General features: G+C 45.3%; 34 protein-coding genes and 1 CRISPR repeat array. Of the genes, 13 read left to right on the forward strand and 21 right to left on the reverse strand.

What is annotated here, in order from left to right; translation table 11 throughout:
- Positions 1–58: 58 nt before the first annotated feature.
- Complete coding sequence (locus ACRD7A_RS17725) at positions 59–520, reverse strand: helix-turn-helix domain-containing protein (RefSeq protein WP_430812680.1); 462 nt, start codon at positions 518–520, stop codon at positions 59–61.
- Between the two features lie 205 nt (positions 521–725).
- Between ACRD7A_RS17725 and ACRD7A_RS17730 the strand changes: the two genes are divergently transcribed.
- Together ACRD7A_RS17730 and ACRD7A_RS17735 are read left to right on the forward strand one after the other, a co-directional pair.
- Entirely contained in the window at positions 726–1535 is an 810-nt protein-coding gene (locus ACRD7A_RS17730; protein WP_430812681.1) for an HAD family hydrolase, read from the forward strand.
- Between the two features lie 237 nt (positions 1536–1772).
- A complete protein-coding gene (locus tag ACRD7A_RS17735) occupies positions 1773–3488 on the forward strand; it encodes a PNGase F N-terminal domain-containing protein (protein ID WP_430812682.1) in 1716 nt (571 codons plus the stop codon).
- A 10-nt stretch (positions 3489–3498) separates the two neighbouring features.
- Here ACRD7A_RS17735 and ACRD7A_RS17740 read toward each other — a convergent pair whose 3' ends face one another.
- The 5 genes from ACRD7A_RS17740 to ACRD7A_RS17760 all read right to left on the reverse strand — a co-directional run bounded on the left by ACRD7A_RS17740 (position 3499) and on the right by ACRD7A_RS17760 (position 9482).
- Positions 3499–3768: a DUF418 domain-containing protein gene (locus ACRD7A_RS17740; protein WP_430812683.1), complete on the reverse strand. Its 270-nt coding sequence runs from the start codon at positions 3766–3768 to the stop codon at positions 3499–3501.
- Between the two features lie 33 nt (positions 3769–3801).
- Complete coding sequence (locus tag ACRD7A_RS17745) at positions 3802–4911, reverse strand: acyltransferase (protein ID WP_430812684.1); 1110 nt, start codon at positions 4909–4911, stop codon at positions 3802–3804.
- Between the two features lie 65 nt (positions 4912–4976).
- Positions 4977–5567: a Crp/Fnr family transcriptional regulator gene (locus ACRD7A_RS17750; protein WP_430812685.1), complete on the reverse strand. Its 591-nt coding sequence runs from the start codon at positions 5565–5567 to the stop codon at positions 4977–4979.
- 437 nt (positions 5568–6004) lie between these two features.
- The gene (locus ACRD7A_RS17755; RefSeq protein ID WP_430812686.1) at positions 6005–7357 is read right to left on the reverse strand and encodes an MATE family efflux transporter; all 1353 of its coding nucleotides are present in this window, start codon (positions 7355–7357) and stop codon (positions 6005–6007) included.
- Between the two features lie 211 nt (positions 7358–7568).
- Positions 7569–9482 carry a beta-N-acetylhexosaminidase gene (locus ACRD7A_RS17760; protein WP_430812687.1) on the reverse strand — a complete coding sequence of 638 codons (1914 nt, stop codon included), beginning with the start codon at positions 9480–9482 and terminating at the stop codon, positions 7569–7571.
- Positions 9483–9680: 198 nt separating this feature from the next.
- Here ACRD7A_RS17760 and ACRD7A_RS17765 point away from each other — a divergent pair, with 198 nt between their 5' ends.
- On the forward strand, positions 9681–10775 hold the full coding sequence (locus tag ACRD7A_RS17765; protein ID WP_430812688.1) for a nucleotidyltransferase domain-containing protein: 1095 nt from the start codon (positions 9681–9683) through the stop codon (positions 10773–10775).
- Positions 10776–10785: 10 nt separating this feature from the next.
- On the opposite strand, the gene ACRD7A_RS17770 is transcribed toward ACRD7A_RS17765, so the two are convergent.
- From ACRD7A_RS17770 to ACRD7A_RS17825, 12 genes are all read right to left on the reverse strand, one after another.
- Positions 10786–11757 carry a mevalonate kinase family protein gene (locus ACRD7A_RS17770; protein WP_430812689.1) on the reverse strand — a complete coding sequence of 324 codons (972 nt, stop codon included), beginning with the start codon at positions 11755–11757 and terminating at the stop codon, positions 10786–10788.
- Positions 11758–11769: 12 nt separating this feature from the next.
- Positions 11770–12798: a diphosphomevalonate decarboxylase gene (gene mvaD, locus ACRD7A_RS17775; protein ID WP_430812690.1), complete on the reverse strand. Its 1029-nt coding sequence runs from the start codon at positions 12796–12798 to the stop codon at positions 11770–11772.
- Between the two features lie 13 nt (positions 12799–12811).
- Positions 12812–13732: a GYDIA family GHMP kinase gene (locus ACRD7A_RS17780; RefSeq protein ID WP_430812691.1), complete on the reverse strand. Its 921-nt coding sequence runs from the start codon at positions 13730–13732 to the stop codon at positions 12812–12814.
- Positions 13733–15037 (reverse strand): hydroxymethylglutaryl-CoA reductase, encoded by a 1305-nt coding sequence (locus tag ACRD7A_RS17785; protein WP_430812692.1) that lies wholly within the window; start codon positions 15035–15037, stop codon positions 13733–13735.
- Between the two features lie 2 nt (positions 15038–15039).
- The gene (locus ACRD7A_RS17790; protein WP_430812693.1) at positions 15040–16041 is read right to left on the reverse strand and encodes a beta/alpha barrel domain-containing protein; all 1002 of its coding nucleotides are present in this window, start codon (positions 16039–16041) and stop codon (positions 15040–15042) included.
- 41 nt (positions 16042–16082) lie between these two features.
- A complete protein-coding gene (locus tag ACRD7A_RS17795; RefSeq protein ID WP_430812694.1) occupies positions 16083–17231 on the reverse strand; it encodes an acyl-CoA dehydrogenase family protein in 1149 nt (382 codons plus the stop codon).
- Between the two features lie 71 nt (positions 17232–17302).
- Complete coding sequence (locus ACRD7A_RS17800) at positions 17303–19225, reverse strand: acetyl/propionyl/methylcrotonyl-CoA carboxylase subunit alpha (RefSeq protein WP_430812695.1); 1923 nt, start codon at positions 19223–19225, stop codon at positions 17303–17305.
- 2 nt (positions 19226–19227) lie between these two features.
- Complete coding sequence (locus ACRD7A_RS17805) at positions 19228–20037, reverse strand: enoyl-CoA hydratase/isomerase family protein (RefSeq protein ID WP_430812696.1); 810 nt, start codon at positions 20035–20037, stop codon at positions 19228–19230.
- Positions 20018–21619, reverse strand: a complete 1602-nt coding sequence (locus tag ACRD7A_RS17810) for a carboxyl transferase domain-containing protein (RefSeq protein WP_430812697.1) — start codon at positions 21617–21619, stop codon at positions 20018–20020. The genes ACRD7A_RS17805 and ACRD7A_RS17810 overlap by 20 nt, the downstream gene beginning before the upstream one ends.
- A gap of 144 nt (positions 21620–21763) precedes the next feature.
- Positions 21764–22405: an outer membrane lipoprotein periplasmic chaperone LolA1 gene (gene lolA1 / locus ACRD7A_RS17815; RefSeq protein ID WP_430812698.1), complete on the reverse strand. Its 642-nt coding sequence runs from the start codon at positions 22403–22405 to the stop codon at positions 21764–21766.
- A gap of 67 nt (positions 22406–22472) precedes the next feature.
- Positions 22473–24929 carry an FtsK/SpoIIIE family DNA translocase gene (locus ACRD7A_RS17820; RefSeq protein WP_430812699.1) on the reverse strand — a complete coding sequence of 819 codons (2457 nt, stop codon included), beginning with the start codon at positions 24927–24929 and terminating at the stop codon, positions 22473–22475.
- 131 nt (positions 24930–25060) lie between these two features.
- Positions 25061–25741 carry a hypothetical protein gene (locus ACRD7A_RS17825; protein ID WP_430812700.1) on the reverse strand — a complete coding sequence of 227 codons (681 nt, stop codon included), beginning with the start codon at positions 25739–25741 and terminating at the stop codon, positions 25061–25063.
- Positions 25742–26050: 309 nt separating this feature from the next.
- Here ACRD7A_RS17825 and arcC point away from each other — a divergent pair, with 309 nt between their 5' ends.
- From arcC to ACRD7A_RS17850, 5 genes are all read left to right on the forward strand, one after another.
- Positions 26051–27034, forward strand: coding sequence for a carbamate kinase (arcC, locus tag ACRD7A_RS17830; RefSeq protein ID WP_430812701.1), 984 nt, complete (start codon positions 26051–26053; stop codon positions 27032–27034).
- Between the two features lie 14 nt (positions 27035–27048).
- Entirely contained in the window at positions 27049–28050 is a 1002-nt protein-coding gene (locus tag ACRD7A_RS17835; RefSeq protein WP_430812702.1) for an ornithine carbamoyltransferase, read from the forward strand.
- A gap of 122 nt (positions 28051–28172) precedes the next feature.
- A complete protein-coding gene (locus ACRD7A_RS17840; protein WP_430812703.1) occupies positions 28173–31025 on the forward strand; it encodes a S9 family peptidase in 2853 nt (950 codons plus the stop codon).
- 232 nt (positions 31026–31257) lie between these two features.
- Positions 31258–34599, forward strand: coding sequence for a LamG-like jellyroll fold domain-containing protein (locus tag ACRD7A_RS17845; RefSeq protein WP_430812704.1), 3342 nt, complete (start codon positions 31258–31260; stop codon positions 34597–34599).
- Between the two features lie 416 nt (positions 34600–35015).
- A complete protein-coding gene (locus tag ACRD7A_RS17850; protein ID WP_430812705.1) occupies positions 35016–35882 on the forward strand; it encodes a mechanosensitive ion channel family protein in 867 nt (288 codons plus the stop codon).
- 116 nt (positions 35883–35998) lie between these two features.
- On the opposite strand, the gene ACRD7A_RS17855 is transcribed toward ACRD7A_RS17850, so the two are convergent.
- On the reverse strand, positions 35999–36346 hold the full coding sequence (locus tag ACRD7A_RS17855) for a hypothetical protein (protein ID WP_430812706.1): 348 nt from the start codon (positions 36344–36346) through the stop codon (positions 35999–36001).
- Positions 36347–36616: 270 nt separating this feature from the next.
- Here ACRD7A_RS17855 and ACRD7A_RS17860 point away from each other — a divergent pair, with 270 nt between their 5' ends.
- From ACRD7A_RS17860 to ACRD7A_RS17880, 5 genes are all read left to right on the forward strand, one after another.
- Positions 36617–38623: an alpha amylase C-terminal domain-containing protein gene (locus tag ACRD7A_RS17860; RefSeq protein WP_430812707.1), complete on the forward strand. Its 2007-nt coding sequence runs from the start codon at positions 36617–36619 to the stop codon at positions 38621–38623.
- A gap of 1 nt (position 38624) precedes the next feature.
- Entirely contained in the window at positions 38625–40325 is a 1701-nt protein-coding gene (locus ACRD7A_RS17865; protein ID WP_430812708.1) for an alpha-amylase family glycosyl hydrolase, read from the forward strand.
- Between the two features lie 11 nt (positions 40326–40336).
- A complete protein-coding gene (locus ACRD7A_RS17870; RefSeq protein ID WP_430812709.1) occupies positions 40337–41671 on the forward strand; it encodes an MFS transporter in 1335 nt (444 codons plus the stop codon).
- A 10-nt stretch (positions 41672–41681) separates the two neighbouring features.
- Positions 41682–42848 carry an MFS transporter gene (locus tag ACRD7A_RS17875; protein WP_430812710.1) on the forward strand — a complete coding sequence of 389 codons (1167 nt, stop codon included), beginning with the start codon at positions 41682–41684 and terminating at the stop codon, positions 42846–42848.
- A gap of 85 nt (positions 42849–42933) precedes the next feature.
- On the forward strand, positions 42934–43572 hold the full coding sequence (locus tag ACRD7A_RS17880) for a GNAT family N-acetyltransferase (RefSeq protein ID WP_430812711.1): 639 nt from the start codon (positions 42934–42936) through the stop codon (positions 43570–43572).
- 180 nt (positions 43573–43752) lie between these two features.
- Here the strand turns inward: ACRD7A_RS17880 and ACRD7A_RS17885 are convergent, their stop codons facing one another.
- Entirely contained in the window at positions 43753–44601 is an 849-nt protein-coding gene (locus ACRD7A_RS17885; protein WP_430812712.1) for a restriction endonuclease, read from the reverse strand.
- 154 nt (positions 44602–44755) lie between these two features.
- A complete protein-coding gene (locus ACRD7A_RS17890) occupies positions 44756–45916 on the reverse strand; it encodes an iron-containing alcohol dehydrogenase (RefSeq protein ID WP_430812713.1) in 1161 nt (386 codons plus the stop codon).
- Between the two features lie 115 nt (positions 45917–46031).
- Positions 46032–48238: direct repeats of the CRISPR family, unit length 36 nt; unit sequence GGTATATCTTATTGCTTATTAGAATCAAACCACAAC.
- Positions 48239–48485: the final 247 nt, after the last annotated feature.

Here is a 48485-nt window from a genome sequence, read left to right on the forward strand (position 1 = left end):
GATCCAAGAGGTAAAAATATTAACGGCTCCACGGAAAAAGTGGCTTAAAAACTTGTTTTTAAATAGAGTATATAAGTAGTGCAAGAGTCAAAGAACTGCCGTATGCGTATCTCATTCTTTTTCGGTGTTTTTTCACAAAGTTCGGAGCAGACGTTGTAACAATACTGTTTTCTCTGTTTTGTGCCCGTCGTCGAAGTTCACCCGGTGATATGTTGTAGCGTCGTTTGAAGGCTTTGTTGAAGTAGCTGGGATTTTTAAAGCCTACCCGATAGGCGGTTTCCGCTACTGTGGCTTCGTTATTTTGGAGTAACTCCCGCGCTCGGGCCAGGCGCTTGTGCGATATCATTTCACTGGCATTGGTGCCTGTAAGTCGCACCAGCTTACGGTGTAACATCGAGCGGCTGAGACCCACATTCCGAGCCAGCTGCTCAACGGTAAATGTTTCATTGTCGAGGTTCTGGGCTATGGCTTGCTCTACCTTTTCAATAAACTGTTCGTCCATCGATTGGTGTGATTCCATGACAGTAAACTATGTTCTTACTTGTTGGGTGTAATGGGCAAAGTTACTATGATGAAAGGGGGCGTGACAAGATATTTGTTCGATTATTATTGCTGCGATGATTAAAAAGCAGTATATGCAGTACTCTTAATTTGGTAATATTAACACTTTAAAGGGCTTCATCGCAGTTAATCCGCTTATCTTTGCTGTTTAAAATTTAATGAGCATGATTAAGATGATAGTTTCCGATATGGATGGTACGCTGCTTAACTCCGACAAGCAGTTGCCCCATGACTTTGCTGAGGTGTACCGTATGATGCAGGCAGCCGGTATTCAGTTTGTGGTGGCCAGTGGCCGTCAGTATTACACTTTGGTAAATGAATTTAAGCATCTTAATCATAACATCTCATTTATTGCTGAAAATGGCGGTTTTATCAATTGGCAGCAGCAGTCAAAACTTACCAAGGCGCTAAAGGCCTCGGATGCAAGGGATATTATTCAGACTTTTCGTTCGCTGCCCGGTGTTAATATTGTGCTGTGCGGCAAAGGTGGAGCTTATGTGGAGAATACAGAGAGTAAGGCTTTTATCGATGAGATGAGTAAGTATTACGTGAAACATACTGTGGTGGATGACTTGCTGAGTGTGGATGATGACATCCTGAAGATTGCTGTCAATGATTTTCATAATCTGGAGGAGACCGTTTATCCCCTGGCCATGGAGAAGCATGGAGATGATTATCAGATCAGTGCCTCAAGTCCTATATGGCTGGATGTGATGCCCAAAGGTGTGAATAAGGGGAAGGCCATTCGTCTTTTGCAAGATGAGATGGGAATACGCCCCGAAGAAACCATGGCTTTTGGCGATTACCTCAATGACTTGGAGATGTTGCAAACCGTGCATCATAGCTATGCCATGGCCAATGCTCATCCTTTAATTAAGGAAACGGCTCGTTTTGCTACCGACAGCAATGATAACAATGGGGTGATGAAGGCCATTCGCCGGCAGTTGGCCGAAGTGGAGCCTGGAAAAGAATAATGAACGCCCGGGAATAAGCATTTTTATACTTTGACAGACGTTCTCAGTAAAAAAATATCAGGCAGGTACAACCTGGTCGTAAGTTTTGAAGTTTTCCTTTTATTCAAGAATCTATGGAACGGTTCTTTATCAGTATTTTTTCATAGAGAACCGTTTTTTAACTTTCTTGAACATTAGTTCTACTTATTTTGCAGTGGTCGTGTTATTTTTGCGTGAAACGATAAAAACGCAATATTGATGAAGACCATTTACTTCCTATTGGCTGCTTTGCTACTAAGCAGCACCGTGTATGCGCAGACATACACGAAGCAGGGTACGGTTACCTATAAGACTTTATATAACGGAAACGAGCGCGAGGATATGCCCTTGCTGCATCTGCAATATGCCAATGAGGTGGCTGCCCTGTGGCGCGATGCGCCGGAGGTGGAAGAACTTATTCCCGGGTATGCTCACGAAACCACTTACCTCGACTATTCCGCGCTGAACATGTATCAGGTAGCAGTCTTCGATGATGGTGATAAATACCATGCTGCCAAGTCCTTTACTGACCTTCCCGTTCCAGAGCTTGTGGCGGACAAAACACGTGAGATTTTGGGTTATACCTGTAAGCTGGCCAAAACCGTTATTAATTCAAATACGATAGAGCTGTGGTACACCACTGAGGCGGGTATTCAGGGCAGTCCCCAGCCTCGCGTGGGGCATGTGCCGGGGCTGGTGCTTAGTGTAGTGCGCAATGGTAATTACGAGCAGCTGGCCACAGACATTAAAAAACAACGCAAAAAGCTTAAAAAATCTCTTATGACCGATAATCTTGGGCAGGAAGTAAGCGCAAACGCGTTGGGGGATATCAAGCGCTCAAAAATGATTATCAGCACCCGCGTGTTCGATGATGAGCAAATATGCTGGGGAAAGGAGAAAATGGTTGTTGACGAGCCGCAGCTTGATTCAGTTTATCATTTCGCCGGCGGTACTTTAATTGTTAAAAATGTGAAACTGCCCAAAACTCCCGATCACTACTCTGTTTTTGCTGAGATAAAGCAGTACAGTAATGGAGATGCATACGATCGCACGGGGTCAGTTTTTGTAATTCCTACGGGTCGTACCACGGATTTTTGGGACGGGCTAAAAAACGGAATTAATACTCTGCCTATTTATTACGATGTCGATAGTTTGGCTTATCAGGGGGTAGTACTTACCGATGAGTATGAGCCCTTGGTAGAATTGGTGCGTTTCTTCACTACTTTCGGTATTAATCATTTTAACGATCGGGTGAAGATCAAGGATATTGCCTGGGAAGATCACTCGATTTACAAGCAGGATGTGTCAGACTTAAAAACCTATCTTGAGGGAGAAGTGCTGATTGGTGCCTTTATTGGTAATTACGATGGAGGTGGTCATAAGATCACGCTGGACATTAAGGCTTATCCCGGCAGTTTCGACTGGAAGGAAGAGAGCGGTGTGCAGCAATACCGACAGCCACTTTTTAATACTTGTAATGTAATGGAAATGGGTGGACAGCGCTATGGTACCATGTTTAAGAACGACAGTCTGACGGTTGACTTTACCGTTCCTGAAGGTGTTACTGAGCTTAAGCTGCGCTATATTACCACGGGTCATGGCGGCTGGGGCGGTGGCGATGAGTTTAACCCCAAGCAAAATGAAATATTCATTGATGGAGAACGTGTGTATACTTTCACGCCCTGGCGCACCGATTGTGCTGCCTATCGCAAGTATAACCCTGTATCGGGTAATTTCTGGAATGGTATTTCCTCCTCGGACCTTAGTCGCAGTGGCTGGTGTCCCGGCACGGCAACAAATCCGGAATATGTAGAACTGAAAGACCTGAAACCTGGAAAACATCGTCTTAAAGTAGCCATTCCGTTGGGAGCACCTGCCGGTAATAGCTTTAGCGCCTGGAGTATTTCGGGTATTTTAATAGGCGAATACGAATAAGGAATTAAACCTAATAAAAGCAAAGGCCAATGCAGCAGTGTGTTGGTCTTTGTTGTATCAGGTAGTTGTTGTCGACGATTTCAATTACTTTAAAATAGCTTGCTTTATGCCATAGGTACTCCAATGGATCTTGTTTGTATTTGCTTAGCCACCAATAGCTAAGTATAATTTGTATGAGTACCAGGGTAAGGCCTATGAAAACGCTGGCGCTAACGCCACAGTGTTGAGATAGGTGCAGGCTGTACAGATAAAACAAAAATGAAGCAATACCATTCTCCACAAGAAAAGCAGTCGGAAGTCATGTCCTTTTTCCTTAGCCAATAAGGTATTTCGATTTTGGAATAAAGGAAATCAGTTTAACAACGATATACGAACTAACAAAAACCACCAGCGCCAGCGATGGTTGTCCCACCCAGGTATTTATGCCAATACCTTCGCCTCTGCCGATATAATGTAATAGCCATATATTAATGATATAGTGAACCAGAAAAATTCCGTAGCTGTATTTTGAGAGTTCTTTTATAATAGAGCCTGATATGCCCTTTAGGTTTATCTTTTGCAATATCATAAATAAACCAGCCGTCATCATCACTACATTAATAGAGAGATTGTTGATGAAAAATTCTACTTTTTGCCCTTCAGCGGCAATCCATGTCATTTGATCGGCGTTGTGTAATGAAAATACCAGGCCTTTAAAGGTGAAAAAGCCTCCTGTCATAAAGAGTATCATCCCCAGGCCTATGGATTTGAAGTAAGAAAGAGAGTTATAGCGCTTTAAATAATAGCCCAGAATCAGGTAGCCTAAGTAACCTCCAAAATTGTAAAGCATTCCAAACTCATTCCAGTCACAAACACCATGAATCTGCGGAAACGATATTTGTGCATAAAACAACACAGTGGTGATGAGCCAAACGAGTAAAAAGGCCTCAATACCACGCTTCGATACTTTTTCAATCCAGGGTGAGATGACAGGCATAAACAGGTACAGCCCAATAATGGTGTACATAAACCAGAAGTGAACATTCACCCAGGTAAAGTTCATCGGTATCATCAAAATACTTTTAAGAATCGGATGCAAATCACTTGTAGTAAGTACATTTTCTATTCCGCCAAAGTTAATCGTTGAAGGTGCCGGCAAAAAGACATAAGCCACCGACCAGATGAGGAAGGGAATAAGTACCCGTGAAAAGCGTTTCTTGAAAAATGTGCGCGTATCGTACTTAATGGGTAATAGCAGAGCTCCCGAAATCATTATAAAGAACGGAACGCACGGGCGTAAGAAAGTAACATAAAACTGTGTTGCCACATCGGTGTTGAGATCAAAAGCAAAACGCACATGAATCATTGTAACCATGTAACAAGCCACAACCCGTATTAAATCCATATAGCCAATTCGCTTTTGCATTAAGAAGTCTTGTTCCATTTTTGTCTATTTGTAAATAATAAGACAAACGTATGCAATTGTCGGCAGTGAAAAATTAATATAGATTAAAAAATGGGGTGAATATCATCATTACTGCTTTCTGCTCGCATTTTGCTAAAATGCTGAGGGGTCATCCCCAGAAAAGAGGCTAAATAACTTAGTTTAACACGGGCAAACAGGTCGGGCTGCTCATTTAAAAGTATTTCGTAGCGTTCTTTGGCCGATTTTTGCAGGCGTTCGATGCGGCGGGTTTGCAGGCTGAGCACACACTCCTGATGTACCACCCTCGACCAGTTGGCAATTTCAATATTGGTCGTGTATAAGTGGTTCAGATCATTAATTTTTATAGCATAGGCAGTGGTTGGCTCCAAGGTTTCAACATATTCAAATCCGGGTTGGTTCCGGTAGAGTGCCAGCAAGGCAAATGTAATATCGCCTTCGCGGCTAAACCACGATGTCACTTCTTCTTCGTCAAGCATGCAGAACGAACGGCAGAGTCCTTTCTCAATAAAATAAACATAGTTATTCATTTTGCCCCCTTCAATCAATAAATGCTTTGCAGGGAAGTCCATCGCTTCAAAATACGATGTGAATTCAATGAGTGAAGGCTCTGATACCGGGTAAAAATATTGAATGCTTCTTATGGTGTTTTCCATATGGTTTAATTGTGATGTGAAAATACATCAAATAGGACACATGGTAAAAAAAGTGGGAGTTGGATTGAAAAGGAGGGGCTGTAAAAAAAGAGAGGACAGATACGTTTATCTGTCCTTACCCTTAAATCAGCTAACTAAATCCAAGTTTTATGAAAAAATCCACTGCAAAGATGGGGATATTTTTCAAGTTGTCAAGGTTTAGACTGTTAATAAATTGTAAAACCTCGATAAAATTGAGGGGGTGTGATTTGTAATTTACCTGATTGTGGGTTTTAGGTGTGTCTTTCGTTGGGGTTGATGCTGTGAAAAGTGCAAAAATATGCTTGATGGTTGTAATTTTGAGGGGGTATGCCTGTTCTATTTTCTGCCACAAAGGCAGAAAATGCCCAAAATTTAGGGGTTGGTTTGATTTTGACACTTTTTAATAAAATCAGCTTTTAACTTGATAGTAGAATGGTCTTTTTAAGTAGTTTTTGATAACGAAAGTGAAAGAGGAGACCACAGATGCTTAATCCGAGAGGGAAGCCCAGCCATATACCTATTTCGCCAAACCCACCAATAAAGGCAGCCCAGTAGCTAAAGGGGATGGCAATACCAAAATAAGAAATAACCGTAAAGATACCCGGTACAGTGGCATCGGCCATTCCTCGCAAAATGCTGGAGTAGATAATTTGTACGGCATCAAATACCTGAAAGATAACCAATACAATGATCATTTTAGAGGCCAGAGCGATCACTTCTGCATCGCTGGTAAAGAGCTGTGGTAACCAGTTACGCAAAACGATAAATGCGCTGGATATGATGAGCACCATCATAATGACAATCTGAAAGGATGCCCTTGATGCGCGTTTAATAAGGCTAGGCACCTGACGAGCTGAAAATTGACTGATGCGGATGGTGGTGCCCACGCCAATGCCTTGATAGAGCATGAAGCCAAAGGACGAGAGGCTGATGACAATCTGATGGGCGGCCAGTGCTGTATCGCTGATCCATCCGATCATAATACCCGCCACAATAAAGGCCGATGCTTCCGAAAAAATATGTAAGCCCATGGGTATGCCCAGCTTTACCAGGGCATGCACTTGTCCAAATAGTTCCTTTATGTCTTCATGCTTATTTACTTTCTTTAATAGGGCCAGACGGTGGATAAAAACCGACATGGTAACGGCCATGAAGATGCGTGCCGCCAGGGTGGACCACGCTGCCCCGTACAGACCCAGCTCGGGCGCTCCCAGCTTACCGTGTATCAGTACATAATTGCCAAAGATATTGATGAGGTTGGCTACTAGGGTAACCACCATGGCCAGGCGTGTATTAGAGAGACCTTCGGCCAGCTGTTTGCCACTGAGGAATATCATCAGGGGAAGCACCGAGGCGCCAATAATGCTAAATATTTTTTGTGATGGTATTACAATGTTGGCCGGTTGATTCATGCTCGGCATCAGGCGGTACAAGAAAAAACAAACCAGGGCCAGAAACAGGCCAAATAGGGTGTTGGTCAGGTAGGCACTTCTTTTCAGGTTGTGCAGCTTTTCTGTTTCACCTTTACCATAAGCCTTACCAACCAGTGGGGTAGTGGCCATGGCAAAGCCCATTCCAAAAATCAGGGGCAGGGAAAACAAGGTGTTGGCAAAGGCAGCAGCGGCTAGCTCGGTGGTGCCCAAATGTCCAATCATCATGTTATCAACAAGTCCTACGGTTATTTGCCCTACCTGGGCAATAATTACGGGTAGTGCCAGTCGTTGTGTGTCGGCATAATGCGGCCGAAACATGCGCCAATATCGCTTCATAATCATAAGTTAAATAAATTATAAAATATGGGCGATACCTTGCCCCGGTGTGCATCTGCATCATTCAAGGCTTGCAAAACATTGGTTTTGGGCTTCAAGGTGAGAAGCTTTGAAATGACGGTCATTGATGTACCCGGTCGCCAAAAGTGGGGCAAAAATAAGGCTTATTTGTGTTAAGCTGCGTTAAATTTTTCGCTTTAACTGTTATTAATTATTGATAGGAGGCAAGCACGCGCTCCATTTTCGCTGCCGAGTCCTTGAGCCCTCCTGGGCGGTTGCGTAAAAGCCATATTCTGCGATGTTCAGTAATTAAGGTTTTTAGTTCACTGCGCAGTTTTTTCTTCTCATCAGCTGGGATGCTCTTAAAAAGGCCATCGGGGGTGGCCAGCTTCGCCAGTGCCAGGTGGCATGCGTGCATGGCCAGTTGGGCAGCCTGACGGGTTTCCATTCGCACAATTTTGGCATCCGCACAGCTCATTGGCGCTTGCTCAAGGATGTTTAGCTGTTGCTGGATAAAGGATAGCGTAGCCAGCGTATTTTTCTTACTCACTTTTTTCAGCCAGCGGTCACTGTGTATCGAGCGGTGGTTGCGCCGCAAAAGCTGATGAAAAATATTGCTGTTGGCCGTGGTAGCCTGCATCTTAAGGTAGGCATTTCCCAGGGCAACGAGGGCTTCTCCGCTTTGGTGGCTCTTATCTTTCAGTATCTGCTGCGATACCTGCGCTGCAATATCGATGTTAGAATTGGCCTCCACATTCCAGCCTAGGGCGGCTCCGTATAAAATACCCGGATAACAAACCGATAGCGGTTGCCAGTGTCCGTTATCGCCCCAGTTGGTGTTTAAATAGCCCCAGGCACCCTTTTTTTTACCATTCACCGCCGCGTTTTTCAGGTTGGCAAAGCCATTGGCATTGCGTCCAATGATGGCGTTCCAGGTTGAGGTGCCGGGACACACATAGTAGGGGAGACCGGCGGCTTTAAATTGTGCGCAGTGTCGGTCAAAAGGATAGTCGGCTTCGTAGCCCCATATCAGCGCCGTCATGTCTTTGGGGAGTTCAGGGATTAACTCCGGATGATTCAGGATGATATCGCCCCAGAACTGTGTTTTACGTCCGTGTTTACCCACTTCTTCCTTTAGTTGCAGCAAAAAATCCAGGTAAACACGTCCTTTGCCGATTTTATTACATAGGGCTTTGGATTTGCCCACTCCTAGTTCCACCGTCTCATCGCAGCCAATATTAAAGTAAGGGCTGCTGAAGTTGGGCAAAAGCTCGGCATATAATTCCTTCATCAGTTCCAGCGAACCGGGCTCAACAGGGCTTAGGCTTGTGCGCGACATCCAGCCCCATATTGTCTTTCCCGGTTTGGGCAGCTCGGCCAGATGTTCATACTCCTTATGTTTGAGCCAACGTTTCATGTGTCCGAATGAATTTTGATTGGGCACCAAGTCAATGTAATGATCCCGACAATAGGCATCCAGCTGCTGAATTTGTAAAGCCGTCATGGGGCTTGCATCTTGCCACACGGTGTGGTGGTTCTCATAGGCAAAGGTGTGTTCGGTATAAAGCTGTAGCTCATTGATTTTCCACTGTGCCAGTTGATCCACAAGTTCGAAGAGGCTTTGCATGGTAGGTACCTTATCGCGGCTAATATCTAACATCAGTCCTCTGCGCTCGAAATCGGGTTCATCGTGTATGCTTACACAAGGCCAGTAGCCTTCATCAATAGCAAAATGCGCAATCTGTTGCAGGCTTAGTAAGCCGTAATACAGTCCCTGAAGACTCCCGCCGCGAAGTTGAATGCCCTCTTCACTAATCTGTAAGTGATAAGCCTGTGGTGCATGGCGTGTATCGATGGATGCATGCAACAATGGCGTTTCATAAGCCAGCGCATAGGGCATCAGCCGAGGTGCAAAACCCGATTGCTCAAGGCTATGTAATATGGTGATGAGCGGTTTGCTAAAAGGAGTGTCGCTCTCTGCAATATAAACGGTAGAGGAGCCGGTGTTCAATCTTCCTTGTGCAAGCGTGAGTGATGCGGGAGCAGGCAAGAGGTAGCTTTGCAGTGAAGCAGCGTAATTATTAGGTGCGATTAGAATGCTAAGGAGAAAGAAAATGTATTTCATGGCAGCAGGGGATTATGAATTGCAGCCCGAAAATACAAAATGCACTTCGTTTTGCAAGATCTTATTAATTGCTCAGTTGTGTAAAAAGGCTTTAGCGATGAATTGGCTATCATCATTCAAAGCATTAGTTTTGTCGTATTACTTATGCAAATGACCAGATAAGTTTTTTATTTGCAAATAGAAGAAGGGGTCATCTTTATGATTAAAAACTATGAATTAAAGGATCTTAAACAGGCGATTTATCTTAGTAGTATTCGCAATACTCCGCTGCAAATAATGAATCCGGTGAGCGATGAGGTTGTGGCTTTGTGTAACGACAATGGCCTTTCTGCCTGGTGCTACTCGCGTTATAAGGATGATCTGCTAAGGGGACTTGATCCTGCCGTCGTTAGTCAATGGAAATCTATCTATTTTCTTAATACAATTAGTTATCAGCGTTATTTAGTTGTTTTCAATAAGGTGAATCAATTGCTGAGACAGGCTGGTATTCCTTTGCTTGTTTTAAAGGGTATGGCGCTTGCCAGTAGTCTATACGGTGATGATGGCTTGCGGCCGATGGGTGATATTGATGTGCTTGTGCCGGACGGCATGGGACTAAAGGCACTTGATATTTTGTTGAAATCCGGAGCCAAACAATTGTTTGTACCACGTTCATCCTATCACGAGCAGGCTGATGCCCACGTTCGAGCAGTAAGTATTGATGGGATTATGGTGGAGGTGCATCAGCGCTTATTTGCCTTGGGGAGTAACTTTCATACTTCGCGGGTAGATTTTTTTAAGCATCGCGTAGTTGTTCTGAAACAAAACACGCAGATGCAAATGTTGAATGATGTCTGGATGGGATATCATCTCATTGCTCATGCCATTAAAGGCATTGAAATGGGTGGCTTGCGCTTGGGATGGTTGCTCGACATCGCTGTATTGATTAATGCGCAGAAGGATTATAAGACTTATATTGACAGTATACTTTCTGTACGACCCAAAATGAAAAATGCCATGCTTAGTGTGGTTAATATGGCTGCATTGCTGCTGCCTGAGCATGATCTATATAATGGAATTGATATTGATTTAAACTGTGAGAAAATATTTCCATTACTGAATAATGATGGACACGAAAAAGTCCATCGATGGATTAATCTCCATCACCATATCCGAACGCCCGGATTGACTAATAAGGCTCATCTTTTGTTTTATGAGTTCTTCCCCTGTCGTGAGTACATGCTTTTTAGATACCAAGCCAGCAGTAAAGCGGGACTTCTGTATGCTTATTTGAAACGAATCACTGGGCGTTAAATAGGTTGGTTTACCGTTCCTGATAAACAGGAATAATGTCTTTGCCTTTGGCCGCAAAATAGTCTTTGGTTGCCGAATAGTTACGCGTAAAGCCCAGGAAGAATCCGCCACCGCCAGATCCACAGAGTTTCAGGGTGTATAATTCAGAGGAAAGACCGTCCTGCCAATGGTGCTGAATGGTTTCGGGTATCATCTCAGTAAAATGTTCCTGTTGAAATTCCGAGAGGGGCTTTAAATGTTGATACATCGTATCCATATCGCCCCTCAATATTGTTCCGATGCAGGTATTGGTTAGTGGAATTAGGTCATTATCAATCTTCTGTCGGAATTCAGGATTTTTAATCTTATCCATGAAACGTTTTACCAGGGGCTCGGTCTTTCCGGTTGTTTCGGCGTCAAGTAAAAAGATGGCATCTTCCTGCAATACTTCACGGCGGGGTATGCCCACCGAGGATATATGCCGTGAATTTTCCAGCACGATGGGGTGTTTCAGATAACAAATCAGCGGATCAATGCCGGAGCTCGTTCCATGATAAAAGGACTCAATTTGAGCAAATATTTTTTTCAGGGTAATTAATTCCTTATCACTGATTGAGGTGCGTGCTTCAATGGCCTCTTCGGCGTACTCGTTATACAAGGCGGCTACCAGAGCACCACTACTTCCCAGTCCGTAGCCTTCAGGTATCGACGATTCGAAGAATAAGCCCTCGTGCAGGTCATGAGCCAGGCGATCGGTATCCAACTTGCAGAGCAGCTGTTGCTTCTTTTTCAGCGATTGAATGTATTCATACAGATCAATGAGTTGCCGGTTGGATTGTCGGGCAAACTTAAGGTCCGTATAGCTGTCGTTATTGATAAACATCAGCTGTCCGTTGAAATGCGAGTAGGGAATGGTAAGTCCCATGGATCCTAGTATAATACTATACTCACCAAATAACATTACCTTGGAATAATAAATTTCTTTTGCGTCTTTTTTGAGCATAATTTGGGCGTGTTATTGGATGGATAATTCGTCGTAAATAACCGTTTTGTTTTCGCACAGCGGTTTTAGGCAGTCTTCAATAAAGGGAAGTACCTCTTGCTTTACTTCGTTGGGATAGATAAGGTGTATATTGGGCCCTGCATCGAGCGTAAAGGTAAGGGGGATATTATGCTGCAATCGGAATGATCGAATGGTTTCAATGGCAGCAAGTGATTCGGGCGCCATCAATGTGTAAGGTGGTGAGGAGCTCATCATTAGGCCGTGCAGACTCAGTGCTTCTGCTTCGCAGATACCAGCAAAGGCGGTAAAATCACCCATTTTAAGTGCCCTGAGTAATTCAGCGGTATGCTTGTTGGCTTGCTGTATGCGTCCCTGGCGGTATGGATGGTCTTTCATTAAGGCATGACCGGCACTGCTGCTCACCGACTTGGCACCGCTTCGTATCAGTAATATGCTGTCTTGTAATTGTAAAAAAAGCGGATGCACCAATTCATTAATGCTACAGCCATAGAGATTTGATGAGCTGGCATATTCGGCTGTTTCGCCCCATAATACCCATCCGGGTAGCGTTGACCGACAGGCACTGCCCGATCCCAGGCGTGCCATGGCCGATATTTTCTGTGCATCCATTTTGCTATCATCATCTTGACTCAGTTGTTGATGGATGCTGTAAAGGCCTTTCACCAGGGCTGCCATGGCGCTGGCAGATGAGGCGATGCCACTGGAGTGCGGAAAAGTGTTACTGCTTTCGATGAATAACTCACCGCTTTGAAGAAAGGGCATCCGGGGCAAAAGTGCCTGTATAAGTTTTTCGAGCTTGGGGATAAAAGCCTTCTTGCGTTTGCCCTCAAAAAGAAAATCAATCTTAAGTTCCTTTCGAACTGCTGTGTAGCTCACTTTTGTTTCAGTGCGTGCACGGCTAAGGGTAAAGCTGATGCTTGGGTTAACAGGTTCCTGGATGGCCTGCTTTCCCCAGTATTTAACAATGGCGATATTGGAAGGTGCGTCAGCTTTAGCCAACACTACTTTTTGTCGCTCCATAAGGGCCATATTACTATATTTTAAGGTCATTGAATTTAAAGATAGTATCTCGTTGCCGGGCATTGAAATAGTTACGAACGTAGGTATCGCCTTCATCTGATACCGCCATCACAAAATCACCACCCCAGGCACCCAATGTTTTAATATAACCCCTGAAATCTTTAAAATGTTCATCTTTTATGGGTTCTAATTGAACAACCTTACTGATAATGGCTTCGTGTTCGGCCATTAGATAACCAAAATCGTGCAGGCTATGGGTTTTTAGCAGGGCTTCAGTGATCGCATTTACCTGGTTGATGGCAGCAGTACTGATGCTTTGGTGATTTAGCCTGGCAATGGCCTGCTGACTGCTTTGCTTGCGTCCGGAATACACAAAATAGATGTGCCGGGCGAATGTAGGGTCGAAACCAACCGATTTGTGGGATGGTACTCCGTCTTTCAGCTGATAGATGATGGGTGATGAAGCCGTGGCACAAGCAATGTCGTAGCCCGATCCGCCAAAAGTATCGTGCAGCAGTAGGTAGGGATTAATGCCCAGCCACTGTGCCAAAAGAGAGATGAGTGTGGAGCTGCTGCCCCAGCCCCATTCACGCTTAAAGTCAAGGGATGTAGTAACGGCTTTGTTTTGTAGTAGTTTGCGAATATCGGGTCGGTAGTCAATGCACTTCTTAAGTATGGAAGCCAGCTGTTGAGCCAGCTTTTCATCATTGCATTGCAACACCTTTAGTGTTTCGTCAAAAGAAGCTTGTAGCCATTGTCCCTGCGGACTAATCGCCTCCCAGCTTAAAAAATTATCTGCTGCAGGTTTTACTGTAAGCTCTTGCCCGCACTTGAGCGGAAATGCCAGTGCCTTTGCACCGCGCAGCACAAGGTATTCGCCTGTGATCAGCAGTTTGCCATGTGCCGTGTAATGTTCACTTTTACTTTGTTGCATTTATCCTCTTTGTGCTCTCAGAAATTGTTCTACCATTGCGTAACTAACCACCTTGTCTTTAAAATGTTTGGCAGCCGCCCTTTTTTCATCATGTGTAGCCGCTAATGTATTTAGTAAGTTACTCAGGTGTAGTTTCATGTGGCCTTTTTGTATGCCCGATGTTACCAGCGAAGCAAGCGCCCCAAAATTATTGGCCATGCCGGCAGCTGCTGCTATTTTCATCAGCTGTTCAGCCGAAGGGTTTTGCAGGATTTTTAGGGCGCTCTTTGCCAGCGGGTGCATATTGGTGAGGCCGCCTACAGTGCCCAGTGCCAGGGGTAGGGTAAGCGTATATTCAAAGTGGGTATCGCTAAGCTTAATGGCGGTAAGTGAGGCATATTGTCCCTTCCGTGCGGCATAGGCTTGTGCACCGGCTTCTACGGCTCTGAAATCATTGCCTGTGGCCAGTACTACGGCATCAATGCCATTGAAGATGCCCTTGTTATGCGTAACCGCTCGATATGGATCATTCGTGGCGATATCAACGGCTGTCTTAAAGCGCTGTGCAAATTCGTGCGCTGAGTACTGAGCGGCATAAGGCTGCAAGGCCTCGATGGCGCAACTTACCCTACAGCTCACCAGGCATTCCGGTGTGTAGTTGCTTAGTATTGACATGATGTGCGTTGCGGTACCTTCCCGGCTAAGTGTGTCATGTTTATTGATATAGGCGATAAGGTGAGGGGCGATGGTTTCCAGGCAGGTATTGATGAAATTAGCCCCCATGGAGTCAGCAGTATTGAATTTTATCAAGGCCTGATGCGTATCCTTCATGTTGGCGATGCTTGCAAAGCTGATATCTACGATGCCACCGCCGCGCTGGCGCATATTTTTCGTTACATCCCTGCAAACAGTGTGTATCAGCTTCATGATCTCATTTCGCAACTCGTTGAGCAAGGCTATGTTGCCGGGCCAGGTAAAATGGATCTGACCATTTTTCAGACTGTCAATCACCTCTGCTTTAAAGCCTCCGTGTTGTGCCCAGAAACCGGCTGCTTTAGAGGCGGCCGCCACCACACTGCTTTCCTCAATTACCATGGGTACCATGTAAAGCTCGTCGTTGATGAGAAAATTGGGTGCCACACCAAAGGGTAAATAATAGTTAGAGATGATGTTTTCTGAAATATCGTTAAATAAATGTTGCTGATGCGGATGCAGATACTCCTCAAATACCTTTGCCAATTGAGGAGCCAGTTTCTGCTGTTCAATCAGCCGTTTCACTTTATCTTCGCGACTAAGTTTGGAAAATCCGCGTATTAATTCTTTCATAATCAGGGTTGTTTTATTCGCAGGAAATTATTGGCCAGGTGCCAGCCTTCTTCTATTTTTTGAACGAAAACTCTTAATTTTTCGTAATCCCCCATGGCATGCCGCAGAAAGGCGGATCCCATGCCATAGAAAGCCGGTAATTTGGATAGTTGCGTCAGGTAATAGCCATCCAGCACACTGGATATGCCTCCTGATATGATTAAGTGCTTCACCTTCACCCGCTCTTGTGGCAGTTCTTCGCTGAGAGTGTTCACCATGCGGGTCATATCCTCGGCAGTGTGTCCTACATGAATAAAGGGATTGAACACCTCGGCGGCCACCGCATTGGATCGATTCAGCTCCACCAGCGAGAAGTTGGTGCCCCCCATGGCGGCAAACTCAATGGCCTCCAGGGGCAACTGCATCAAGTGTCGCAGACTTTCCTTACCAAATCCCTGACCCACTTCTTTCACAATCAGTTTTAGCCGGGTCTGCTCTATGAAGTCCTGCAATAATTCATTGGCCGGTCTTTCCTGGCGGTCGCCCTCGGGCTGAAAGGCTTCCTGTAAGGGGTTGATGTGTATGATCAGTCCATCAGCCGATAGTCGATCCACTAGTTCCCCCAGTTCGTCAGCACGTTTTTCTTTTAGCATGGTTTCCAGCTGACAGATACCGATATTGGCAAAGAGGGGTGCCGCGTCGCCCATGATAGGACGTACGTTGAAATCCTGAAAGTGGGTGTGGTCATCCAGTAGAATTCGGCAGGAGCCCAGCCCCATGCCCAGCCCAAATTCGGCACAGGCCTGCGCCAGGTTCTTATTGATGGTGCCGGCTCGTTGAGTGCCGCCCGTCATGCTGGAGACCCACAGAGGTAAACGCATCGTGCGTCCGGCAAAGGAATAGCTGAGGGGTGCCGGGCTGTGGGTGCCAAACAGTGGCTCGTATTCAAAGCGCTTATCCGCATGCCGGCCTTCCAGTCTTGAGCTGAAGGCTAAATCGATATGATCACGTTTCCTGTCTTCCATGAGTGCTTACTTTGTTTAAGAATGGTAAAAATAAGCTGAACTTATTCCAATCCCAAATGCTTTGCGATTACAATGCGCAGTATTTCTGAGGTTCCCTCGCCAATTTGCAGGATGCGCTGGTCGCGGTAAAAGCGCTCAATAGCCGATGATTTCAAAAGTCCCTGACCCGAGAACAGTTGCACGGCCTCATCGCTAATTTCCTTGGCAATATCACTGCAATAGAGCTTGGCCATGGCAGCTTCCTTGCTAAAGGGTCGTCCGGCATCTTTCAAGGCACAGGCATTGTATAGGGTGTTACGTGCCAGTTCCAGCTTAAGCGCCATATCAGACAGTTTAAAGGCATTTACCTGATAGCTCGCAATGGCCTGGCCAAATTGTTGACGTCGTTGCGCGTAGTCCATGGCCATTTCAAAGGCTCCCTGTGCCAGCCCTAAGCCCATGGCTGCAATGGACAATCGTCCGCCGTCGAGGGTTTTAAGCATCTGACCCAGTCCCTTATCGCGTTTTCCCAGCAGCTGTTCTTTGCCTATTTTTATATTATCAAAGCGGAGTTCTGCTGTATCAGAGGCGCGCCACATCATTTTTCCCAGCAGGCGTTGGGTAGTAAGGCCTTCACTGTCTCTATCTACCAAAAGGGTAGAGAAGCGCTTCTTGCCATTCTCCTCACTGGTAACGGCCAGCACGGTTATGCCTTTCATCAGCTCATTGCTGCCATTGGTGATGTAGCGTTTACTGCCGTTAATTAGCCAGTGGCCATCCTGCTCTTTAGCCTGTGTTTCCACGCCCTGTGCATCCGAGCCGGCATTTACTTCCGTTAGTCCGAAGGCCCAAAGTCCCTCACCCGATGTTAGCAGAGGTAGGTATTTTAGGCGTTGTTCTTCGGTGCCATAATTAAAGATCGGGGCAATGCCCAGACTGTTGTGGGCGCACATGGTGGCGGCCTGCGAGCTGTCGATACGTGCCAGCTCCTCAACAGCAATAATGTAGGATAGGGTGTCGCGTCCCTGTCCTCCGTATTCTGTGGGTAGGTCAACGCCAAAAAGGCCGGCTTGTCCCATTTTTTTTGTCAGCTCAACAGAGAATGTTTCGTTGGCATCTAGCTCAGCAGCTATTTCTTTTATTTCCTGCTCGGCAAAGGCCCTTACCTCCTGGCGGTAGGCTTCGTGTTGTTCGGTACTTAATATTGACATGTATGATTTCTTATGACGCTTAATCTGGATTGAGCGCCCGATAAAATAATTCGCTTTGTTTTTCTGATTAATTAATCCGTTTTGTAAACAAGCAAAGCCTGGTTAAGTTTAACCTGATCACCGGCATGAATATGTATTTTTTCAATAATTCCATCCTTCCAGGCTTTTATGTGGTTTTCCGTTTTCATGGCTTCCAGCACCATCAGTAGATCTCCTTTTTTCACGCTTTGTCCATCTTTCACATTCACCTTCATTACATTGGACGGTATGGGTGCCAGGAAACGATTATGCCCTTCTGACTTTTGCGTATCAGACGGCTTATGGGGTGGTAGGCAGTCGTGAGCCACAATGCTGTGAACCGTTGCATAGTGGATGATCTCTACCCTGTTATCCTGCGCGAAGCAATACAGGTGATAGGGTTTATCATCCAGCTGAAAGCGCAGTAGAAATTCATCTGTGCTGAGTTGGGCAAGGCGGTAGCTACGGTCATTAAGCGTTACTGTAAGGCCTTCGTTATCACCTTCAAAGCTTGCTTTGAAATTTTGCTTGCCAATGGAAAAGGAAAGTTCCGGCAGGTGGCGCCAGAAACGATTTTTGATGCGCCTGTAGCGATGTGCCACGTAGGCTAAGGCCGGTATCAGCTGATCTTTGTTGGTGTTAAGTAAAGCATCTATATTTTCACTGCAAAAGCTTGTGTCTGCTCGTCCCTGTTGGAAAACAGCATGTTGCAGCACAGCATGAAGAAAGGCTCCATTGGTATGGATGCCGCTAAGTACAAGCTCCTGATTGGCAACCACGGCCTTCTGTATGGCTTCTTCACGGGTATTGCCCCTTACAATTACCTTGGCAATCATGGGATCAAATTGGGGCTGAATGGCAATGGGCTGCGTGAATCCTATCTCCACACGAACATCCTTGGTCTTTGGAAGTATTAGATGCCTTATTTGTCCGGGTGCCGGCTGGAAATTATTGTCAGGATCTTCGGCACAGCGTCGCAGCTCGATGGCATGTCCCCGCATGCGCAAAGCCTCCTGCTTTAGTTCTAAAGTCTCGCCGCGGGCAATTCTAAACTGCCATTCCACCAGATCGATGCCGGTAATGGCTTCCGTAACACAGTGTTCCACCTGAATACGTGTGTTCATCTCCAGAAAATAGTGTTGTCCCTTGTCATCCACCAGAAACTCAACGGTACCCGCATTGCTGTATTCAATGGCCTTACACAAGCGCAGGGCATCGCTGAATAGTCTTTCTTTCACCTTGGCGGCAAGACCTGGAGCTGGCGCTTCTTCAATAATTTTCTGGAAACGACGCTGAACCGAACACTCACGTTCAAACAGATGGAGGTGATTGCCGTGCCGGTCACTCAGCACCTGTACCTCAATATGACGTGCACCGGGCAGATATTGTTCCACGTAAAGGCGCTCATCGCCAAAGTAACGTTGTGCTTGCTTGCTAAGTATAGGCAACTGTTTAAGCAGTTCGCTTTTGTTATTGCATATCTGCATGCCTTTGCCGCCACCACCCATGGCAGCCTTCACCAACACGGGGTAGGGCAGTGTGTCTGCTTCGGCAATGATGGACTGTAAGCTCCCTTCCCACGAGGCGGTCAGCGATACGCCGGCCTGCCGTGAGATCTGACGCGCCATTTGTTTGTCACCCATCATCTTAAGGTTGTTCGCCGAAGGTCCCACGAAGGTAATACCGGCACTGTTACATGCCTCGGCTAATCGGTGGTTTTCCGATAGGAAACCGTAACCCGGATGGATGCAGTCGGCACCATAGTCTTTAGCCAGTTCAATTATCAAATCGATGTTGAGGTAATTATCCTCAAAGGGCCCTTCATCGAAGTAGTGTACTTCATCGCTCAGTTGAGCCGGAAGGGTGTCTTTCTCAAGCTTAGAGATGGTTACTACCGTGTTAAGTCCCAGCTTGTGTGCCGCCCGAATAATACGAACAGCGATTTCTCCTCTGTTGGGTATCAGTACTTTGTTCATCTTTATTGCTTTTGGGGATGCCATTGAGGGTTCCGTTTCTCAAAGAAGGCCCTTACGCCTTCCTGTCCTTCATCGCTTGTTCTTGCCTGTGCTATTTTATCGATGCACAGGAGTTTGTCCTCATTCTCTTTGCCATGCTTGCTTAGCGTATTCAACAACTCTTTGGTGTTCTTCATTGCCGATGGACTGTTGGCGCTAAGTTGCTCGCAAAGGCGATTGATGCGTTGGGGTATTTCCTTGGCTTCAAGCACCTCGTGGATGAGGCCAATCCGCTTTGCTTTTTTGGCAGAGAATACTTCGCCGGTGAGCAAGAGGGCACGCGCCTGCGACAGGCCTATTTTGTTAATTACAAACGGTGCTATGGTAGCAGGAACTAATCCTAAGCGTACTTCTGAGAAGGCCATTTTGACTGTTTTCTCGGCAATCACATAGTCGGCGCAGGCCAGCAATCCCAGGGCGCCACCCATGGCATATTTTTCTACCCATACGATCACGGGTTTGGGATAGGCATTTAGTTTTTCAAAGAGCTGATAAAAGAGGTGAGCATCCTTACGGTTATCTTCATCGCTCTGTGTCACACCTGCTTTCATCCAATGCAAATCAGCACCTGCACAGAACATTCCATCGGCACCGCGCAGCACCATGAGGCGAAGTTTGTCATTGACTGCCACGCGATCAAGCACGCACAGCAGTTCGTTGATCATCTCTTTGGACAATGCATTTTTCTTTGCCGGATCATTCAGAAGAATGCGTGCTACGCCCTTCGATTGATTGACAACGACCAACTGTTGATTACATTCTGAAGATGCCATACTTTGTTTTTTCATTTTTGTTGTTGGATAGAATGCGCAGTACCTGACCGGCGACTTGCCTTGTAGCTGTTGGTGTAATGATCCCATCGTCCCACAATCGGCTGGTGCTGTAGTAGGGCGAGCCTTCTTCCTCGTATTTTTCCAATATGGAGCTTTCTATTTTGTTTAATCGATCCTCGTCTATTTCCTCATTGCGTACCTTAGCCTGATCACGTTTGATACTGGTAAGTACCTGTGCCGCTTGTTTTGCACCCATCACTGAGATGCGGGCATTGGGCCACATAAACAGAAAGCGGGGATCGTAGGCCCTGCCGGCCATGGCATAATTACCGGCTCCATAAGAGCCACCCATCAGGATGGTGAAATAGGGTACGGTGGAGTTGGCCAGTGCATTCACCATCTTGGCTCCATCCTTGGCAATGCCCTTGTGCTCATAGTCTTTGCCCACCATAAAGCCGGTAATGTTTTGCAGAAAAAGCATCGGTATTCGTCGCTCGTTGCACAGCTGTATGAAATGTGTGCCCTTAAGCGCGGATTCAGAAAACAGGATGCCATTGTTGGCCAAAATGCCCACTTGCTGTCCTTCAATTTTAGCAAATACCGTTACCAGGGTATTTCCGTATTCGGCTTTAAACTCATGAAAGGCACTGTTGTCCACCAGGCGGGCAATAATCTCGCGGACATCGAGAAAGGGTTTGCCGGGCGCAGGGATCAGGCCTGTTAGCTCATGGATATCATAATGGGGCGCCTCGTGTTTATGGTCTTCGTCAGTTGCCTCTTGAGGTAGCGTCTCCACAATGTTGCGACAGATGTGCAGGGCATGCTCATCATTATCGGCAAGGTGATCGGCCACACCGGATATCTGCGTGTGAACCGCACCTCCCCCTAATTCTTCAGCACTCACCTCTTCACCTGTTGCGGCTTTAACCAGCGGTGGGCCGGCCAAAAAGATCGTGCCTTGTTCTTTCACAATGATGGTTTCGTCACTCATAGCCGGCACGTAAGCGCCACCGGCCGTACAAGAGCCCATCACCAGAGCTATTTGGGCAATGCCCGCTGCCGACATGCGCGCCTGATTAAAAAAGATACGTCCAAAATCATCTTTATCGGGAAATACCTCGGCCTGATTGGGTAAAAAAACACCACCACTGTCCACCAGATAAATGCAGGGCAGATGGTTTTGCATCGCTATTTCCTGGGCGCGCAGGTGTTTCTTAATGGTCTCGGCAATGTAGGTGCCACCCTTTACCGTGGCATCATTGGCAATGATCATTACCTGCCGATTGTGCACTCGCCCAATACCCGTTACAATACCTGCAGCAGGAAAATTATTGTCGTATTGGCCAAAGGCTGCCAGGGGAGATAGTTCCAGAAAGTAACTGTCTTGATCCAACAGGTAGTCAATGCGCTGTCGAACCGTTAACTTTCCTTTTGCTTTGTGCTTTTTAAGGGCTTTTTCGCCTCCGCCCAGCATCGTGTTGCGTAGGTGAGCGTGGTAGTTCTCCGCTAATATCTTGTTTAAGGCTTGGTTAGCTATAAACTCTTCGGAATCTTTGTCTATGGTTGATTTGTACTTAAACATCTTTATTTCTCTATTCGAAATTTATAACCTTTAGCACGGTTAAATGTTCAGCCAAACAGGAAATAAAATGAACGCAAAAGTTCAGTTTTAAGCACAAAAAAAGTCCGACAAAGCCGGACTTCTTAGCAGTATTTTATCAGCGGTTTAGCGCATGTCAATTACATCAACATCAGGGTGAGCTGCTGAATTAAATGCGAATGTACTGTCGTTAAAGGTCTTATCGGTTGACATATTCTTCACAATAACGGTATAGTTGTTACCGTCTTTGCCCACCTGGCGGATGGAGTATAGCTGCAAGCTGTCCTTAAGAATCAATAACTTGATGCGTGAAAAAGGTTTATCACGATTCTCGGGGTATAGGTCAATCTCGTGGCAGGCCTTGCCATCAGCTGTTCCTTCGGCCACGTAGTTAAAGGTGTAGCCTTTTTCGTAGATGGTAAAAATGGTTGCCGGGTTCAGCGTTTCTTCATCTTCCAAATCAGGAATTGTAATATTTACTTCACCGGCATCTAACATGTGGGTGTACAACACTTCCCCATCAAAGTAGGTGTCTACATCCATTAGATTCACCTTGTATTTATTGCCCTTAATGATGATGTTGCCTTCATAAACTTCGTGTATTTCTTCCTGTAGGTTTTCCAGCGAAAAAGAAAAGTCTGCCACGATAGACTGATAGCCTTTAGTTTTAAGGGAAACTTTATCAAGAATTTCTTTGGCTTTCTCTGGTGATTGAGCCGTTCCCCACAGGCTAAGTGTAGCCAGAATAATTGTTACAATGTACTTCATATTTTGCTTTCTACTAATTTTAATGTTGATCTATGTCAGCTTTCAATTATTGTTCCAAAAATAGAATCTAATTAAACTGGCTCAGGAGTTTTTCCAGCTCCAGCTCATCGGGCATGAGCACCTGACGGGCTTTACTACCCTCGAAGGGCCCCACAATACCGGCGGCTTCCAGCTGATCAATGATGCGTCCGGCACGGTTGTAACCAATGGAAAAACGGCGCTGAATGAGTGAGGTGGAACCACTTTGGTTAGCTACCACCACGCGGGCAGCTTCTTCAAACATAGGGTCGCGTTTGCTCAGATCTACTTCGCCGGCGGCAGCTTCGGAGCTGTTTTCACCCACATACTCGGGCAGAAGGAAGGCAGAAGTATAACCTCTTTGGGCACCGATAAAATCGTTGATGCGCTCCACTTCGGGCGTGTCCACAAAGGCACACTGTACGCGCACCAGGTCGCTGCCCTGCGATATGAGCATATCACCCCGTCCGATCAGCTGATTGGCTCCCGGTGAATCCAGAATAGTGCGTGAGTCAATCATAGAGGCTACCTTAAAGGCTACGCGGGTTGGGAAGTTGGCTTTGATGACCCCGGTAATGATATTGGTAGATGGGCGCTGGGTAGCCACAATCATGTGGATGCCTACGGCACGTGCCAGCTGTGCAATTCGGGCGATCGGCAGTTCCACCTCCTTGCCGGCGGTCATAATCAGGTCGGCGAACTCATCAATAATAACCACGATGTACGGCAAAAAACGGTGCCCCTTTTCCGGGTTCAGGCGTCGCTTCACAAATTTATGGTTGTATTCCTTAATATTACGGGCGTGTGCTCCTTTCAGCAGCTCGTAGCGGTTATCCATCTCAATGGCCAGCGAGTTAAGGGTGTTTACCACCTTCTGTACATCCGTAATGATGGGATCTTCTTCGTCGGGCATCTTAGCCAGGAAGTGACGTTCTATTTTTGAATAGATGTTCAATTCCACCTTCTTGGGATCCACCATCACAAATTTTAGCTGCGAAGGGTGTTTCTTATACAGAAGGGAGGAGATAATGGCATTAAGTCCCACCGACTTACCCTGTCCGGTAGCACCGGCCACCAGCATGTGAGGTGCCTTGGCCAGATCCAGAACAAAGGTTTCGTTGGAGATGGTTTTTCCTAAAGCTATGGGCAGCTCATATTTTGAATTCTGAAATTTCTTGGCGTTGATGATGGAGCGCATGGCCACCACTTCCGGATCGGAATTGGGTACTTCAATACCAATGGTGCCCCGTCCCGGAATGGGCGCAATAATACGAATACCCAGTGCAGCTAGCGATAGGGCAATATCATCTTCCAGATTTTTAATTTTTGAGATGCGTACGCCGGGTGCCGGTACAATTTCGTAGAGGGTTACCGTTGGCCCCACGGTAGCTTTAATATTTTTAATCTGTATTTTGTAGTCCTCAAGGGTTTTGACAATGCGGTTTTTGTTGGTTTCCAGCTCATCCATCGAAACCTCGGAATTATCGGCGCTGTGATCGTCCAGTAAATCGATGGTGGGTAATTTGTAAGATGACAGATCCATGGTAGGGTCGTAGTCTCCCAATGGCTCGTTCTCCAAGGTATCCAGCAATTCCTCTTCCTCGTGTTTCTCGATGGTCAGGTTAAGGTCGGCCTCTTCCTCTGTGTGCGAAGGATCAACGGTTGGTGAAAACTCCAGTGTTGCCCCCATTTCGGCCTCACGCGGTGTTGCCGTTTCGTTTTCCTCCTCCTGCTCCTGGTTGACAGGCTGGGGTTCGGGGGTGCTTTCTTCTTCCGTATCGATATTCTCTGTTTTTGTCTCAACCTGGGCCTGTGGTTCTTCATCAGCAGGAGCGGTTGCTTCCTGTTCAGAGGCTGTTGTGGGTGCCTCTTTTTGTGCGTTTTTATTAACAGGACGACTTATCAAGTGAAAAAAGGATTCAAAACTGTAAGATAAGTAGGCAAGCAGGGTAGCAATAAGTAAAATAATTGTTCCCACACCTCCAATAGCGGCCGATAGCCATTTACTCATGTGATATCCGTGTTGTCCACCTAATAGTAAATATTGCTCATTCACTGCACTGTTAAAGATAAAGCCTAGTGCCACCGACAACCATACTGATACTGCAAAAGAGTGTGCAATGGTTTTCTTCAAGGGCAGAATACGTGCTCCTAATAGACGAAAACCAACAACAAACAGAATAAGCACCAGCGAGAAAGCGGCCAGGCCGATGCCGCGGTTGATAAACATGTCGGCAAACAAGGCACCCCGATGTCCCGTCCAGTTGTGAACCACCACATCGGAACTGGTAAACAGCTCCCATGGATTGATATCAAAAAGACTCTTATCGGCAAAGCCGGTAAAAAGGAATGAAAAAAAGGCCAGCAGGAAGTAGAAGGCGATCCCAATGGTGAAGATGCCGGATATGAAGCGAAACTTGAAATTCTGAAACGTATTTCGTATTACGCTGATCCGTTGTTTAATACTACTTTGCTGCGCTTTGCTTTTGGTCTTTTTTTTCGCCATGCTTTCAATTATTGTCCGAGGTATTGCTTACTGACAAAAATAATAATAATAAAACAACGACCAATGCAATGCTACACACCTCGCTGTAATCAGTCGATAGTGCGCGCTATAAGCTATTGTATGATATGGTTTTATTGAATAAGTGCGCTCACTAATTCTGCAATTTCGCCCTTCTCACTTGCCTTGTAATTATCCGGCACATCAAATATTTTCTTTTCCAGTCTTTGATGTTCCACATTTTGAGCAGAAAAGGTTAGGTTCCAACCCTTAAAAGGTACCTGGAATTCAAGCATTGCACCCGGAATTTTGTCGAAGGGTGTGTTTTCGGGGGGGCGATGGAAGTCAATGTCTTCTGTGTAATAAACTGTTAGTTTTGTTGTTTCAGGCGATGCGAGGTGAATAATGGCTTTCTTACACATGTAACCCGATATTACCTTCGGCTCACTATCGGTAAATTCAACGTCTGTTTCATCAAGTTTACCAAATAAGAATAACGGTTCGTCAGCTTTATGAAGACGAAAAAGGCGTTTGTCGAAAACTCTGAATAAGGTTGCGGAACTATCCCCGTTGGCTTTGCAAATATATTCCAGATCATACAGACTCAAATCACCTTTGATAGTTACTTTATAATTGTGGTTTTTAAAGGCGCTAATCATTTTTGTGGGTAAAAACGATGCGTAAGCTTTGCCTTTAACAATCTCGGGATAGATGATTTTATAAGTGATCGTACCTTCATTGTTCCCGGTCGTTTCCTTGACCTTACAAGCTGCCAAAAGACATAAAAGAGTGCAAAGTATGATTGTTTTATGCATGCTGATAGAGTTTGTATTGATGCCTGTAGGCAGCGGACAAAAATAGTAATTAATAGCCGAGTGAAATGCCTCTTGATCGCACAAAATAGTCCATTAATCAAAATGGCAATGGTGTCACTTATCTGTGAATAGTTATAGTGCCATATTTCGCCATCTAATATTGCGGAGGTATCCTGCGTAAAGACTTAGCTTATATTTTACAACAGCGTCAGTCTCTGTGTGATATATATCATGTAAAAAATCGTTAAAAGTTTGTTATATCGCAATATGAAGACCTAATTAAATCAAATCACTTAAATCTACAAAACCATGGGCAAATTAGCTGTTATTGCACTTGGAGGAAATGCTCTCTTACGCGACAGTCAGTCGGGAACCATTGATGATCAGGAGCAAAACACTACAGAAACATTGGAGAATATTGTTTTTCTTCTGCAGGAAGGATATAATATTGTAATATCTCACGGTAACGGGCCTCAGGTGGGTAACATTGTGATGCGCAATGATGCCGGTGAGCAGATGTATAATATTCCGCAGATGCCCCTGGATGTATGTGTGGCCGATTCGCAGGGAGGTATCGGATACATGATTGAGCGCTCGCTGAAAAATGTAATGCGCCGGCACGGTATTAAACGTAATGTAATCACCCTGATGACCACTGTTGAAGTTGATCCGCAGGATGCCGCATTTAAAAACCCTACAAAGCGCATTGGTAAGATTGTGAGCAGGGAGGAAGCCGATAAGCTGACCCGGGAGAAGGGCTGGACTTTTAAAGAAGAGAAAAAAACGACTAGTGGCTACCGCCGTGTAGTTCCTTCGCCTCAGCCTAAGACGGTTGGTAACTGGGAGGTCATAGAAAGAAATGCGCGTGAGGGAACCATTATTATTGCTGTGGGCGGTGGTGGTGTGCCCGTTTATACCGATGAAGATGGGGATATTCGTCCCATTGAGGCGGTAATCGATAAAGATTTAGCCAACTCACTTTTGGCACGCCAGATAAAAGCCGATCGCTTTTACATATTAACCGATGTGCCCTTTGTTTATCACAACTATGGAAAGACCGATCAGAAAGTATTGGAGTTTTTAAATATTGAGGATACCAATAAATATCTAGCGGCCGGTACCTTTGGAGAAGGAAGTATGGCACCCAAGATCAAGGCAGCTCTTCAGTTCGTTGAAGGGGGAGGTGAGATGAGTATTATCACCGAGGCCACCAAACTGGTTGATAAGGCTTACGGAACCAAAATTACTGCGGAATATGATGAGGCTGACTTAAAAAAATACGATAACCTATAATAAAATACAGAATTATGGCATTCAACCTAAAGAATAGAAATTTTCTGAAACTGTTAGACTTTACGCAGGAAGAAATTAAGTTTTTACTAAAACTATCGCAGGACTTAAAAGCGGCCAAATATGCCGGTATTGAGCAGCCCCGTATGACGGGTAAAAATATAGCCCTGATTTTTGAAAAGTCATCCACTCGCACGCGTTGTGCCTTCGAAGTAGCGGCGCATGATCAGGGAGCCCATGTTACTTACCTTGGCCCCTCGGGTTCGCAGATCGGTCATAAAGAGTCGATGAAAGATACGGCTCGGGTATTGGGCCGTATGTACGACGGTATTGAATATCGCGGTTATGGGCAGGCCATTGTAGAGGAACTGGCCGAATATGCCGGTGTACCTGTTTGGAACGGTCTTACTGATGAGTTTCATCCCACCCAGATACTGGCTGACTTCCTGACCATGATGGAACATTCCAGTGTTCCGCTTAATCAGGTATCCTACGCCTATTTGGGTGATGCGCGCAACAACATGGCCAACTCCTTGTTGGTGGGAGGTGCCATTATGGGCATGGATGTGCGCATTGTTGGTCCTCGCTCCTTACAGCCCGATCCTGAGCTGGTGCAGCAGTGTGAGGCCATTGCAGAAAAATCAGGCGCCATCATCACGGTTACTGATGATGTGAAAGAGGGTGTGTCGGGTTGCGATTTTCTATATACCGATGTGTGGGTGTCCATGGGCGAGGCCGATGAGGTGTGGAAAGAGCGCATAGACCTGTTGAAACCCTATCAGATTAATATGGAAACTATGGAGGCTACTGGAAATCCGGCGTGTAAGTTTCTTCACTGTCTGCCTGCGTTCCATAACCGCGAGACCAAAGTGGGAGAGGAAATCTTCCAAAAATTTGGACTGGACGGTTTGGAGGTGACTGAAGATGTGTTTGAGTCGCGAGCATCCATTGTATTCGACCAGGCCGAGAATCGTATGCATACCATTAAAGCCGTTATGGTGGCTACTCTGGGTGCTTAGTTATAAGGTTCTTATTGTTATTAGAAGGCATCTCTTATTGGGATGCCTTTTTCAATTTTGCCGCTATTAGGCAGGCATTCGTCTGTTTTTCTTATCTTCAATGCTTAAAAATAAGTTATACCATGAATATTTCTTTCGTAAACATGATTACTATGGCCTTGTTGGGCTGGCTCATTGCCCTGCCAGCCGGGGCCGATGAAAAAAAGAAACTGGATGCTTCGGTGTACGATGGCTGGAAATCTATTGACCGCGGTTATTCGCTGTCTAATGATGGTAGCCACGCCGCCTATGTTATAAAACCGCAGAAGGGCGACTCTTACCTCTATGTTTATAAGGTCAGCGAGCAGCGCCTCGACTCAGTGCCGCGTGGAGTGTCACCGGTTTTTTCCTGTGCTAATTCGTTTATCGCCTTTACTGTGAAGCCCCAGGCTGATACGATTCGCGCTTTAAAACTGAAGAAAACCAAGAAAGATAAAATGCCGAAGGACAGTTTGTTTATCCGTCTGCTGGATGGTGGTCAAACCACCAGAATAACGGCCGTTAAGGAGTGGCGTACGCCTGAGAAAGGCGGCAACTGGCTGGCCTATATGCTGGAGGAGGAAGTGAAAAAAAAGGAGACTGCAGAGGATACCCTAACGAACAAGGAAGGCTCAAATACCCAAAAGAAAGAGAAAGCGGAAGCTAAGGAGAAGAAGTCCAAAAAGGCCTTTAAGTCTAAAGGTAAGCCGCTGGTATTTTACCGGCCAACAACCGGCGACAGCCTCTATGTGGAGAAAGTGAGTCATTATGCTTTGGCTGAAAATGGTACTGCTGCTTATGTGGTGCAGAGTATGGGCGATACTGCTGAAGTATCTAAAGTGCTCAGGTTTAACCCGGCATCTTTTAATGTCGATACCTTGTTCACGCAAATTGGAAAGATTGAAAAAGTAGCCAGTGCCAATAATGGGGAGCAGTGTGCATTTTATTACTCGCCCGATACAGCTGATACAAAACTATATCGCCTGTATCACTATGGAACTAAGATGAAGGCACCCCGCATGATTATTGATACGATCCATCCAAACTTGCCAAGCCAATGGGCAGCACGTACCAAGGGTAAGCTTAAATTCTCTGAGAATGGCGAACGCCTCTTCTTTGAAGCCGGTGAGCGCCCTGCTTCAGAGCCCAAAGATACCCTGACCGCTGATGAGAAAACACATCTTGATATTTGGAACTGGAAGGATGTTGATTTACAGCCCATGCAGAAGAAGAATATGAAGCGCGATAAGGATCCTACTTATGACTGTGTTTATCATATTCGTAAGCAACAAGTGGTGCAGTTGGGAAATACAAATCAGCGTACGGTGGAAGTGCCCGATGAAGGGAATGCTCAATATGGCATTTTATATGACTCCACACCTTATCGCTGGGCACGCACCTATTCAGGACGCTGGTCGGCTGATGTTTATCGGGTGGATATGCTTACCGGAGAAAAAACGCTGTTGCTAAACGATCAGGCCGGTAAAGCAATGGTGTCGCCTAAGGGGGATTGGATGGTGTACTATAAGCCGGAAGATGGTCAATATTATTCGCTTTATATTAAAACAGGTGCCAGCAAGCTAATATCCGGAGGGGCTGATGTTAATTTTGCCGATGAGCTGAATGATACGCCCAACCAAGCGCGTGCTTACGGTGTAGCCGGTTTTAGCGCTGATGGTAAGCATGTACTTGTTTACGATCGTTATGATATTTGGAAGTTGAGTCTCTCCGGTAAATCAGCGGCACTGTGCTTAACTAACAGACAAGGACGTAAGCACACCACTGAGTATCGCTATGTGAAGCTGGATAAAGAAGCCAAAACCATCGATCTGAGTAAAGAGATGCTGCTTATTACCTTCAACGATGTGAATAAACAGGCTGGTTTTACTCGTTTAGAAGATGGTGATCTACAGCAGATGATGATGGGTGACTACCGTGTTTATGCACCGCGTAAAGCCCGGGAGGCCAATGTGATGGTATGGCGCAAATCGACCTTTAAACAGTATCCCGAATTACTTATTAGTGAAGGCGATTTGAATGATGCAAAGGTGATTAGTAACACCAATCCTCAGCAGAGCGATTATATCTGGGGTAATATTCAACTTGTGGATTGGGTGGCATCCGATGGCCTGACCCATCAGGGCTTACTCATTACGCCGGAAAATCTCGATCCGAAGAAGAAATACCCTATGATTTCGTATTTCTATGAGCGTTACTCTGATAATCTACATGGCTATCGGCCACCGGCACCTAGCCGTTCTACGGTAAACTGGAACTTCTATGCCTCCAACGGTTATGTTATTTTTGTGCCCGATATTTTCTACCGCGATGGCGATCCCGGACTGTGTGCATACGAAGCCGTTGTGAGCGGTTGCCTGGCCATGGCTGATCGTTATCCTTTTATCGATCGCGATAATATGGGCATACAGGGACAGAGCTGGGGCGGCTATCAGGTGGCTCACCTGGTGACTCGTACCAATCTTTTTAAGGCTGGTATGGCCGGTGCACCCGTTAGTAACATGACCAGTGCCTATGGGGGGATTCGCTGGGGCAGTGGAATGAGCCGTCAGTTTCAGTATGAGCGCACGCAGAGCCGTATAGGCGGTACGCTTTGGGAAAAAACCAGTAAATACATCGAGAATTCACCGGTGTTCTTTGCCCCGCAGGTGGAAACACCACTTCTGATGATGCACAACGATCAGGACGGGGCAGTACCCTGGTATCAGGGCATTGAGTATTACATGGCACTGCGTCGCCTTGAAAAGCCCGTGTGGATGCTGGTGTATAACGATGAGCAGCACAATTTAACACGACGTGCCAACTCTAAGGATCTCAGTATTCGAATGATGCAGTTTTTCGATCATTACCTGAAGGGAGAACTCATGCCGGTATGGATGCACGACGGTATTCCCGCCGTTAAGAAAGGTAAAGAGCTGGGTTACGACCTAGTAGAATAATACATATTATATAAAAATAGCAATACCAATAAACAACCCTCATCAATAACGATGGGGGTTGTTGCTTTTTTAACTGCCTTTGTCTATTGTTCCACCTATGACTCAATGACTTTTATCAGGTTGATACTAACTTTACTTTGCATTAGGTATATTTGGCGCCCTGCTGAAACCCGCTTGCTTTTGGGGCATGGTTAAAGCGGTTTTATTATTCATACACATAAACATCACACCCATGAAAATGATTTGGATTAGCACCATGCTGATATTGCTGCTTGGTGTTATACCAGCCAAGGCTCAACACGAAAAGAGCTTGCCAAAACTATACCAGCAGTTGCTGGATGAAGGCTGGCATCGAAAAGAAATTGATCAGCTGATGCAGAGTTATTTACAAGAGGTTTCGGGCTTACCCTCTAAAAAAGATTTGCCGGGTACGCCTTTACCCAAACCGAATCCGCAGTTGCTCGAAAATGTGGCCCAGGTGCACCTTTGGGCCAATCGTTACCGACAGGCCTACGAAACTTTTACAAGCAGCTTTCCAGATGCCGATCAGACAAGTGGCATGGTAAACGCTGATAAGATTGAACCTAACCAAGCCATTAAGCGGCAACGTGGCCTTTGGAAACATGTGGATATGTATGCTACGGCGGGTCGTATCTACGACCTTGAATTGCACCCTGATAACGAAAAGGTGATGTATGCCAACCCAGATGGCGATGGTATTTTTAAAACCGAAGATGGTGGTTTTACGTGGCAGGTCATTACCGATAACATCCCGGATCGTCTGCATCGCGATGCTTACGAGAACATCATTGTGGATCCGGCAGATTTTGATCATGTCTTTTCCATATCGCGCTTTGGTAACTTGTATGAAACAAAGGACGGTGGTGCGCATTGGCAGCAATTGAAAAACAGCCTTCATGCCGAAGGCCGCGCCCCGCAGTTTAAATGGGTCGAAGCCTTCCGTAATGAAAGCAATGATTTAATTATCATTGGATCGGTGACTAAAAAATCCGGCTTAAACCACGGTTGGGAACCGGGCATTTACCGTTCCGACGATCAGGGTCAGGCCTGGAGCAAGGTGGCTATCCAGGGGGATAAATTCCAGGAAATGGCCTTTCATAAAACGCAAAAGGAGCTGATCTACCTGGCGAATCAATCCATGTTATTCAAATCGGATAACGGCGGTGTGTCATTTAAGCTGATGCATGACTTTGAGTTTGGTAATCGGCCCATGTTTATTTCAACCTTAATTGGAAACCAGGCCGATGCGCTTTATGTGGCACTGTCGCAGGGCAATGATACGCGGGTGTATTTTTCGGGCGACCAGGGCCAGTCGTGGGAATTGCGTCAGGACTCGCAGCAGAAGATTGGCACTGACTTTGGCATCTTTGGTAAGTCAGGTAGCAGTGGCTGGACCAGTTTCTTCGAAGTTGATCCCTTTGACGCCAATCACTTGATTGCTTCCAATGTGGGCAGTTGCGAATCGTTCGATGGTGGCCGTACCTGGGAGTATCAGGCCTGGAGCACACGTGCTTTGGCTCAGATGCCCGATGGTAGCCGGCAGCTGGCGCCACATGGCAGTCATAATGCCGATAACCATGTTCTGAAGTTTCACCCCAAAAAGAAGGGTTTTAAAGTAAAGGGCTGCGATGCAGGCATCATGATGAAGGAGCAGGCCGACACCAATTGGGTGAATATCAATGGTAATATGCCGGCCTTTTTGTGGTATTCGCTGGTGGTTAATGAGTTTGGCGATCGTTACATCGCGGGGAATACGCAGGATGTTAACATCCAGACTTACCGCTACAATACTTGGGAGAATGATCGGGGTTATGAGGGCGATGCCATCTTTATGAATCCATCTACCAATACCACCTACTATCCGGTGGCCAAAACCGAGCCGGGCGAAGGTTTAAACTTCCTGGAGCCGGGGTTCTGGAAAATGCATTCCTGGAGTTATCCCAAGGTGGCGGTTAATTATCAGAATATGGATCAGGTTTACATTGCCTACGGCCGTCGTCCAACCGAACCGGAGCGACAGTTACCCAAATATTTATATGTAAGCGATAACCGCGGGGTGTCTTTCAGGCGTGTGCCCAATATGAACGATAAAGAGGTGTTCTCCATTAATGTGTCGCGCACCGAAAAGCCGCTTTTAACAGCTTTTACAGCAACTGATGTCATGATCAGTGATGACGAAGGGGAAACCTGGCAAACTAATGCCTACCCCGAAGGCTTTAAGGGTACCCAGCACAAACGCCGTGTGAGTGGATGTGTCGATCCGGATAAGCCCCAGCAGATTTGGTTGGGCGGTGCCAATGGCGCGGTCTATCAGTCGGCCGATGGCGGTCAGTCCTGGGCATCGATCAAAGGCAGCTTACCCGATGGGCATGTGATCGAATTGTTGTATCACGAAGGCACAGCCGGCGATTTGTATGCCTTGGTGCAGGGTTATGGCGTGTTTTATAAAGCCGCTGAGGCAAGCGACTGGCAGCTGTGGATGAAGGGTTTCAATCTGGCTGATTTTACTGAGATCCGCATCGACTACCCAACGCAAAAGTTGCTGGCCGCCAGTTACGGGCGTGGCCTGTGGGAAGCCGACCTGGAAAAGACGGTTGATCGTTTTTTTGCACAGCGTCAACCACTCATCAAAGCCCTGGGTAAAATCAACGGAAAGCATGCCTTTGCCCTGGATGCCCCTTGGCAATTACCGGCCTTCTATAACTTTAACTGGCTGTTAAACGGCGAGAAGCAAGGCAGTAACGCTCGCGTGCTTTTGCTTGACAGAGTAAAAGCCGGCGACGAGCTGCAACTCGAATTGTCGCCGGTGTATGCCACCGATGTGCGGATAACTGCGCAGCATCAGGTAAGCAAGCCGGTAAAAAATAAAGTGAACTTCGAAAAGGAGCATAGCCTGTTTTTAAAGGATCAGTTTATCGATTTGGGTTATGTCGATTATTTTGGGGCAAGTCAGGATTTCACCTTCAGCACCTGGATTAAGCCAATCACCGAAGGTCTGGTGGCTGCTAACCGTCGCATTTTCTATCGCGATGCCAAGGGTTGGTACCTGGAAGTGACCAAAGACGGGGCCTTGCACTTTAATGCGGCTTTCTATCAAAACCGATCGCTTGATAAGACGTTTAATCAGGCAGCAGATCAAGCCTTGGTGCTGAGCACTGAAAAGGGCCTGATTGAATTTAACCAATGGGCTCAGATCACCGTGACTGTCCGACGCGATAAAGCGCTTGACATTTATGTGAACAACAAGCTGGTGGCCTCGCAGTCACTGGCAGACATGCCGGCCGATTTATCACTGAGTAATGTGATGAACCTAACCATGCTGGCCGATAGTTATGGTAAGAAACGCATGATTGCTGAAGTGAAAAATATGGCCATCTACAGCAAAGCTTTGCAGTTGGACGATATCAGGCGGGCTGCGGCTAAAGGTGCCCGTCATGCCGATCACCTGACTTTCTACATCGATTTTAACAGCGGATCGAATAACTCAGAGCTTTACACCGGTCGAAAAATCAGGTTGAAAGGCTCCGCTTATCTGCAGGGGAAGGCCCGCTAACAGATAGCATGCAGTGTTAAACCAACTGCCATAATCATACATAAAGCATCCGGATTCAGAATTTCGTTTTGGATCCGGATGCTTTTTTAGATTTAGGCTTTATTAGTGCCTGACAATTGAAATCATTGTATTTTTTTGGTAGAGAATATAAGCAAGCTACCAATCGTCTCGATACTCAGATCTTGATGCTTTGTACTTTTCTGGCTTGTCCAGGTTGGGTAATCATTCAGTTCTATGTATTTATTTAGCACTATGTTGCTATACTGTACTTGTGGGTATTTATAGAAGTGATTAAAATGAATATGAGCCATAAAATAATCATCTAAATAGAGTAAATTGCCGCTTTGAATTCAGTAAGGATAGCGATTCATTATGTCGTGCAGATTCTGCCCTGTTTAGTCAAGTAATTTTATATTATGGATGCCTATATTTTTATCATTAATATTATTGCAGCCCTTGTGGTTGCTTTTATCCTGAACCTTGTTCTGCAGCGTCTTATAAAGATGTATATGACACGTTTCGTTAAGCGTGTTTCGGCTGATGCTACCTCATTTTCCTTTCTAAAAAATTCAGTGGGTTTTATCATATGGAGCATGGCTTTTATCTATATTTTGCATTATATACCGGGGCTTAGCGAAGTGAAAACAGCTGTGTTTGCCAGTGCCGGTATTTTCGCAGCCATCATTGGTTTTGCTGCCCAAAAGGCCTTTGCCAATATCGTTGGCGGTATCTTCATTCTTATATTCCGTCCTTTTCGTGTGGGCGATATCATATTTATCGGTGTGGATTACCGGGGTGTAGTGGAGGAAATCACCTTGCGGCACATTGTTATTCGCAATTATGAAAACCGGCGCATCATCATACCCAATGGTATCATTAGCGACGAGACCATTGTAAATAGTTCCATTGCCGATTTGCGAATTAAAAAGCACATAGAGTTTAGTATTGGTTTTGATGCCGATGTGGCACGGGCGAAGGAAATTTTGCGCGAAGAGGCTGAGAAACATCCGCTGACCCTTGATGTGCGTAAGCCTGAGGATATTGAGAAAGGCAGCCCAAAGGTAACGGTACGAACCATTGCACTGATGGAATATGCCATTAAGATACGGGCCTATGTATGGGCCAAAGACAGTGATGATGCCTTTTTGATCAGTTGTGATTTAAACGATATCATCCTGCGTCGCTTTAAGCAGGAAGGAATCTCTATTCCCTACCCACATCACAATGTCATTATTCAGCAGTCGGGAAATGCAAAAAATGATGATAAGCAGGTAGTGAACTGATCAGTAGGACTATAGTAGTTGCGACACTGGAGGCCGTGATGTAAAACATATCGGATGACACTGTGAAATAGCCAGGTCATCCGATTCGTTGTATTCGTCAGTGATCCATACAGTTGCTAATCCTCTTCATCTTCCGGTTCTTCCTCATCAAGATACTCGGATAGGTAGTCAACATCGCTGTGCTTATCGGCATATGATTTATGCACTTTGCTTTTTAGCTTAAAGTCATCACCAAAGTCATCATCATCTTCCATTATTTCAATGGCCATTTCAGACGACATACGCAACATATATACTTTCTCGTCGGTTTCGAAGCGCAAGGCTGAAATGCGGTGCCCTTTGCTGTCACTAAACCAGATGATGTTGTCATGAAACCCTTCGGGATAAACCAGCTTGAGCTGCTCCTTCAGGTCCTTGGCTAGTTTTTGGTAATCCATGATTACCTTTGGTTTACTTGTAATCATATTAGTTTTTTTACCCTGGTGATACTTTAGTTTTACTGCTGCTAATATAAAAACTGTTTTGACAGTATAACCGCGTTTTCGTCAATATTTTTCATAGATCTGCCATTGTTAATATAAACACCTGAATATTAATATATAGTGGGTGTATCCAGTGCTTTTGCACTATTTTACTGCCAATGTCATTGGTCAAATAATTTTGAGTAGCCGGTAATTTTAGTTGTATCTTTAGCATAGCCGTTCTGCAACTTATTTCCAACCATCGTTGTGCCTATGCCAAATCATATTACCGATATCGATGCTTTTCTAAAGCCTTTTATTACTATCATTCACGAACGAAGTAATGCTGCACGTGCCAAGGAAGGCCTTCTGACCGATGGGTCGCTGTATGAGTTTGCTAATGGTCATCAATATTACGGGTGGCATTGTGTGGGTGATCATCTTGTTTTCAGGGAGTGGGCGCCCAATGCTACGCAAATGTATTTGATAGGTGATTTTTCGCATTGGCAGGATAAGGAAGAATTTCGTTTTGAAAAAAAGGAATATGGTGTTTTTGAGCTTTGTATCAATAAGAAGCGGCTCCCCCATAAAACGCTTTATAAACTGAAGGTACACTGGCCGGGGGGCTGTGCTGAGCGAATTCCTGTGTGGGCTACGCGCCTGGTTCAGGATGATGATACAAAACTATTTGCAGCCCAGCTATGGATGCCACCGCAACACTATGTATGGAAGCACGAGGTACAAGATGCTGTGCCTGAGGTGCCTTTGGTTTATGAGGCGCATGTGGGCATGGCTACCGAGGCGGAAGGAGTGGGCAGTTACAAAGAGTTTACGCGCGATGTGCTGCCCCGTATCAAGGCGGCTGGCTATAATACCATACAACTAATGGCCATACAGGAGCACCCTTATTACGGCTCATTTGGCTACCATGTATCCAGCCTGTTTGCGCCTTCATCGCGCTTTGGTACACCCAATGAGCTGATGGAACTGGTGGATACGGCTCATGGTATGGGCATGGCCGTTATTATGGACCTGGTGCACTCCCATGCAGTTAAGAATGAGCTGGAGGGCTTGGGTAACTTTGATGGTACACCCTATCAGTTTTTCCACGATAACGAGCGGCGGGAGCACAAAGCATGGGATTCGCTCTGTTACAACTATGCACGGCCCGAGGTGCTGCACCTCTTATTGTCTAATATCAAATACTGGCTGGAGGTGTTTCATTTCGATGGTTTCCGTTTCGATGGGGTTACCAGTATGCTGTATCTCGATCATGGCCTGGAACGTTCCTTTAGTGGCTATGAGGTGTATTTTGATGGAAATCAGGATGAAGATGCCATTATCTATTTAGCCTTGGCCAACAAGTTGATTAAACAGTGTAAGCCCGCATCTATCAGTATCGCTGAGGAAATGAGCGGATATCCGGGACTGGCTTCACCCATTGAGCAAGGGGGCTTGGGTTTCGACTACCGCCTGTCCATGGGAACGCCCGATTACTGGATTAAGCTGATCAAGGAATATAAGGACGAGGACTGGCCGGTGGGAAGCATCTTCTATGAGTTGAGCAACAAGCGTAAGGAGGAGAAAACCATCAGCTACGCCGAGTCGCATGACCAGGCATTGGTGGGTGATAAGACCTTGATATTTCGACTGATGGATGCCCATATGTATTGGGGCATGCGTAAAAGGGATCAAAGCCTGGTGGTAGATAGGGGCATGGCCTTGCATAAGCTGATCCGATTAATGACCTTCTGCTGCGCCGGCAATGGATATCTTAACTTTATGGGCAATGAATTTGGGCATCCTGAGTGGATAGATTTTCCCCGTGAAGGTAATAACTGGTCCTATCAATATGCCCGTCGTCAGTGGAGCCTGGTGGATAACCCCGAGCTGCGCTTTACTCAGTTGAATGCCTTTGACAGGGACATGATTGCCTTACAGTATAAACATCGGTTTATCAACGAAGCGTATATTGAGTGCCTCGAAGCCAATGAAACGGATAAAGTGTTGGCCATACGACGCAAAGATTTGATTTTTGTGTTTAACCTGCATCCTGAGCGTTCATTTACTTTCTATGGAATTAGCGTGCCGCCCGGTAATTATAACATCGTGCTAAATTCTGATGCCGTGGATTTTGGAGGCTTTAACCGGATTGATGAAAGTATTGATTACTTTTCGCGCCCTGAGGCACAAATGTCGAGCAGGCACCGCCTCCATCTCTACCTGCCCAGTCGCACGGCTATTGTATTAAAACATACACCACCCAAACGCCTTTTCTGATATGTCAGCCTCCAAAATGATAATTTATCAACTCTTGCCCCGCTTGTTTGGCAATACCAATACTTCTGTAAAACCTGATGGTAGCAGAAGCATGAATGGTTGCGGTAAGTTCAGTGCCATTAGCGAACGTGCCCTTGACGCATTCTGTGATATGGGTATTACGCATCTTTGGCTTACGGGGGTTATTGAGCATGCTATTGTGGAGGGGTATCCCCAGGCTGGCATTGAGGATGGTAACCCCTTGCTGATAAAGGGTAAGGCAGGTTCACCCTACGCTATCAAAGATTATTATGATGTGAATCCTGATCTGGCAGATAAGGTGAATAATCGTATGGTGGAGTTTGAAGCCCTTGTAGCGCGCATACACCGTAAGGGTTTGAAGGTGTTGATCGATTTTGTGCCCAACCATCTGTCGCGTGTCTATCGTTCCGATCGCAAGCCCAAGGGTATAGATGACTTTGGAGCCAAAGATGATAGTGGCTTGGCGTTCAGTCCTTCCAATAATTACTATTACTTGCCTGGTCAGCCCTTGCAGCTACCGGAAACGCTTCTAAATTGCTTTCCCGATGCACATTACGAAGAGCTTGTGGCCCGCGCTACCGGCAATGATGTGTTTCGGCCAAATCCCGGAAAAGATGACTGGTACGAAACGGTGAAGCTGAACTATGGCATTGATTACCGGGGAGGAGCGAAAAAGTATTTCGATCCCATACCTGATACCTGGCATAAAATGTTGCATATATTGCACTATTGGGCTGCCAAGGGTGTGGATGGTTTTCGTTGCGATATGGCAGAAATGGTGCCTGTGGAGTTTTGGCAGTGGGCCATCACCCAACTAAAGAGCACTTTCCCCTGGTTGGTTTTTATTGCCGAGATTTATCAGCCAGCACTTTATAGAACATACCTAAAGACCGGTAATTTCGATTTTTTATACGACAAGGTGGGTCTTTATGATACTTTGCTCGTCGTTAGCCAAGGGAAGCAGCCGGCCACGCATATCAGTCAATGTTGGCAGAGTTTGCAAGGTATTGATAAATATATGCTGCGATTTATGGAGAACCATGATGAGCAGCGTCTGGCTTCGCGTTTTTTATTGGGCGATGGGAGCAAGGCGATTCCTGCTGTGGTGGTGGCAGCACTGATGCATCAGGGGCCATTACTGCTCTACAATGGGCAGGAGGTTGGTGAGCGCGGCGAGGGACCCTGTGGTTACAGTGGTGATGACGGACGTAGCACTATCTTTGATTATTGGAACTTGCCCGAGCACCAGAAATGGATGAACGAGGGCTCGTTTGATGGTGCCATGCTCAGCCCGGATCAACATGAATTGCGGCGTGCCTATTGCGATATTATTGATCTGTGCAAGCAGCCGGCCGTCACTTCCGGTTTGTTTTACGATCTTGTGTGGTATAACCGGAATAACCCTGCTTTCAACAGCGATAAAGTGTACGCTTTTTTACGTTATAGTGATGAGCAGTGTTTGTTAGTGCTTGTTAATTTTGCCAACGAGAAACAGCAGATTCGGCTGCAATTACCTGCACATGCCTTACAGTTACTTAATATGCCTCGTCCCATGAAAATCACTTTTCAAGCACTTGGTGGAAGCTATGAAGTAAGCATAGGCAGTGAAGAGTTGATTGGTGAGGGTTTGGCGGTAGTGCTGGATGCTTACTCCTATAAGGTGATGGCAATGACCTGGTAAGTACATTTGCGGTGGAGGAGATCATTGCCTTGTCGGCCTACGCTAAAAAATACTTACCTTTGCGCGCTATGAGTATTTTTAGTAAACTAAGTGGGGAAGAGGCACGTACCTTTAGGCTGCATCTGTTCTATAGCAGCATCGATGGCATAGCCAGTGGTGCCCTCATTCTTAATGAGTTTATCTTTATCAAATCCCTGAACGGCTCCAATGTACAGCTGGCTTTTCTGTTTCAGTTCAGCATGGTGGTGTTTTTATTTGCCATGGTGGCCAATGAAATAATGCGCCGCTTTAGTAATCGCCAACGTTTTTTGCGCATTACCGGTATTATTACCCGACTACCGCTTGTGGGGCTTGCCTTTTTTCCGAATGTGACCGGTGACAATGGCTTACCGCCTATCTATCACCTGATTTTCCTCGCTGTTTTTCTCCTGTTTCACACTTCCAAGATAGCGGTGGTCCCCTCGGTCAATCAGTATCTCAGAAGTAATTACCGCGAGGCGCTCTTTGGCAAGCTATTTGGCTATGCCACTACGCTTAATAAAATATTCGTACTTCTGACTACTTTTCTAGTGGGCGAATTGCTGCATATCAACCCCAATTCCTATAAAATATTTTATCCTATCGTTGGTGTACTGGGTGTTATATCGGTATTTCAGCTTACAAAAATTAACTTTATTCAGAAGCGCGAGGCGGTGATCAAGCCCGTGTGGCATGCTCTCAGTGATTCCTTTGTGAGAATAATACAGATTTTGCGAAATAATAAGCCCTTTCGCCATCTGGAAATGGGCTTTATCCTCTATGGTTTTGCCTGGATGAGCACCCACGCTGTGGTTACTATTTTTTACAAAGAGGCCTTGGATGTGAATTACCCCACAGTGGCTCTTTATAATATTATATTTAATCTTGTGGCCATTATGTTACTGCCCCTCTTCGGCCGTTTAATCGGCAAGCGCGATCCACGTCGTTTTGGGATATTAACCTTTGGCTCCTTAATGCTTTTTATAGCCTTTACAGCACTAACCGCCTATTTTCCCTATTACTTTATAATAGGTAACTATAAAATATACTATCTCTTTTTAGTAGCGCTCTTATTTAATGGTGTTTTTACCGGAAGTATGCCCATTTTATGGGGTATTGGCAGTAGTTACTTCTGTAAATCGCACGAGGCAGCTGATTATCAGTCAGTGCATTTGTTTCTAACGGGTTTGCGCGCTTTGTTTGCACCCATTATTGGTATCAAGCTCTATGAGTTATATGGTTTTACCTTTACTTATGCTGTGGGCATTGCTTTGTTGCTGATGGCCATTTCCTTAATGATATATTCCGAGAAGCACTTTAAGCGATAACGATAAGCAGATGTACAGCGCTAATATTACAAAACTATACTTCATTAAGGTGGCCAAATGGTTTATGCTAACCATGCCCATTCTGATGTTGTTTTTTCAGGATTTGGGATTTAGCGTTGAAGAGTCGTTTCAGTTGAAGGCCATATACAGCATTGCTATTGTGGTGTTTGAGATTCCTTCGGGGTATGCCGCCGATGTGTTGGGTCGCCGCCGTACGCTTATTATTGGTAGTCTGATGGGAACACTGGGTTTTGCCATTTATGCTGTTAGCACTGGCTTTTATGCTTTTCTGGCGGCGGAACTGATTTTGGGTGTGGGGCAGAGTTTTATCAGTGGTGCCGACTCAGCCTTGCTCTATGATAGCCTGAAAGCAGATGGACGTGAGCGTCATTACCTCAAATACGAAGGACGTAATTTCTCAGTGGGTAACTTTAGTGAGGCTTTGGCCGGTTTTGCCGGCGGTGCCTTGGCCGAGATCAGCCTGCGCACGCCCTTTATCTTTCAGACCGTGATTGCTTTTATTGCTGTGCCGGCTGCCTTTATGCTCGTGGAGCCACAGCTTTATACGCGTAGGCAAAAGGCTACCTGGCGCGATATTTTTGCCGTGGTGAAATATGCCATGGTGAGCAATCGCAGTCTGCGGTATAATATTATTTATTCATCTATCATTGGCTCAGCCACCCTTACCATGGCCTGGGTGTATCCGCTCTATCTCAAAGAGATTGGATTTCGGGAAATACATATTGGTATGAGCAGTACCCTGGTCAACCTTGTGGTGGGCATGACTACCCTTTTTGCCTATAAAATAGAGCAACGCCTGCGTCCCAAGCTTACCGTATGGGGTACTACACTGCTGATTACCGGTGGTTTTGTGCTGGCCGGACTGGTGCATTCAGTTTATGTATTACCGGTGCTGGTGTTGTTCTACTTTTCGCGGGGCATCGCCACCCCGGTGCTGAAGGATTATATCAATCGTATTACGGCCTCTGAGATGCGCGCCACTGTTTTGTCCATTCGCAGCCTGATTATTCGCGCTAATTTTGCTGTGCTAGCCCCTTTATTTGGTTATCTGACCGATCGCCTTTCCTTGCAACAGGCCTTTATCATTATCGGAATTATTTTTATTGTACTGACCGGTTCAAGCATCTTCTTATTTCTTCGTTCTCTTAAAAATTAGGGCTGTAATTGTATTTTTATTAAATTCAGCCTCCCAAACTTAACGATGCACCTTGATCAGTTCAAGCTGCCCCAAAATCTATTTTATGGATACAGTTTATTTTGATCTCCCCCTCATTGAATGGATTGGCTATCTGGCCTCAACGCTAGTACTTATTTCTTTAAGTCTCTCATCCATCGTGAAATTGCGAATTTTTAATCTTATAGGCGCCGCCATATTTTCCTTTTATGGCTTTTATATCAACGCCTTGCCGGTAGGTATAATGAATCTTGTCATCTGTATTTTTAATATTTATTATTTGCGTTCATTGCTGCTTAGGAAAGAAATGTTTGATGGTGTGTGGGTAAAGGATAGCGATGAGTATTTGCATCTTTTCCTTAATCATTATCAAAAAGATATACGACGTTTTTTTCCGGGTTTCAAGACTGATCAGGTAAAGGGCTGTCAGATACTGATGGCTGTGCGGGATATGAATGTGGCCGGTGTGATGTTATTGTCGGAGAATAAGGAGGGTGAATCCAATGTGTTGCTCGATTATGTTACGCCCCAATACCGCGATTATAAAACTGGTAAATATCTGTTGCGTAAGTTTAAAACCGATCTAATAGAAAAGGGTATCCATCGCCTGACCACTCATTCTGCTAACGCCATGCATATTAAGTACCTTAAGCGCATTGGCTTTGAAAGTAGCGGAACGTCCTATCAGTTGGATTTGTGCAAGTAGGAGGTGTTTGTTGCAACAAGTGGTGGCAAATCCCACTTATGAATAAGCAAAAATGCAGCACAAGAGCGCCGTTCGAAAGGAAGCACTCTGTAGGCTGCTTATATTCATTTTACAGGACACGCCTCGATTAAATATAAGTTGGTATATCTGGAATGAAAAATGACCGGAACTGTAACGACCCTACTCAATAAAGGCCTTCAATTCTCGCCGGCAGGCCCGCAGATTACGGGGCGATAGAGGCAGACTGGTTTTTTGTTTGATCTTCTCATACAGGTCGTGGCACATAACGATGCCTTTGCCTAATAGCTCGGTTTTCTCGCGCCGTGTGATAGAGGAAAGGCTGGTGATGGGATGCAGGTTCTCCAGCTCAATCCAGTCTTTTAGGTTTCCTTTTTTGGGGTAGTCCCAACTGAGCAGGGTGAGGCCGTAATCGCGCCCAAACTTAATAGCATCTTCGGTAAAACGTGTGTTTGTAACAATCCAGCCCTGCGTCTGTGTGTCTTTCAGGCTAGCATCGTAATGACGAACACGTGTAAGGTCGTCAAAGCGCGAGCGGATATACATGGGTACCTTCACGTTAGTTTTAGTGCCCTGATAATTGTGAAATTTGCACTCCACAAAAATGTGTTTGTGGTCGTTGGTGGCAATCACATCAATCTCATGGCGTACACTGTAGCCATTCACCAGTTTGCCCACCTCTACTTTGAAGCCCCGTGCCTTAAATAGTTCGCCTACAAAAAACTCAAAGGGATAACCCGAAGGTCCTAACTGAAGTACAGCTTGCTTCAGCCTGTAATTAACGGCGGTTTTACTTTCTTGCTTCTTCAGTATTTCATAGGCTTTGCGGTAGATATCGTGCGTAAGCATACCATCGTGCAGCTCCATACCCACGGCTTTAAGAATATGGTTAGCCATTTCTTCGCTGGCACCTGAGCGTATCAGTGAATCAAGCAGTTTATCACTATCGAAATAAACGCTCTCGCCGGAGGCTTTCTGAATAAGATAATTGGAGAGGGTTTTTGTGTGCATATCTTTTGTTTTGTATAAAGATAAGGGAATATTTAAAGTCGGCACTGCCAGCACAATTCTTTTGTAAGCCCTCTCGTGTATTCGTATAAGCAATATTTGTATGGCGCATTAATGGAGCCGAATAGCATGAATTGCTATCCGGCCAGTATAATTATTATAGTGCCTGCTCGTATATCTGACGGCTGATATCCAGGTTGAGGTCACGCGTTTCGGAAAGAGCCGTCATGCCTTTTTTCTCCAGCCCTTCAATGAATTGATCAATGGCCGATGCCTCAATGCCATAATCCGATAGTTTGGTTTTAATACCCAGACTGTTAAAGAATGCCTCAGTTTTGACGATGGCGGCCTCAATGATCTCCTCATCGCTTCCTGCTTTTATCTGCCAAACCCGCTCGGCATATTGCAATAGCTTGTCTTTTTTCTTATCCTTACGCACCCTTAGCATCGAGGGGAGTACGATGGCCAGTGTTTGTCCGTGATCAACACCATAGAAAGCGGTGATTTCATGCCCCAGCATATGGGTGGCCCAGTCTTGTGGTACACCGGCGCCAATAAGCCCGTTAAGCGCCATGGTGGCGTTCCAAACCAGGTTAGCACGTGTGTCATAGTCTTCGGGATGGTCAATGGTTTTCCTGCCTATCTCAATTAGGGTCTGTAATATGCCTTCAGCAGTACGATCCTGGAAACGTCCATCCACCGGCTGGGTCAAATATTGCTCGGTAGTGTGCACAAAGGCATCCACCACGCCATTGGCCACCTGTATAGGCGGTAGGGTGTAGGTAATTGTGGGATCGAGGAAGGAAAATTGTGGGAATACGCAGGGATGCATAAATGGGTATTTACCATTTTGATAGGTGACCACACCACCCATGTTCATCTCCGAACCGGTGGCAGGAAGGGTCAGCACCGTGCCCAGGGGCAGTGCTTCGGCCTTGCTGGAAGGAGAAAAATTACCCGTAAGCAGCGTTTCAGGATCGTTGCCTTTATATTTAGCAGCCAGGGCAATAAATTTGGTACCATCCATAACCGAGCCTCCACCAACAGCCAGTAGAAAGTCAACCTTTTCCTTTTGAACCTGATCAACGGCTTTCATCAGTGTCTCAAACCGCGGGTTGGGCTCTACACCACCAAACTCAATCAGCTGGTAGCTTTTCAATGCCTCCGTCACCTTTTGCAAGGTGCCATATTTCTTCACACTGCCACCCCCATATACAATCATCACCTTCGCATCGGCAGGTATGTGCTGATGTAGTTCGCTTAGTCTGTCTTTGCCAAACACAATATGTGTTGGATTGTAAAAATTAAAATTTAACATGCTGTATAATTTTAAGCGTTGCTATTGATCCATTATCCTTAAAATAACAAGCTAAGGGTAAAAAAGGTTATGGAATCATCAGGTGGCGGTATGATTAATACGAAGGCACTGAGTCTGGTAATCTTATTGCTTATTAGAATCAAACCACAACAGAGCCTTATGTGCATTATGATGTAGAGTTGGTATATCTTATTGCTTATTAGAATCAAACCACAACGAGCGATAAAATCATAGCTGGCAGCGAAGAGGTATATCTTATTGCTTATTAGAATCAAACCACAACGGAAAAGCTTATTGATGAAACCGATGCCAAGGTATATCTTATTGCTTATTAGAATCAAACCACAACACGTCGTAAGTAAGACCAGCGGGCGGCGACGGTATATCTTATTGCTTATTAGAATCAAACCACAACACCAACCATTAGCACAAGGAACGCTTGATAGGTATATCTTATTGCTTATTAGAATCAAACCACAACTCATTGCAAATATAATAAAATTAAATAGTGGTATATCTTATTGCTTATTAGAATCAAACCACAACACTTGAATGAAATCCCTTATTCATGGCTAAGGTATATCTTATTGCTTATTAGAATCAAACCACAACTACGGCAGGTAGTTCTTCTTCTCTATACTGGTATATCTTATTGCTTATTAGAATCAAACCACAACAGCTTGATTCAGGTGAGACTAAGAAGGTTGGTATATCTTATTGCTTATTAGAATCAAACCACAACACCGGAACATCGCATGGGTTCAGCACATGCGGTATATCTTATTGCTTATTAGAATCAAACCACAACACAACAATTGTGTTCCAATCCGAACCGAAGGTATATCTTATTGCTTATTAGAATCAAACCACAACTTTAGCGTTGTATTGGTCGAATGGTGCAAAGGTATATCTTATTGCTTATTAGAATCAAACCACAACACTTCTTTTCCTACGGCATTGATGTATTTAGGTATATCTTATTGCTTATTAGAATCAAACCACAACAACCGCAAGCGGCAATTGCGTCAATATATCGGTATATCTTATTGCTTATTAGAATCAAACCACAACAGCCAAAGATTTTTCTGTCCGTTCTGTCAGGGTATATCTTATTGCTTATTAGAATCAAACCACAACGGTGGAGTCGGCCGCTAAATACATGCTAGAGGTATATCTTATTGCTTATTAGAATCAAACCACAACACGAATATATCAATTAGGCAGTGTCGCGGAGGTATATCTTATTGCTTATTAGAATCAAACCACAACCGGCCGTGCTACTTTTCGCCATGGCAAATTGGTATATCTTATTGCTTATTAGAATCAAACCACAACAATAATAACAATACCATCCACGGTCATCTGGGTATATCTTATTGCTTATTAGAATCAAACCACAACACCGTCTTACTGCACTTTAAATCGGCTTCCGGTATATCTTATTGCTTATTAGAATCAAACCACAACACTATCTTGAATAGCTTTCACTATCCGCTCGGTATATCTTATTGCTTATTAGAATCAAACCACAACCGGCAGAGGGTCGCCATCCACGCCAACGAAGGTATATCTTATTGCTTATTAGAATCAAACCACAACTGCGCCGAGTATTTCATCCACCACGCTCTGGTATATCTTATTGCTTATTAGAATCAAACCACAACTCAAGGCCTGATTGGATGCAGTGGATAGCGGGTATATCTTATTGCTTATTAGAATCAAACCACAACACATTCAGAAGGTGACCTTTGATGCTGGAGGTATATCTTATTGCTTATTAGAATCAAACCACAACACCGGCTGACGCGTTAAGCCGGCAGGCCTAGGTATATCTTATTGCTTATTAGAATCAAACCACAACATTATGGGAATATTTAAGAGCTTATTTGCAGGTATATCTTATTGCTTATTAGAATCAAACCACAACGCTCGCTGCTGCTACTTTACCTACTACGGTGGTATATCTTATTGCTTATTAGAATCAAACCACAACATCGCGATAGAGGGGCAATGGGTATCCTGGGGTATATCTTATTGCTTATTAGAATCAAACCACAACACCCTTGCCTCGTAGTTTGCCCGCAAGGATGGTATATCTTATTGCTTATTAGAATCAAACCACAACACGGAGGCTAATGACATATTTGGAAAAAGAGGTATATCTTATTGCTTATTAGAATCAAACCACAACATAAAGTCCTTTACGTCTTTACAGGCATTGGTATATCTTATTGCTTATTAGAATCAAACCACAACGTACCGCTATCAGGAGGATAAGCTAAAGGCGGTATATCTTATTGCTTATTAGAATCAAACCACAACCGCGCGCCATACAGACCTTTATGTACGGTGTATGCAGCTGATTTTCTTATGCGAAAAATTAACACGGAAGTGTATTTGAGACTATATTAAGTGGATTTTTTTCAGGATGTCAAAGAACGCAGCTAAAAGTAGGGAAAAGTGTATTAAAAACCTAATTGGCTAAAATAGCTCATTTATTCGGTAAGTATAAATCAATATCAATTGATCCAATAGCTATTTCGCATTAGGATGTAAGTTTTCCATTAAC

It is taken from the genome of Carboxylicivirga longa (assembly GCF_050589825.1).
GTDB lineage: Bacteria > Bacteroidota > Bacteroidia > Bacteroidales > Marinilabiliaceae > Carboxylicivirga > Carboxylicivirga longa.

Coding starts and splice junctions, on each gene's coding strand:
- ACRD7A_RS17725 (WP_430812680.1), bottom strand. CDS start 520: ATGGAATCACACCAATCGATGGACGAACAGTTTATTGAAAAGGTAGAG.
- ACRD7A_RS17730 (WP_430812681.1), top strand. CDS start 726: ATGATTAAGATGATAGTTTCCGATATGGATGGTACGCTGCTTAACTCC.
- ACRD7A_RS17735 (WP_430812682.1), top strand. CDS start 1,773: ATGAAGACCATTTACTTCCTATTGGCTGCTTTGCTACTAAGCAGCACC.
- ACRD7A_RS17745 (WP_430812684.1), bottom strand. CDS start 4,911: ATGGAACAAGACTTCTTAATGCAAAAGCGAATTGGCTATATGGATTTA.
- ACRD7A_RS17750 (WP_430812685.1), bottom strand. CDS start 5,567: ATGGAAAACACCATAAGAAGCATTCAATATTTTTACCCGGTATCAGAG.
- ACRD7A_RS17755 (WP_430812686.1), bottom strand. CDS start 7,357: ATGAAGCGATATTGGCGCATGTTTCGGCCGCATTATGCCGACACACAA.
- ACRD7A_RS17760 (WP_430812687.1), bottom strand. CDS start 9,482: ATGAAATACATTTTCTTTCTCCTTAGCATTCTAATCGCACCTAATAAT.
- ACRD7A_RS17765 (WP_430812688.1), top strand. CDS start 9,681: ATGATTAAAAACTATGAATTAAAGGATCTTAAACAGGCGATTTATCTT.
- ACRD7A_RS17770 (WP_430812689.1), bottom strand. CDS start 11,757: ATGCTCAAAAAAGACGCAAAAGAAATTTATTATTCCAAGGTAATGTTA.
- mvaD (WP_430812690.1), bottom strand. CDS start 12,798: ATGGAGCGACAAAAAGTAGTGTTGGCTAAAGCTGACGCACCTTCCAAT.
- ACRD7A_RS17780 (WP_430812691.1), bottom strand. CDS start 13,732: ATGCAACAAAGTAAAAGTGAACATTACACGGCACATGGCAAACTGCTG.
- ACRD7A_RS17785 (WP_430812692.1), bottom strand. CDS start 15,037: ATGAAAGAATTAATACGCGGATTTTCCAAACTTAGTCGCGAAGATAAA.
- ACRD7A_RS17790 (WP_430812693.1), bottom strand. CDS start 16,041: ATGGAAGACAGGAAACGTGATCATATCGATTTAGCCTTCAGCTCAAGA.
- ACRD7A_RS17795 (WP_430812694.1), bottom strand. CDS start 17,231: ATGTCAATATTAAGTACCGAACAACACGAAGCCTACCGCCAGGAGGTA.
- ACRD7A_RS17800 (WP_430812695.1), bottom strand. CDS start 19,225: ATGAACAAAGTACTGATACCCAACAGAGGAGAAATCGCTGTTCGTATT.
- ACRD7A_RS17805 (WP_430812696.1), bottom strand. CDS start 20,037: ATGGCATCTTCAGAATGTAATCAACAGTTGGTCGTTGTCAATCAATCG.
- ACRD7A_RS17810 (WP_430812697.1), bottom strand. CDS start 21,619: ATGTTTAAGTACAAATCAACCATAGACAAAGATTCCGAAGAGTTTATA.
- lolA1 (WP_430812698.1), bottom strand. CDS start 22,405: ATGAAGTACATTGTAACAATTATTCTGGCTACACTTAGCCTGTGGGGA.
- ACRD7A_RS17820 (WP_430812699.1), bottom strand. CDS start 24,929: ATGGCGAAAAAAAAGACCAAAAGCAAAGCGCAGCAAAGTAGTATTAAA.
- ACRD7A_RS17825 (WP_430812700.1), bottom strand. CDS start 25,741: ATGCATAAAACAATCATACTTTGCACTCTTTTATGTCTTTTGGCAGCT.
- arcC (WP_430812701.1), top strand. CDS start 26,051: ATGGGCAAATTAGCTGTTATTGCACTTGGAGGAAATGCTCTCTTACGC.
- ACRD7A_RS17835 (WP_430812702.1), top strand. CDS start 27,049: ATGGCATTCAACCTAAAGAATAGAAATTTTCTGAAACTGTTAGACTTT.
- ACRD7A_RS17840 (WP_430812703.1), top strand. CDS start 28,173: ATGAATATTTCTTTCGTAAACATGATTACTATGGCCTTGTTGGGCTGG.
- ACRD7A_RS17845 (WP_430812704.1), top strand. CDS start 31,258: ATGAAAATGATTTGGATTAGCACCATGCTGATATTGCTGCTTGGTGTT.
- ACRD7A_RS17850 (WP_430812705.1), top strand. CDS start 35,016: ATGGATGCCTATATTTTTATCATTAATATTATTGCAGCCCTTGTGGTT.
- ACRD7A_RS17855 (WP_430812706.1), bottom strand. CDS start 36,346: ATGATTACAAGTAAACCAAAGGTAATCATGGATTACCAAAAACTAGCC.
- ACRD7A_RS17860 (WP_430812707.1), top strand. CDS start 36,617: ATGCCAAATCATATTACCGATATCGATGCTTTTCTAAAGCCTTTTATT.
- ACRD7A_RS17865 (WP_430812708.1), top strand. CDS start 38,625: ATGTCAGCCTCCAAAATGATAATTTATCAACTCTTGCCCCGCTTGTTT.
- ACRD7A_RS17875 (WP_430812710.1), top strand. CDS start 41,682: ATGTACAGCGCTAATATTACAAAACTATACTTCATTAAGGTGGCCAAA.
- ACRD7A_RS17880 (WP_430812711.1), top strand. CDS start 42,934: ATGGATACAGTTTATTTTGATCTCCCCCTCATTGAATGGATTGGCTAT.
- ACRD7A_RS17885 (WP_430812712.1), bottom strand. CDS start 44,601: ATGCACACAAAAACCCTCTCCAATTATCTTATTCAGAAAGCCTCCGGC.
- ACRD7A_RS17890 (WP_430812713.1), bottom strand. CDS start 45,916: ATGTTAAATTTTAATTTTTACAATCCAACACATATTGTGTTTGGCAAA.